The organism is Indolivaga capnocytophagoides DSM 22835 (assembly GCF_000426485.1).
Classification (GTDB): Bacteria; Bacteroidota; Bacteroidia; order Bacteroidales; family Dysgonomonadaceae; genus Dysgonomonas_A; species Dysgonomonas_A capnocytophagoides.
This window is the reverse complement of the sequence record NZ_AUFL01000008.1, coordinates 173,015-230,685: the sequence shown is the minus strand read 5'-3', so window position 1 is coordinate 230,685 and position 57,671 is coordinate 173,015. Positions and strand designations below refer to the sequence as shown.

The 57,671-nt window shown below is 37.6% G+C and carries 36 protein-coding genes (2 of these 36 running past the window's edge); 23 read left to right on the top strand and 13 right to left on the bottom strand.

Going from position 1 to position 57,671, the window contains the following annotated elements; genetic code table 11:
• Window positions 1-1,062: the 5' portion of an ABC transporter ATP-binding protein gene (locus K322_RS0104065; RefSeq protein ID WP_026625738.1), read on the bottom strand. It extends 123 nt beyond the left edge of the window; the window shows 1,062 of its 1,185 coding nt (coding positions 1-1,062); its start codon is at window positions 1,060-1,062; its stop codon lies beyond the left edge, outside the window.
• A gap of 77 nt (window positions 1,063-1,139) precedes the next feature.
• Entirely contained in the window at window positions 1,140-1,982 is an 843-nt protein-coding gene (locus K322_RS0104060) for a DUF4886 domain-containing protein (RefSeq protein WP_035331260.1), read from the bottom strand.
• Window positions 1,983-2,580: 598 nt separating this feature from the next.
• On the opposite strand from K322_RS0104060, the gene K322_RS0104055 reads away from it, so the two are divergent.
• The 14 genes from K322_RS0104055 to K322_RS18490 all read left to right on the top strand — a co-directional run bounded on the left by K322_RS0104055 (window position 2,581) and on the right by K322_RS18490 (window position 25,176).
• A complete protein-coding gene (locus K322_RS0104055; RefSeq protein WP_026625736.1) occupies window positions 2,581-3,153 on the top strand; it encodes an RNA polymerase sigma-70 factor in 573 nt (190 codons plus the stop codon).
• 137 nt (window positions 3,154-3,290) lie between these two features.
• The gene (locus K322_RS0104050; RefSeq protein ID WP_026625735.1) at window positions 3,291-4,274 is read left to right on the top strand and encodes a FecR family protein; all 984 of its coding nucleotides are present in this window, start codon (window positions 3,291-3,293) and stop codon (window positions 4,272-4,274) included.
• A gap of 424 nt (window positions 4,275-4,698) precedes the next feature.
• Window positions 4,699-8,250, top strand: coding sequence for a TonB-dependent receptor (locus K322_RS0104045; protein WP_084158506.1), 3,552 nt, complete (start codon window positions 4,699-4,701; stop codon window positions 8,248-8,250).
• Window positions 8,251-8,262: 12 nt separating this feature from the next.
• Window positions 8,263-10,023 carry a RagB/SusD family nutrient uptake outer membrane protein gene (locus K322_RS0104040; protein ID WP_051290625.1) on the top strand — a complete coding sequence of 587 codons (1,761 nt, stop codon included), beginning with the start codon at window positions 8,263-8,265 and terminating at the stop codon, window positions 10,021-10,023.
• Window positions 10,024-10,110: 87 nt separating this feature from the next.
• On the top strand, window positions 10,111-12,282 hold the full coding sequence (locus K322_RS0104035; RefSeq protein WP_026625732.1) for a right-handed parallel beta-helix repeat-containing protein: 2,172 nt from the start codon (window positions 10,111-10,113) through the stop codon (window positions 12,280-12,282).
• A 22-nt stretch (window positions 12,283-12,304) separates the two neighbouring features.
• Window positions 12,305-14,086, top strand: a complete 1,782-nt coding sequence (locus K322_RS0104030) for a glycoside hydrolase family 3 protein (protein ID WP_026625731.1) — start codon at window positions 12,305-12,307, stop codon at window positions 14,084-14,086.
• A gap of 21 nt (window positions 14,087-14,107) precedes the next feature.
• Window positions 14,108-15,382, top strand: a complete 1,275-nt coding sequence (locus K322_RS18500; protein WP_051290624.1) for an SGNH/GDSL hydrolase family protein — start codon at window positions 14,108-14,110, stop codon at window positions 15,380-15,382.
• A gap of 102 nt (window positions 15,383-15,484) precedes the next feature.
• Window positions 15,485-16,870, top strand: coding sequence for an alpha-L-fucosidase (locus K322_RS0104020; protein ID WP_026625730.1), 1,386 nt, complete (start codon window positions 15,485-15,487; stop codon window positions 16,868-16,870).
• A 128-nt stretch (window positions 16,871-16,998) separates the two neighbouring features.
• Window positions 16,999-18,840, top strand: a complete 1,842-nt coding sequence (locus K322_RS0104015; RefSeq protein ID WP_026625729.1) for a glycoside hydrolase family 97 protein — start codon at window positions 16,999-17,001, stop codon at window positions 18,838-18,840.
• 1 nt (window position 18,841) lies between these two features.
• Entirely contained in the window at window positions 18,842-19,915 is a 1,074-nt protein-coding gene (locus K322_RS18495; RefSeq protein WP_051290623.1) for an alginate lyase family protein, read from the top strand.
• A gap of 7 nt (window positions 19,916-19,922) precedes the next feature.
• Entirely contained in the window at window positions 19,923-20,837 is a 915-nt protein-coding gene (locus tag K322_RS0104005; RefSeq protein WP_026625728.1) for an alpha/beta hydrolase, read from the top strand.
• A 123-nt stretch (window positions 20,838-20,960) separates the two neighbouring features.
• Window positions 20,961-22,199 carry a DUF2264 domain-containing protein gene (locus K322_RS0104000; protein ID WP_026625727.1) on the top strand — a complete coding sequence of 413 codons (1,239 nt, stop codon included), beginning with the start codon at window positions 20,961-20,963 and terminating at the stop codon, window positions 22,197-22,199.
• Between the two features lie 358 nt (window positions 22,200-22,557).
• Window positions 22,558-23,763, top strand: a complete 1,206-nt coding sequence (locus K322_RS0103995) for a glycoside hydrolase family 88 protein (protein WP_026625726.1) — start codon at window positions 22,558-22,560, stop codon at window positions 23,761-23,763.
• A gap of 24 nt (window positions 23,764-23,787) precedes the next feature.
• Window positions 23,788-25,176 carry a hypothetical protein gene (locus K322_RS18490; RefSeq protein ID WP_157279382.1) on the top strand — a complete coding sequence of 463 codons (1,389 nt, stop codon included), beginning with the start codon at window positions 23,788-23,790 and terminating at the stop codon, window positions 25,174-25,176.
• A gap of 49 nt (window positions 25,177-25,225) precedes the next feature.
• Here K322_RS18490 and K322_RS0103985 read toward each other — a convergent pair whose 3' ends face one another.
• From K322_RS0103985 to K322_RS0103965, 5 genes are all read right to left on the bottom strand, one after another.
• Entirely contained in the window at window positions 25,226-26,452 is a 1,227-nt protein-coding gene (locus K322_RS0103985; RefSeq protein ID WP_026625725.1) for a sugar MFS transporter, read from the bottom strand.
• Between the two features lie 136 nt (window positions 26,453-26,588).
• On the bottom strand, window positions 26,589-28,010 hold the full coding sequence (locus K322_RS0103980; RefSeq protein ID WP_026625724.1) for a rhamnulokinase: 1,422 nt from the start codon (window positions 28,008-28,010) through the stop codon (window positions 26,589-26,591).
• A gap of 24 nt (window positions 28,011-28,034) precedes the next feature.
• Entirely contained in the window at window positions 28,035-28,676 is a 642-nt protein-coding gene (locus tag K322_RS0103975) for a class II aldolase/adducin family protein (RefSeq protein ID WP_026625723.1), read from the bottom strand.
• A gap of 57 nt (window positions 28,677-28,733) precedes the next feature.
• Window positions 28,734-29,126, bottom strand: a complete 393-nt coding sequence (locus K322_RS0103970; protein WP_026625722.1) for an L-rhamnose mutarotase — start codon at window positions 29,124-29,126, stop codon at window positions 28,734-28,736.
• 217 nt (window positions 29,127-29,343) lie between these two features.
• Entirely contained in the window at window positions 29,344-31,134 is a 1,791-nt protein-coding gene (locus K322_RS0103965; protein WP_026625721.1) for an L-fucose isomerase, read from the bottom strand.
• A 370-nt stretch (window positions 31,135-31,504) separates the two neighbouring features.
• Here K322_RS0103965 and K322_RS0103960 point away from each other — a divergent pair, with 370 nt between their 5' ends.
• The gene (locus tag K322_RS0103960; RefSeq protein ID WP_026625720.1) at window positions 31,505-32,365 is read left to right on the top strand and encodes an AraC family transcriptional regulator; all 861 of its coding nucleotides are present in this window, start codon (window positions 31,505-31,507) and stop codon (window positions 32,363-32,365) included.
• An 18-nt stretch (window positions 32,366-32,383) separates the two neighbouring features.
• On the opposite strand, the gene K322_RS0103955 is transcribed toward K322_RS0103960, so the two are convergent.
• The 3 genes from K322_RS0103955 to K322_RS0103945 form a co-directional block, all read right to left on the bottom strand.
• A complete protein-coding gene (locus K322_RS0103955) occupies window positions 32,384-33,688 on the bottom strand; it encodes a voltage-gated chloride channel family protein (protein ID WP_026625719.1) in 1,305 nt (434 codons plus the stop codon).
• 184 nt (window positions 33,689-33,872) lie between these two features.
• Window positions 33,873-34,100: a hypothetical protein gene (locus K322_RS21055; RefSeq protein WP_026625718.1), complete on the bottom strand. Its 228-nt coding sequence runs from the start codon at window positions 34,098-34,100 to the stop codon at window positions 33,873-33,875.
• 324 nt (window positions 34,101-34,424) lie between these two features.
• Window positions 34,425-35,540 carry a hypothetical protein gene (locus tag K322_RS0103945; protein WP_026625717.1) on the bottom strand — a complete coding sequence of 372 codons (1,116 nt, stop codon included), beginning with the start codon at window positions 35,538-35,540 and terminating at the stop codon, window positions 34,425-34,427.
• A gap of 86 nt (window positions 35,541-35,626) precedes the next feature.
• Here K322_RS0103945 and K322_RS0103940 point away from each other — a divergent pair, with 86 nt between their 5' ends.
• From K322_RS0103940 to K322_RS0103925, 4 genes are read left to right on the top strand one after another with little or no spacing between them, the layout of a single operon-like run.
• Window positions 35,627-38,833, top strand: coding sequence for a SusC/RagA family TonB-linked outer membrane protein (locus K322_RS0103940; RefSeq protein ID WP_026625716.1), 3,207 nt, complete (start codon window positions 35,627-35,629; stop codon window positions 38,831-38,833).
• Between the two features lie 14 nt (window positions 38,834-38,847).
• On the top strand, window positions 38,848-40,308 hold the full coding sequence (locus K322_RS0103935; protein ID WP_035331253.1) for a SusD/RagB family nutrient-binding outer membrane lipoprotein: 1,461 nt from the start codon (window positions 38,848-38,850) through the stop codon (window positions 40,306-40,308).
• Between the two features lie 42 nt (window positions 40,309-40,350).
• The gene (locus K322_RS0103930) at window positions 40,351-40,848 is read left to right on the top strand and encodes a hypothetical protein (protein WP_026625714.1); all 498 of its coding nucleotides are present in this window, start codon (window positions 40,351-40,353) and stop codon (window positions 40,846-40,848) included.
• Between the two features lie 19 nt (window positions 40,849-40,867).
• Entirely contained in the window at window positions 40,868-42,445 is a 1,578-nt protein-coding gene (locus tag K322_RS0103925; RefSeq protein WP_026625713.1) for a calcineurin-like phosphoesterase C-terminal domain-containing protein, read from the top strand.
• A 68-nt stretch (window positions 42,446-42,513) separates the two neighbouring features.
• Here the strand turns inward: K322_RS0103925 and K322_RS0103920 are convergent, their stop codons facing one another.
• Window positions 42,514-43,689 (bottom strand): cation:dicarboxylate symporter family transporter, encoded by a 1,176-nt coding sequence (locus K322_RS0103920; protein ID WP_026625712.1) that lies wholly within the window; start codon window positions 43,687-43,689, stop codon window positions 42,514-42,516.
• 810 nt (window positions 43,690-44,499) lie between these two features.
• Window positions 44,500-44,970, bottom strand: a complete 471-nt coding sequence (locus tag K322_RS0103915; protein ID WP_026625711.1) for a pyridoxamine 5'-phosphate oxidase family protein — start codon at window positions 44,968-44,970, stop codon at window positions 44,500-44,502.
• Between the two features lie 100 nt (window positions 44,971-45,070).
• On the opposite strand from K322_RS0103915, the gene pdxR reads away from it, so the two are divergent.
• Both pdxR and K322_RS0103905 read left to right on the top strand, forming a co-directional pair.
• Window positions 45,071-46,486 (top strand): MocR-like pyridoxine biosynthesis transcription factor PdxR, encoded by a 1,416-nt coding sequence (pdxR, locus tag K322_RS0103910; RefSeq protein WP_026625710.1) that lies wholly within the window; start codon window positions 45,071-45,073, stop codon window positions 46,484-46,486.
• 59 nt (window positions 46,487-46,545) lie between these two features.
• Window positions 46,546-49,314 carry an AAA domain-containing protein gene (locus K322_RS0103905; protein ID WP_026625709.1) on the top strand — a complete coding sequence of 923 codons (2,769 nt, stop codon included), beginning with the start codon at window positions 46,546-46,548 and terminating at the stop codon, window positions 49,312-49,314.
• Between the two features lie 149 nt (window positions 49,315-49,463).
• On the opposite strand, the gene K322_RS0103900 is transcribed toward K322_RS0103905, so the two are convergent.
• On the bottom strand, window positions 49,464-53,504 hold the full coding sequence (locus K322_RS0103900; RefSeq protein WP_026625708.1) for a two-component regulator propeller domain-containing protein: 4,041 nt from the start codon (window positions 53,502-53,504) through the stop codon (window positions 49,464-49,466).
• Window positions 53,505-53,705: 201 nt separating this feature from the next.
• Here K322_RS0103900 and K322_RS18485 point away from each other — a divergent pair, with 201 nt between their 5' ends.
• Both K322_RS18485 and K322_RS0103890 read left to right on the top strand, forming a co-directional pair.
• Complete coding sequence (locus K322_RS18485) at window positions 53,706-56,831, top strand: SusC/RagA family TonB-linked outer membrane protein (protein WP_051290621.1); 3,126 nt, start codon at window positions 53,706-53,708, stop codon at window positions 56,829-56,831.
• A 12-nt stretch (window positions 56,832-56,843) separates the two neighbouring features.
• Window positions 56,844-57,671, top strand: the start of a protein-coding gene (locus K322_RS0103890) for a RagB/SusD family nutrient uptake outer membrane protein (protein ID WP_169714129.1). 1,185 nt of this gene lie beyond the right edge of the window; only the first 828 of its 2,013 coding nucleotides appear in the window; the start codon lies at window positions 56,844-56,846; the stop codon falls past the right edge of the window.

Here is a 57,671-nt window from a genome sequence, read left to right as displayed (position 1 = left end):
CGTTCCTCCTTTTAGCTGAAGGCTTTCCATTCCGATAACGGCTAAAGACTCACGTATCAGATCCTGTCCCCAATCGCTTTCAAATTCAATAATAAGTTCAGGTATAGCTTCTTCCTTGTCTTTAACGGACAGAATATCAGATCCTTCCGTCGCACTTGTATAATTAATACTTTGGGGTTTTCCTTGTTTCAGAAACACAACCCGATCCGATGTCTTCTCAACTTCGTAAAGTTGTTGAGAACTTAAAACGATACCCAGAGGACGGAAAAGTGACTTAGCAATATCGCTGAAATCGTCAAGAACAACTTGCTGTGCCAGAATATCCAGATTGGCCAAAGGTTCGTCTATTAACAGTAGCTTAGGCTTCCGCAGTAACATACGAGCCAGCTCGAAACGCATCTTATAACCCGAGGACAAACTTTTCCAATTAAGATGACGATATGCTCTTAATCCCATACGAGCAATAACCAGCTGAACCAAGTATTCATTTTCTTCTCCACGAATACCATAAGACGATGCCGTAAATTGCAAATTGGTTAAAAGTGAGCCATGCCAGTCTTTTGTTCTCTGAGGAATATATACCAATTGAGTGCGCAGATCGTAATTATCTTTACTCGGAAAATTATAATTGATAGTTCCTCCGGTAATCTCCAACTCCCGGCACAAAGACCGTAACAGGGTGGTTTTTCCATTTCCATTCTCACCAACCAATCCGATTATCTCACCTTCCGATACTGATAACGAAATAGGACCTAAAGAAAATGACGAATTTAAATATCCCTTCGTCAGATCTTTTATTTCAAGGAGTGTATCACGTTTCTTTATCTCTTTTCTGCTCAAGACATCTTTTAGCTCTTCGAGCATCGATCTGAACTTAACCTGAATTTCAGAAATATTCTTCTGATTGCTCTCCAGCCAGTCAAGCAAATCATGCATTTTCTTATAATATACAAGATCTTCTGTATCCAGAGTTAAATCAATCAATCGCTTCAGAAGTCCTGAGTAATCTTCATAATCAAGCAATTGATATATGTTTTTGTAGTACGTTTCAAATATTTGCATATTGTTGTTTTATCTATGACAGATGCTAAGATATAAACTTTCTATTAATTCAATCGTGTTTCAGGCTAATTTATCCGTTAATCGGCAAATGCCGTTATTCGATCGGGATGTATGACTGCCCTGTGAGCGGCTTCCTGAGCTATTCTAATTTCAGTTTCAGTCAAAGATGCCGGAGCGAATGAATTGCCTATTACATTGCGCCCTGTCAATTTTTCGTACCATGTGCATGCCGCAATATATCGTCCGATAATCAAATTGAGATGATGCCCGTCTCTACAAAAAGTGTCTCCCAGATATGATGTTCTCGCATTTTGAATTGCTGTTCCTGATGGAATCACAATATTAATAGCGACCTTCTCTGCGACCTTATTTACAGTTTCAACAATAGCTGTGTACATCTTTATCTGATCATTATTGTAATTCGCAAATCCGGCGTGCTTTGAATCTTTTGCATACGCCCATGTCATATGCAAAATGTATTTTGTATCAGGATTGGAACTCCTTGTTCTTACATAATCAAAAAGGTTGGAAAGATAGGGAAAGTAAGTCTCATATTTACCTGTATTGGAACTTACTTGCTGAAATGAAATATAATCCCACTTCTCGCTCGGAATGATTTCCGATAATCTGGCACCTCCAAGCACTTTTTTCGCTCCATCGGACTCTGTTTTCCGGTATGAATAAGCAGGCAGATTATTAGCGGCATTATTCCAATGCTTTTCAAGCGAACAGCCTCCAATCATTATATTACCTATAATAAAAGTAATGCCGTCGGCTTTACCCAGATCATAGAGGTTATTTTCGACAGCGTCTTCGGAGAAACTATTACCGATAGTCAAAACCCGTATTGTGTCATTAACACAAAAAACTGAAATACTGATAAATAAAATAATAGATAATAAGGTAATTTTATGAAACATAATATAAGTAATAGTAAGTATTAATGATACATATAAATAGATTCACTTAATTGTCAACTAATCTACTTATTTACAGATTAGTAACAAAAACAACTAAGACCTTAATACAATCAGATAAATATAATCTAATGAAGAAAAATGTGCTGCTATATACAAATATCCGGTTGAACAACCGTAGTTTCGATATTTAGCATATCTTTGTGTTCTTCGCCGTCAAAAATACTAAATAGATTTTAAAGAACCTCTAATACTAAACAAACTCATATTATAAATGAAAAAAACAGAAAACAATATCCTTTGTTCTCTATTTCAGGTTTTTATCGAATAGTTAAGGATAGAATAACCTTTTTATGAAAAACAAAAACTAGAGTCTAAGGCTTAGTACTATGAAAATATTGCCTGATATAAACAAATCCAATCATCATGGATTTATATAAGTTGTAAAAATACACAAGTAACAGAAAGTATCAATGAATACAGTAAACAAGTATAAAAAAGATATTAACTCGTTTACCCGTTTCCTTGTAAAAATCGTTTACTGATAAATAAAAGGTCTGAGACCTTAAGCAGCAAAAAACCGCGTCTATATCGGACTACCATGAGCGAAAAAGAAAAATTATACTTGCTTTCTCGAGGAAGCAATGAGGCGTTCGAACACATGTACTATCTGTACAGCGGCAAGCTATACAATTTTATATTGAAGCTTACACAAGGAAATACTCATGTCGCAGAAGAATTGGTACAGCGCACTTTTATCAAAATATGGGAACAGCAAACTAAAATAGATCCGGAAAGGTCTTTTCTGTCATACCTATGTACTATAGCCAAAAATCTGCTGCTCAATGATTATGAACACGAAGGGGTTCGATATATATACACCGAATACGTAAAAAACAATGTAGATATGCTATATGATAATGTGACAGAAAAAGAGATCGACCGTAAATTACTCGAAGATTTTATAGATAAGCTTACAGAAGAATTGCCTCCCAAACGAAAAGAAATCTTTATATTAAGCCGTAAATATGGATATTCAAATAAAACCATTGCCAGGCAATTACAGATTTCGGAGAGTACCATTGAAACCCAATTAGCTAAATCATTGGCTTATATGAGAGAAAAGCTGAAATATTACATCATCTATATCTTATTTTTATGGATGTTTTTTTAACTTTAGATAGTGGAAAAGTTAGGTATAACTGTATATTAAGTAAAGAGATGAATTAATAATATAGAGCAAACGAGTTGACAGGTAAACAAGTATAAATACCTATACCAGAAAAAAACAGCAAAGAACAGTCTAAATATATGAAACCGGAAGAATGTGTAGAACTTTTTGAACGCTATGTATATGGCAAAGCTTCTGATATGGAAATTGCCAGATTAACTGATTGGATAAAAAACAATCCGGAACTTTCTTGTTGGCTCGAACAACAGATCGAAAACTCACCTTCCGAAATAGATCCTACTATACAGCATAGGATGCTCCGCAATATACAAAAAGAAATAAAGCAGGAGGATGAACCTCTACATTTACCTGCCTCCAAGAAAAGATGGTGGCTTGTGGCGGCTGCCGTACTGCCTATACTAACGGCTATGGGGATGTATTTCTACTTGACGGCGAAAGGATCAACAGATAAAACGGACTTGTCTCCGTATACAATAGCTGTTGAACAAGGACAAAAAGCATCCGTTACTTTACCTGACGGGACTAAAGTATGGCTCAACTCTAAATCTAAACTAATATGTACTCCCGACTTTAATATCAAAGACAGAGAACTGAGTCTCTCCGGAGAAGCCTATTTTGAGGTGGCTCATAATAAGGATAGGCCATTCAGGGTGAAGTGTAATGATATTTTGGTAGAAGCATTAGGAACTGCATTTGTAGTAAGGGCTTATGACGACGACGAAACTGTATCTTCAGTGTTGATAAATGGAAAAATAAGGGTTGGTACTCCGGGAGGAGAACTCCTATTATCCCCTAACGAAAGAATAGAGTATGACAAGCATACACACTCCAATGAAGTCAAACAAGTGACCAATGCAACCGACTTTACAGGATGGAGGGACAATCAGTTCCGCTTCGAGCATGCTTCACTCAAGGAAATAGCCAAAAGTATCGAACGGACATACAATGTACAGTTGATATTCGCATCGAAAGATATCGAGAATCAATATTTTACGGGTACAATAAATAACAGCAGCCTCGAAAGTATGCTGAATATATTAGCACTGACCTCATCGTTAAAGTTCAGGATAGAAGATCAACAGGTTATTTTACAGAAAAAATAAATAAACCCCGTCCGCTTTCAGTATTGAAAGACAGTCAATACAAAACAGCACAAAACACTATATACAAATTGCTTACATCAAAAAAAGAGTAACCGGATATTATTTAGGTTGCTCTTTTTTTGATATTAAAATGTTAAAAATGAAAACCGGGTAGTGGATTTTTCCGCCTCAACTGTATACATATAAGAGAGTTTTATTTAGAGCCTGTTTAAATTTTAGCGAAGATTTTCATTAAGGCTCTCCAAACTAATTCTTAGCTGCTTTTTTCTGCTCTTGTGAGTCTATTTTTCAATTTATCTTCTTGGTTTAGCGGGCTAAACCTTTAAAAACAAATTGAAAAATTCATCTAACAACTGTTATAAAAAAGCTTTGCTATAAAATTTAAACAGACTCTAAACCTTTTTTAACTTTAAATTTAATACGTATGAGAATGCAAGTAAATGACACTGTAGGAATCAGATGGCGACATTCTGCCATGCGGTACCTAGTTGTATTGCTATTGCTTTTTCCGTCTTTTGTGAGGGCGCAAATCAGCATTGAAGTAAAACAACAACCACTGAAAGAAATTCTGAAATTGATAGAATCGAAAAGTGAATACCGCTTTTTCTACAATGAAGGACTAACAGGCTTAGATCAGGTGTGTACACTCAAAGTAAACAACACATCCATTGATAAAGTAATGTCTCAGCTTTTATCACAAACAAGTATTAATTATAAGAAAGACAAAGACAATCTTATCGTTCTTTATCAGAAAACAGCAGGGCAGCCTCAGGATGTACCGAATGAAACAGCAAAAAAAAACGGCAAAGGCATCACAGGTTTCGTCAAAGATGAAGAAGGACAGCCACTTCCGGGAGTAACTGTTACGGTTAAAGGAAACAAGCAAGGTGTAATGACCGATTTAGATGGAGCATATACAATACAGAATATCGAAGATAATTCTGTTTTGGAGTTCTCCTTTATCGGTATGAGAAAACAAGAAGTTGCCGTAAAAGGTCAAAACAGTGTAAATGTTGTACTACAGGATGATGCAATAGGGCTTAATGAGGTTGTAGCTGTAGGTTATGCTACTCAAAAAAGGGTTAATGTTATAGGATCTGTGGCAACTATCAATTCTAAATCACTCGACAGCAGACCTGTCACAAACTTATCATCCGCTCTTGCCGGATTAGCAACCGGAGTATACGTACGCAATACTTCGGGTAAACCGGGAGGTGACGGAGCGGATATTCTGATCAGAGGGACAGGTACTCTAAACAGTACAGGACCATTAGTAATCGTTGACGGAATTGCCGGATCTACAACAGGAGTTAATCCAAATGATGTAGAAAGTATATCGGTATTAAAAGATGCAGCAACAGCAGCTATATACGGATCTTTAGCATCTAATGGAGTTATTCTGATTACAACGAAGAGCGGAAGTCAAGGCAAAGTATCGGTTAATTATTCTGGCAATACATCCATAACCAAACCAAATAATCTACCGGGATTCGTATCCGACTACGCACAGCATATGCAGCTAGTTAATCAAGGTTACTCTAATATCGGACAGGCACCTGTATACACAGACGCAACCATTGCTCTCTGGCAAAATGCGAAGGCAAACCCCAACGGATTGACATCCGAAGGTATACCTAATTATGTAGCTTATCCCAACACAAAATGGGCAGAAGAAGTATTCCGCAATAAACTGCTTCAAAATCATAATATATCGCTGAGAGGGGGTACCCAAACTACGCAATTCTTATTGTCTGCGGGTTATATGAATAACCCCGGAACGATGCCTAATACAGGAGCCGAACGTTATCAGCTTCGTATTAACCTCCAATCTAAAGTTACGAATTTCCTTACCGTAGGAACGCAGACATTCGGGTCGGTACAGAACTCCAGCGTAACCGATATGAATACTGTATTTCAATATCTGACGGCAACCGTACCAGGAGTATATTCAAAATATAATGGCAAATATGGTTATCCTTCAGCTGCTGAAGAGTCCGCAACAGCAAATAACCCATTGGCTTCATTATATTCCTTAGGAGGAGATAATACTACAAGCTTATTAAACACCACCGTTTTCGCAAACTTTGATATTATAAAGGGGCTGAGCATGGAAGCCAAAGCTCACTATGACAATTCGTTCACTGAGAATAATATGCACAATGTACCTCAGGAAAGATGGAACTTTGCAACCAATACAATAGGTAATGCAGCTACAAGTCCCGGTCAATTGTATACTCAATACTCCTTATACAAAAACTACAATGTGATATTGGAAGATGTATTAAAATACAATACAACTATTGCAGAAAAACACGATATAGGGGCATTGGCAGGATATAACCAGCAATATTTTAAGTTGTATAATTTCACAACCCGAAAAACAGGATTGTTAGATGAATCATTAACAACACTGAATACTGCAACCAACATGACTTCAATATCCGGCGATGCGTATGACTTTGCTTTACGGTCGTTTTTCGGAAGGCTGAATTATGCATATAATCAACGCTATTTATTCGAAGCTGTATTTCGGTACGATGGATCGTCAAGATTCTCAAAAGACAGCCGATGGGGATTTTTTCCGGCATTTTCCGGAGGATGGAGAATCTCTGAAGAACCATTTATGAAAAATTTCAGCAAGTATATAGACAACTTAAAACTACGGGCATCGTGGGGCAAGACGGGAAATAATGCATCCGGAAATTACGATTATCAGGCAACTTATAATACCACTCAATACTCATTCAACGGCGTTGCATCTAACGGGCTTATCCAAAAGAAAAGTGCTAATCCGAATTTGAAATGGGAAACAACTACAACGACGAATTTAGGATTGAGTGGTAATCTTCTGAAAGGTGCATTAAATTTCGAATTGGATGTTTACCGAGGGTTTACCGAGGGTATTTTATTCGTGCCGACCATACCTCTTACAGCAGGCACAGCAACTGCTGCAACTCAAAATATTGCACAGGTTACCAAGAAAGGGATTGAATTTACACTCGGATACAATGGACGATTCAACGATTTCAGATATAGTGTATCAGGTAATATCGCCTATAATTACAACAAGGTCAAGAAGTATAAAGGTACTCTTGAAGAAGGTTATTTTATCAATGCCAATGGCGAAAGGGAATATTCTTCAAATCTGGGATCTGTTTCTACTGGAACCACCCAGCGTATTATAGAAGGTCACCGCATAAACGAATATTATCTATATCCTGTATATAAAGGAAACGGAAGTTATACTAACAAAGACGGATCTGTAAATATAAATGGAGGACCTAAAGATGGTATGATCAGAACCGAACAAGATATGGATTGGTTGAAAATGATGATGGCGGAAGGTTATATCTTCCAACCATCGGGAGATGTAAGTAAATCTAAAATATGGTATGGAGACCTGATCTACGCAGATACCAATGGCGATGGTATTTACGGAAACTCCTATGATCAGAAATTTACAGGGAAAAATGCATCTCCGACAATAAACTACGGGGTCAATATGAATTTTGCATACAAAGGATTTGATATGTCTATGATATGGGCAGGAAGTGCCGGCATGTCATATTACTGGAATGAATTATATATGAATCAATCAATTGTTGCGTTGGGCAAAGCAGTGCCGACTCTGGTAGCCAACAATCATTATTATTATAATGAGACCAATCCTTCAGATCCGGCAAATAATACATCGGCACATTACCCCAGACTAAAAACAACTGATCCTCAAAATACCAGAGCCAGTGATTTTTATCTATACAATGCTTCTTATCTGAAACTGAAGAGTCTTCAATTGGGCTATACTCTTCCTGAGCAATTAACCAAGAGAGCATCCATGAGTAATGTAAGAGTATTTATCGGAGGAGAAAACTTATTGACTATAACAGATTATCCGGGTATGGATCCCGAAGTCGGAGCTAGTATAGCTTACCCGACAATGAGACAATACACTCTGGGTTTAAACATTACTTTCTAAAAAATCAAGGATATGAAACGAATATTTATATATATCAGTTCAATTATTTTAATAACAGGCTGCACAAGCGATCTGCTCGATACGTCACCTTATTCGGCTATATCGTCCGAAACCATGTGGACAACCGATAACCTAACCAACCTCGGTATCACGGGAGTTTATGCATCTCTACGGCTTGGTAACGGCAGCAGTAGCAGCAGCTCGCCTTACGAATTATATGTGATGGATAAATACTCATTTACAGGTCAAAGCCGTTTCGATGAATCATTATTACGAGGCACTATAACCTCTAGTGATGGTATGTTTTCGACCATGTGGCAAAATTTTTACGAGGGTATTCAAAGAGCCAATGACGGTATAAAAAATATTCCGTTGAAGTCACCTTCTGTAGAAACAAAGAAAGCCAGATACATTGCTGAATGCAAATTTTTCAGAGCATATTTCTACTACAGATTAAATCAATTGTACAAGGGTGTACCTATCTATCTGGAGCCATTTACAGCAAAAGAAGCAACTAAAGCACGTTCGACCGAAGATGAGGTTTGGAATCAAATTGTAACTGACCTTACGGATTGTATCAACGAAGAAAATCTTCCGAATATATACCCATCAGGAAACGCAAATTACGGACATATAACCAAAGGAGCAGCTTATGCTTTGCGCGGTAAAGTATATATGTATCAAAAGAAATGGGATTTGGCAACGAATGATTTTAATAAAGTAAAAGAATGCGGCTACTCTTTATTCTCTAATTACAAGACTTTATTTACAGTAGCTAATGAGCAATGTCCCGAAATGATATTTACCATTCAGAATATCTCGCAGCAGAATTATGGCGGAACTACTCAATTATATTATGGTAGTCGGTCGGCATTTACATTCGACTGGAATTATTATATGCCGACACCTGATTTAGTTGACTTGTACGAAAATACAGATGGTTCTAAATTCAATTGGGACGATGTAATTCCCGGTTATTCAAACCTTACAGTGGCAGAAAGAGAGGTATTCTTTTTACGTGATAACTTAACACCTGCTGAAATAACTGCTGCGACATTAAGAGGAGCAAAAATGAGTTTATACCTTACTACAGGCAACGAGGCTCGTGTATTAAAAGCTTACGAGAACAGAGATCCCCGCTTAGCGGCAACTTGTATTACCCCTTACTCAACGTTTGTCGGATCTTATAACAACACGACAACAGTCACAATATCGACTATGAGGTGGCCATACCGAGGACAAGCATTAGTCGGTGGAGACTTACAAACCGATACCCAGAACTACTTATATTACCTGTATCGTAAGTTCGTTATCGAAGGTGTTACTGATATTATAGATCGAAATTACAGCCCACTGGATTTACCGGTTATCCGTTATGCTGATGTACTTCTTTCTTGGGCAGAATCTTTGAATGAACAAGGTAAAACCTCAGAAGCCATCGAAAAAGTAAACGAAGTGCGTAAGAGAGCCGGCATTGCCCTCTTAAACTCAAACACTGCAACAACAGTAACAGGTCAGGCTGATTTAAGAATCAGAATACAAAACGAGAGAAGCATTGAGTTTGCGGGAGAAGGAGTCAACTACTTCGATCAACTTCGCTGGAAAATATGGAAAGACCGCAACTTTTATAACGGTAATGGCTCTAAACAACCTTGGGGTGGAATAGTAAGCCCATATTCTTTCAAAGGAGATTATATCTACACATGGCCTATACCGGCATCAGAAGTTCAAATAAATCCGAACCTGACTCAAAACGAAGGTTGGATCGACTAATCCATAATTACCTGAGGGCACAGACCTGCTTATTACTTTAGTTAGTGATATAAAAACAGGTCTGTGACCTTCCTTAAACTAGTCTTTATGAAATATATTTTAATAGCTGTATCTCTCCTTTTATTTACAGCTAAAGCCTCTGCTGTTCAACCTGTAAAAGAATTTTATGTATCTCTTCAAGGCAGGCTCGGAAATGACGGGAGCAAACAGTATCCCTTTAGTTCTCTGAATGAAGCAAAAGAAGCGGTACGAAAATACATCGAAAAGAATAGCGACACAGATATTAATGTATGGGTAAGAGGTGGAACATACGAATTGTTAAGCAGTTTCGAATTGAACAATGACAATTCGGGTTCAGAATCTTGTGCTATCACTTATCAATCTTATCCGGGTGAAAAAGTCATTCTGACAGGAGGACGGATTATTTCACCCAAAAGAGTAAAATCAATATCGAACAGTTCCACTAAGAACAGATTTACAGACCAATCAGTTGCAGATAAGATAAAAGTCATAAACCTGCAAGATTTAGGAATTACAGACTATGGTAACATCCAGATAACAGGATTCAGACGACCATACGTAAATGCAGCCATGGAACTGTTTATAAATGGGCAACCGTTCCATCTGGCAAGATACCCGAACAAAAGTCAAATACGGATACAACCCGATGAGGTTATAGATGCCGGAGTTATAAAAGCCGAAAAAGAGTTTTACCCCGGTACAATACGTTTCGATAAAAAAAGGCTCGCTCTATGGGGCGATGCACAAAATATATTTACCTGTGGAAATTTCAAATATGCGTGGGCAACCGACCAACTCAAAGTAAAAAGTATAGATGCAAATAGCGGAGAAGTAAGATTCGAAGACTCACACATGTTTGGTATTTCAGGAGAGCATAAATGGAATCAGTACTATTATTTCAATATCCTCGAAGAACTGGATGCTCCGGGTGAATATTATATCGATCATAAGAAAGGGCTGTTATATTTCTATCCTTTTTCTAAAATAAAATCGTCTGACACTATTATGGTATCTCTGCTCGAAGAACCGCTAATAGTTATGCAAAATGTAAACTACATCAGTTTCAGAAATATTGATTTCGAAGCAGGACGGGGAATCGGGGTATATATGGAAAATACAGAATCGAATAAAATAGAAAGCTGTACTATACGCAACATGGGAGTAGTAGCAGTTTCTATAGGCAAAGGAAGCAAACCCGCAACAATATACGGACATCCCGATGAAACGAATCCCTTTCTTCCCGGCGAAAAATTATCGGGAGGAATCGGCAGCCTTTATGATTACATATACGAAAATACCACCTTCAACCGCGACGGAGGAAAGAATAACGGTATCATCAACTGCCTGATCGAAAACACAGGATGCGGAGGCATCAGCATAGGAGGAGGCAATCGCCTAACATTGGAAAAAGCCGGAAATTATGTTTACAACTGTGAGTTTAGCAACTGCGGACGATTGGATTACTCTTACAAATCGCCTGTAAATATAGACGGAGTAGGTAACAAAATACAGCATTGCCAGTTCAATACCTGCCAGGCAACAGCCATCTATATACATGGAAACGATCACATCGTCGAATATAATGTCATAGACGGGGCATGTAAGTTTATGGACGACCAGGGAGCTGTGTATCTTGGACGAGATCCGTCGGAATTCGGAAATATAATCCGATATAATTTTCTGAAAAACATAGGTAATATAGGAGTCACCATGGGAGTGTATTTCGACGACGGGGCATGCGGCACGCAGCTATATGGCAATGTCTTTTACAAAGCCGGTACACGCAATGTTCTTGTAGGCGGTGGACAATATAACAAAATAGAGAACAATATTTTTATTGATGCCGAAATGGCGATACATCTCGACAATCGTCTGGAAAATTGGGCTAAGAACTCATTAAGGCCAAACGGTACATTCGAAATAAGAATGAATGCAATGAATTATAAACAATCTCCTTTTGCAAAAAAATATCCTGAAATGATTCGTTATTTCGAAGACAGCCCGGCTATACCCAAACATAACGATGTCAAGAACAATGTTTTTGTACGGATCAAACTAATCAATAACGGAAAAAAAGAATGGGGTCCCGTACTTGATCAAAATATGATCACCGACCAGGATATTGGATTTGCGGATTTTGCCCATCAGGATTTTTCTTTGAAAGACAATTCTATTGTTTTCGAGAAATTACCTGAGTTCAAAGCCATTCCTTTCAGTAAAATAGGTAGAATACAATAACCCTTACTCCTATCAAATTAACATGAAACACATATCATATATTATCTGCATTATACTTGCCTCAACATTCGTATGCGCCTGTAACAGGCAATCCGTAAAAGAAGACTCTCCTTCTCCCAACGAAGTCGGAACAAAGAGTGTACTGTCATTATCCGACACAACATGGAAATCACTCTCTTTACGTGAAAAGATCGGACAGCTCATGTTGATGCTTCCCGACAGAAAAAAAGAACTGCAACTCGGAGACGGTTCATTATCCGGTTTTTTCGAAAAATATCCGGTTACAGGTTTCTTTATGGGATGGAAATTATGGGATAGTGTACAACGTGACCAATATCTGGATCATATTCGAAAGACATGTGCGGAATATCAGCAAGCCAGCAAATTACCTTTAATCTTTCAGGAAGATTACGAAAGCGGCGTTACTTTACCCGGAATGACTTCATTTCCAAACGAAATGGCATTAGGTGCAGCCAATTCTACGAAACTGGCATATCAATACGGAAAAACCGTAGCACAAGAAAGCCGTTCGGTAGGAGTACAGTGGGTATTGCATCCCGTTGCCGACCTGAATATAAACCCGTTCAACCCCGTCACCAATACACGCAGTATTTCTGATGATCCGGATAAAGCAATAAGACTGCTGACCCAGCAAATAAAAGGGCTGCAAGATAACAGCGTAGCTGCTACAATAAAACACTTTCCAGGTGATGGCGTAGATTTTCGGGATCAGCATTTATTGACTACATGTAATTTTTTACCATATGATGTCTGGAAAAGACAACATGGAAAAGTATTCAAAGCCCTGATCGACAACGGTGTCAAATCAATCATGCCGGGACACATCACTCTGCCCGGTTATCAAAAAGAAAAGAAAAACGGGCAATACTTACCTGCAACCTTATCAAAAGAGTTGTTGACAAACCTGCTGAAAGGCGAAATGGGTTTCAAAGGTGTAGTAGTGTCGGATGCAATGGTGATGGGTGGTTTTCGGGGTTGGTATGATAATCAGCTGGAAGGAGAAATACAAAGTTTTCTGGCTGGAGTGGATATCCTGTTGTGGCCATCGTATGAGTTTATGGATACTCTGGAAGCACGAATACTAAGAAAAGAGATACCTGTTGAAAGGCTCAATGATGCTGTCAGCAGAGCATGGAATTTCAAAAAAAGCCTTGGATTGATGGATAGAAATCATCAGTTGATAGTACCCATGACTCCCGAAGAAAAGACAAATGCACTTTCTGTTTCGGAACAGATCTGCGAAAAAGCAATAACACTTATACATGACCGAAACAACGCACTGCCCCTTAAGAAGGATAAAGATAAAAAGATTCTGGTGGTTGGCGTAACTCCCATCAGCAGAAAAGGAGGAGACGCTTCTCTGACCAGAATAAAGTCGTTCAGCGACCTGCTCCGACAAAAAGGTTTTGAAGTAGACTTTCAGCATAATATTCTATACGAAACCCAAGGATGGACAGAAACTGCAACCACCCAATACGACCGCATACTGTTTTTAGTAGACCGGCATATGCATGCACCATTCGGACCTCTCGAATTTTGGGACGATGAAGCTCAAACTGTCTGGGGAATAAATGCAATGCCAAAAGAAAAACTTATTGTTATTTCATTAGGCAGCCCCTACTCTATCAATGAGTATTTCGAGCGGGTAAATACATGTATCAACGCCTATTCTAATACTGCCGTTATGCATAATGCGCTAATCAAAGCTCTGATGGGAGAGATTAAAATGCAAGGAACTTCTCCCGTCAATCTGGATATGCAAGGTAAGTTCAAATTATATTGATTTTAAGTAATATTTGTCGAAATGAAAAATACAATAAGTTGTTTTATTATCTGTTTTGTATTATCCGGTCTGTCCTTTTTAGTAAAAGGACAGACTACTCAGAACAATGATTTTACATCGAAAGAATTACAGATCAGGAACGGATTATCCAATTTTACGGAAAAAGTAAATAAAAAAGATTCTATCAGGGTTGCATACTTAGGAGGGAGCATTACGGAACAAAACGGATGGAGGAGGTACTCACTCGAATGGTTCAGACAATCATTCCCGAAAGTTAAGTTTATTGAAATAAATGCTGCAATAGGAGGCACAGGATCTGACTTTGGAGCATTCAGGCTGCAAGATCATGTGCTGAAATTCAAGCCCGATCTTGTGTTTGTCGAATTCGGGGTAAATGATAATGGTGTTGCTCCAGAACGAATAACCCGCTCTATGGAAGGAATTGTCCGGCAGATATGGTTAGACAATCCCTCAGCAGATATCTGCTTCATTTATACAATTATGGATGGATATATGCTAGAAGAAACGGTAGGAAAACTTCCGCAATCTATACAGATTATGGAAAAGGTTGCCACAAAATACTCTATTCCCTCTATCAATTATGGATACGAAATATGCCGCCGGGTTGAAAATAAACAGCTCATATTTACAGGCAAATCAGAAGAAGATAACGGTATTATGGTCTTTAGTCCCGATGGAGTACATCCTTTCCCTAATACAGGTCAGAAAATTTATCTAGATGTGCTTACCCGTTCATTTAAGAGGATTATGCAGAATTCTACTCAAAAAAATGCAAGACAGATACTACCTCAGCCAATAGATCCAAATTGCTTTGTCAATACACAGATGATAGACATTTCTGAAGTAAACCTATCAAAAGAATGGAAGATGCTGTCAATTAAAGACAATTCTCTCTTTTCTGAATTTACCAAATACGTACAAACAATCGGGCAGGCAGAACCTGATAGTAAATTGAATTTCAGATTTAAAGGAAGGTCGTTCGGTATATTCGATATTATAGGTCCGGGATCGGGAAGTATAGAAGTTACAGTGGACGGTAATGTAACAGATACAATTATGCGCTTCGACCCATACTGTACCTATTGGAGAAAGCACTATTTCGTGATAGATCAACTGAAAGATACAGAACACAAGGTATCCATCCGTGTATTATCCGACCAATTTGATAAAGTATCCATACTCTCTAGATTAAATCGTACAATGAAAGGCCCTCAACAATACAAAGAATACAATTGGTATGCCGGCAAAATTTTAATTGACGGCTCTTATAAATAATATCAATTTTAGTCGCCTAAATCTCAACTTAAGGTCTTAGACCCTTTTTATTAATCAATAAACGAGTTTACTATTTACGTCATTAAATACTTTCTGTCACTTATGAAAAAAACATTATTTATCTCTTTTATTTTATCATTGGGCTTACACTATTCGTATGCTCAGGAATACAAATCGACCTGGGAATCGATTGACAGCCGGCCTATTCCAGAATGGTTCTCGGAAGCTAAATTCGGAATATTTATCCATTGGGGATTGTACTCCGTTCCGGCATGGGCTCCTACAAATGGACCTGTATATGAAAAATATTCTGAATGGTATTGGGCCAGACAAAACCCAAGTGATAAACCTTTTCCTGCATTTACAGACTTCCACAATAAAATGTACGGAGAAAAAATAGGCTATACTGATTTTGTAAGCGGGTTTAAAGCTGAAATGTTCGATCCTGCAAAGTGGGCTGAAATATTTAAACAATCAGGAGCAAAGTATATTGTGCTGACCTCAAAACATCACGATGGCTTTGCCTTATGGCCTTCGGAACAAGCATGGAATTGGAATTCGGAAGAAGTGGGACCTCATCGCGACTTAGCCGGAGACTTATCAGAGGCGATAAAACAATCAGGAATGCACATGGGTTTTTATTATTCGCTGTACGAATGGTATAACCCGTTATATAAAAAAGACCTGCCAAAATATGTATCCGATCATATGATTCCCCAGATGAAAGATTTGGTTAACCGTTATCAGCCTGATATAGTATGGACTGACGGAGAATGGGAATTAACCAGCGATCAATGGAAAAGTACCGACTTTCTGGCATGGTTATATAACGAATCACCTGTAAAAAATACGGTAGTCGTAAATGACAGATGGGGCAAAGAAACACGTGGAAAACACGGAGGGATCTACACTACAGAGTATGATTTGGTGGGGGATCTGGCAGCCGATAGAGTAAAACCAGGACATCCGTGGGAAGAATGCCGGGGCATAGGAGGATCTTTCGGTTACAATCGGAATGAGAATCTCGAAAACTATGAAACATCCGAATCCCTGATACGGATTCTTATCGATAAAGTTTCGATGGGAGGCAACTTGCTGCTAAATGTAGGTCCTACTGCCGATGGACGAATTCCGGTTATTATGCAGCAACGATTAAAAGATATAGGGGACTGGCTTTCGGTAAACGGCGATGCAATCTACGGAACCCATGCTTGGAAATATACAGCTAAAGAAAAAAAGAAAGAACAAACCATATTCTTTACTGCCAAAGGCGATGATTTATATGTCATCATCACCCGCTGGCAAAATCAACCAATAAAAATAGAAGGTGTATCTAAAACTGATGCTGTGAACATGTTAGGATTCAATCGAAAAATTAACTATACTGTCTCTAAAAACAGTATAACAATTCATCTGCCGGAGGTTTCTCCTGCGGATAACTTAAGCAGTTATGCATGGGTATTTAAAGTTACAGGAGGAGCAAAATAAGGTTTCAAAACCTCTTGAGTTTACAATTAACCTAGATCTCATACCTTTTTATAGCTTTGGCTAACATAACAAACTGAACTTATTATAAGTTGAAAATGTATTATTAAATATTTTCTATTATTTACTATATGAAGACAAACTATATTTTCTTTATCTTTATCATAACATTCTTATCTACAATGGCATCCTGCGGTGAAGATAAGATTTCAGTCAAAAGCCCGAACGATAAGGTATCAGTTACGATAGATCTTACAGATAATCAATTGAGAATGAATATTTCTAAAAACGGAGATATTTCGTTATCCGATTGCTTATTAGGTCTGACAGTCGATAATACAGACATTGGTAAAGGTGCAGCAATCAACGGAAAGGTACTAGAGAAAACAATCAATGAAAGCTATCCTGTCTATGGCAACCACAATAAAGCCCTAAATCATTGTAAAGAAATTACTATACCGTTAAACAATAGCAAAATAAGCTATCAGATTCTTGTAAGAGTTTATGACGATGGTGTTGCAATCAGATACATTATACCTGGTGCAAAAGACAAAATGATCAACAATGATAATACGACTTTTAATATACAGGATTCCACGTTATGTTTTTGGGCTGATTACGCAGACAGCAATGAAGAATTGCACAAGGTATCTAAATTCAGTGAATTACCCGAAGGACAAGCGATTGTTGCTCCGATAACTGTCAAAACAGACAATGGCTATCAGGCATTCAGTGAAGCCGAATGCCTGAACTTTCCCGATATGAGCTGGATAAAACAAGGTAAAGGTATAAAAGCAAATTTTACCACTAACCCTCAAGGATGGAAAAACTCGGGAGATACAATTATCTCCCCATGGAGATGTGTTATTCTGGCAGATAATCTAACTCAGTTAGTCAATAGCGACCTGATAATCAATCTGTGTAAAGCTCCTCTCGACGGTACCAACTTCGATTGGGTCAAACCCGGACGTGTATTGTGGCAATGGTGGAGTGGAGGTGCACCTCAATTTGCCGATCAGAAAAAATGGTACGATGCAGCGGCAAGGCTTACCTGGGAATATTATCTGGTGGATGATGGATGGAGAGATTGGAAACAAGCCGGTAAAGATCAGTGGCAATGCCTGAAAGAAGTAATTGATTACGGTAATTCAGTTGGTGTAAAGAGTATAGTCTGGGTAAATTCCGAAGAAATGCGTGATAGAGAGGGCATTCGCTCTTATCTGACGAAAGTAAAGGAAGTTGGTGCAAAAGGCATTAAAATAGACTTCATTCCACCTGCTACTCCCGAGATTATGCAATGGTACGAAATAGCCCGTGAAGAAACATATAAACTCCAACTGATGTGTGTATTTCATGGTTGTGCAAAACCGACCGGATTACAAAGAACATGGCCTCACGAAATGACTAGGGAAGGTGTACGGGGCAATGAGTATCAGATAACACGTTATGACCGATTGATGCCCCAGGATCAGGATGTAATAGTTCCGTTTACTCGTTTTCTAGCGGGACCTGCTGATTTCACACCTGTTATATTCGAAAAGAAAGAGCTCAGAGGATATACTTGGGCACATGAGTTGGCACAGGCTGTAGTTTATTATTCGCCATTGACCCACTTTGCCGATAACTATATCAATTATCTCGACAACCCTGCAGAAGATTTACTGAGAGATATTCCTGTGGTATGGGACGAAACAATTGTACTAACCTGTTCGAAAATAGGAAAAGTCGTCGCCTTTGCCAAACGAAAAGGCAGTGAGTGGTGGGTTGGAGTGATGAACGGCAAAGAACCGGCAGATATATCATTTCCATTGGATTTTATTACAGACAAAGCTTCAGCAATTATTCTTTCGGATAAAGATAATGTCCCCGATACCTTTGCTCGTCAAGAAAAAACTATTCAAAAAGGAGACTCTGTATCTATACAGCTACAACCCGGCGGAGGATATGTAATGAAACTAAAAAACATCAAATAAAATGACTAAATTATTTTTATCCATACTAATTATCTGTTCATCCGTATGTATGGCTCACCAAAGCTCCATGCATCCTGATGCCCAAATACGTTATGTGAAATCACAGATAAAAGAGAAAAACGAGCCATATTACGGAACTTATCAACAACTGATATACACGGCTGATTCTCTTCTAAATGTTTCGCATCATGCAGTTGAGGATTTTTCCGTACCGGGCTTTTATTTCAATGCACAGGCACACAGAGCTAGTTCGGCGACTCTTTCCGGTGATGCCTTCGCTGCGTATGCATGTGCCTTATCCTACCGGCTATCGGGTAATCGAAAGTACGGAGAAAAAGCCTGTTACTTCTTAAACTCATGGTCTTCAATCAATAAAAAATATTCTGAATATGATGGCGAATTGGTTATGGCTTACAATGGTTCGGCACTACTGATGGCTGCGGAATTGATGTACGACTCAAATATATGGAAGGCTAAAGAAAAAGAACAATTCAGTTTATGGATAATCTCTGTTTACCGTAAAGCGGCGAATGCCATCCGAACCAAAGTGAACAACTGGGCAGATTGGGGACGTTTCGGATCTCTACTTTCCGCATCTTTTCTGAATGATAAAAAAGAGGTACAAACCAACATACAGCTGATAAAATCGGATATCACCCATAAAATAGCTCCGGATGGCAGTATGACAGAGGAAGTTAAACGGGAACGGAACGGAATATGGTATACTTATTTTTCCTTGGCTCCTATTACGGCTTCCTATTGGGTTATCTATAACCTCACAGGAGAAGATCTATTTACAACGGAAAAGAAGGGCAAATTAGTCAAAAATGCACTCGATTATCTGCTCTATTATACGGAACATCCCTCTGAATGGCCGTGGTTTAAGAACCCTGGAAATGGGGTTCGAGAACATTGGCCTGAAAATCTATTTCTGGCAATGGGAGGTATCTACAACGATAACAAGTATATAGAGTTTGCTCTGTCAAGAAATCCAGTGATACACCCTTATCACCATCACGCATGGACTTTTACAGCATTAATGCCGGTAAAGAAAAATTTCACCTTGTCCAAATAACGAAATTATGAAACACTATACAATTTTTATACTTTTCTTATGCTTTTGCATCACTGATACTATCCAAGGACAAGATTTTATCCGGATATGGAATACATCTAAGGTGCCGAACAGCAAGGGTATAGAAGTAACAGAAAAGATGAACGCAGAACTGATAGAACAGGTATCTGTTCCCGGAGTTTATGTATTCAAGCCTTCAAAGGCCGAAAATAAAGGTGTAGCTGTACTCATACTGCCTTCGGGTGGATATTCGGTTCTGTCATATGCTACCGGCTTTCAACTTGCAAAATGGTTTAATACCATTGGTATCACAGCTTTCGTTCTGAAATACAGATTGCCACACTCACCTGATGTTATAGAATCTTACAAAGCCCCCTTACAGGATGCCCAAAGAGCTATGAGATTAATCAGAGCCAATGCTGCAGAATGGGGATATGACAAAACTAAAGTCGGAGTGATGGGAGCTTCGGCCGGAGGACATATCGCTGCATGCCTTTCAACCATCACCGACAGTTGGTACGATCCTTCAGACTCTATCGACACGAACAGTTTTGCTCCTTCTTTTGCCATTTTGATATCTCCGGTTATATCCATGTCAGAAGGTACACATATTCCGAGTCGGAACACACTTTTGGGTAAAAATGCATCTCCCGAAATGATAGACAAACTTTCGTGCCAGCTACATATCAATGACCATACCCCATCCTCGTTTGTGATACATGCAGAAAATGATGAAACTGTATCTCCAATAAATAGTATATTGTATTTCTCCGGTTTATTGAAACACGGAATCAAAGGGTGTTCTCTGCATATATTTCCTCAGGGAGGACATAGTATTCGGGTAAGGAAAAATCCCGGAATTACCGGATTTTGGCCTGTATTGGCTGAAAAATGGCTGATCGAAACGGGAATAATTAATTAAGGTCTCAGACCTTTTTGTAACTAATGAGTAGACTAGTAAACAAGTCTAAAATGTGCATCAGTTCGTTTACTAGTTTACTTATATGTATAAGTAAATACTTTCTATTACTTAATAAACTGAACTATGAAACAAATTGTATTAGGATGTATTCTAATTACGGGACTTTATATGCCTCCGGGACTTCACGCACAAAAAGGGGATACAAGCATACGGCGAATGGAATGGATTAAATATCTTGATAAAATAAGTAACCCCGTAATGGCAAATCTGGCAAATAATCAGTTGCATGAAAAGATGCCTGTATCTGTACCGATTATCAGCGATGATCCGGTAAACCGAAAAAAAGTAGCTTATCTCGAAATTTTCGGAAGGACTCTCAGCGGCATCGCTCCGTGGTTAAATTCGGAAGGAGGTTCTGCTGAAGAAATTTCATTACGAAACCAATACCGTCAATGGAGCCTGCAAGCAATAGATAATGCGACAAATCCCTCTGCTAAAGATTATGTAGCATGGACTGCCCACATACCTCAACCGCTGGTCGATGCATCGTATGTGGCTCTGGCCCTGATCAGGTCGCCTTGGCTTTGGAATAACCTCAGTGCTAAAGTGAAAAAACAGGTAGTTGCTGCCCTCAAAGAAACCCGGGCTACTGTTCCTGTATATAACAACTGGATACTATTTACCTCAATGATCGAAGCATTCTTCTGTAAGTATGATATTCCGTATGATGCCGTACGTATTGATTATGGTATACGCGAGTTTATGGAGCACTGGTATGTCGGAGACGGGATGTTCTCGGATGGCATTCCGTTTAACATCAATTATTACAACAGCTATGTCATACAACCTTATATGAGTACAATTATGGATGTAATGATAGAAAAAACAGGGAGGTATAGGCAATATAAATCGAAATTGGATACGATTACTAAGCGATATGCCGAATTACAGGAAAGATGGATAAATACAGACGGTTCTTACCCTCCAACGGGACGGTCTATCGTATATCGGGGTGCAGCATTTCAGCATCTGGCAAACATGGCTTTGATAAAAAGATTACCGGCATCGATAACCGAAGGTCAGGTAAGAGCGGGACTTACTGCAGTAATCAGAAAAACATTGGATGCTCCGAACACCTTTTCATCCGAAGGGTGGCTCAATTTGGGAATATATGGCGATCAACCGGGCTTAGCTGATGAGTATAATAATACAGGAAGCCTGTACATATGCACCAACATTTTTCTGCCATTGGGATTATCGCCTGATGATTCGTTCTGGACTTGCGAAGATCAACCTTGGACTTCTGTAAAAATATGGTCGGGACAAGATGTCCAAAACGACCATGCTCTGGAATTAAGATAACAGTTCTTCCTCTATACAATTTTATCTAGGGTCTCAGACCCTTCTGTTGTAAAATTTTATCTATAGAGAAAGAAGGGGAAAACAGTTAACAGTCATCAGTTAGCCGTGATCAGTTAAAAAGAAAAAGTAACACCTGAAAGCGGACATAAAGGATGTAACTTTTGTAACCTTTTAACTATGATCAACAAGCAATAAACAATGAAAAGAAATTACGTCCTTCGGGCAGTTACAAGAGGAAAAAGTGACATCAGAAAAACGCACATAGATTTTGTAACCTTTGTAACCTTTTTGGAATTGGTTATTGTTCATTGATAACTGACACGGTCTCTTTTTTAACTTTAAAATACTGAAATAAAAAATGAAAATACAAATTGTAATATTCTTATGGATAAGCGGCATAGTGTTATGTGCCCAAAACAAAACAGTAGACAAATCTCTGCTTCCAGCTATCAATAAAAGGCTTCATTTTGCCGTAGAACAGGAAATAAAGATGGCTCAAAGCGTACAGGACAAGTCCGGCAAGTTTCCGGTTACTGTCGACAAAAAAGGAGATCTGGTATTATGCGATACAACTTCATGGACATGCGGATTTTTCCCCGGTACATTGTGGTATTTGTACGAATACTCGAAAAATGAGCAGGTGAAAAAATATGCACAAATGTTCTCCGACCGTCTCGAAGGAATGCAATATGCGACTAATACTCATGATATCGGATTTATCATTTATTGCAGTTATGGTAACGGATATCGGTTGACTGGCAACACCGATTACAGAACCAAAATAGAGAAAGCCGCCGAAGCCCTTTGTGTCAGGTTCAATCCGGTAACAGGCTGTATAAAATCATGGGACAGAGGTGAGAATATCTATCCTGTGATCATAGATAATATGATGAATTTGGAACTGTTATTCGAGGCATCCAAGCTAACAGGCAACAACAAGTATCGGGATGTGGCGATTACCCATGCGAATACAACTCTGAAGAACCATTTTCGTAACGATGCCAGCTGCTATCATGTAGTATTCTATGATCCGAAGACAGGGCAAGTTACTGCCCGTAAAACACGTCAGGGATTTGCCGATGAATCGGCATGGTCACGAGGTCAGGCTTGGGCATTATATGGCTATACGCTCTGCTATCGCGAGACTAAAGATCCTGCATATCTGAGTCAGGCACAAAAAATAGCATCCTTTATACTGAATCATCCACGTCTACCCGAAGACAAAATTCCTTATTGGGATTTTGACGATACAAAAATACCCAATGCCGAGAGAGACGCTTCGGCAGGAGCGATTATCAGTTCGGCCTTGATGGAGCTGAGCCTGTATGTACCTCAGGATGAAGCAAAAAGATATTTGGATATAGCTAAAAAACAGCTGGTATCGCTGTCTTCTCCTGCATATCTGGCAAAAGATGCTTCTAACAGAAACTTCCTGCTCATGCACAGTGTTGGTTCTATGCCCGATGATATAGAAGTAGATGTTCCGCTCTCATATGCAGATTATTATTATCTGGAAGCTTTGATCCGCTATCGTAAACTGATACAAGGTGTATCTCTGTTTTGAGTGAATTGTAAAAAATAGACGAACATGCAAACGAAATTAATATTGTTCTTAATGCTATTGTCAGCATGTACAGCTTCTTCGCAAAACAAATCCAATTTCGAACCGGATGATAAAATCTCATCCGGTACATTTATCAACGATATTTGTTTGCCACATAAACTGTACATGCTGAGCGATATCCGTAATAATCTGTTTGTAGAACCTTTGATCAAACGCTGGCGTCCTTACAACGATGTCGTACGATTTGGCGGCAGTACTCATTATACCCGAAAACTTCAACGTGTGGCAAGTATCGATTCTCCTGTAGATGGAGATACCATGCTGCTGCAACTGGTTAATACGGACAAATTCGAAACGATAAAAAACATAACTTCTGTTATTGAAACAGGCAGACCCGGAGTCGGAAAAGATACGGTAACAATCTCTATTATAGGAGATAGCTTTACGTACGGTGCTTTCTTTAAGGATGCGTTGATTACTAAAGGTTATGTTCCAAAAATCAGATTAGTGGGCTTACAGGAAGTAGACGGCTGCCTCGGACAATTCGACGAGGGCCGCCCCGGATGGACATTGCAGGGCTATTTCAAAATAAGCAAAGAGAAATCGCAAGCATACAATGGCTTTTGGCAACCCGAAGGTAATTTCAGATATTGGGGATCTACGGCATATTGGCAATTGGTGCATAATGTCAATCGCTTTCCCGATAAACCATGGAAATCGACAGATATCTTTTTCACTAAACGGTTTTATAAACAAGCAGCCTTGTTCGATCAGCATTCAGGCTATAAACTGCATCCAGAGAAGAATGATATTATGTTTGATAACACATTAGAACAATTCGTCGAATTCGATGGTAAAGAGTGGATAAAGACTGAATATGAAAGCTATCATTGGAGCTTCGATTACGGAAAATATTTGTCGATGTGGAAGCTGAAATCCCCGTCTATCCTAGTCGAGTTTCTGGGTTTAAACGATTTTCGGGATTTTTCGAATCCTGCAACGATCAATTTCGACACATGGAACAATCAAATTGAGTTGATGGCTAAATCGTATTTGAAAGCTGTACCCAAAGGCCGGTTTGTGATAATGATTCCCCAATCGACCTGCGGAATACTGGACAATATGGCCGGCGACTTCACCCTAAAACAGAATGCCTGTATGTGGCAGTTACGCAAGAATATTATTGATATATTTGACAGAAGAGAAGCCGATCGTATGTATGTAGTTGATGCTGCCATTGGCATTGATAATCAGGACGGATACAAATTCATTACTGACGAAAAATATACTCTTCCTTATTCGGAATATCCAGACATTCATAAGATTGATGTTCAATGGGGCAATCCACATCCGTACCCTAATTATCCGGTAATGGGAATACCTCTTGCCGCTTTTATCCAAAAGTACAGATGAGTAAGAAAATGGTCGAGTTAAATAGACTCGACCATTTTCTTAGATTACATCAATTTTTCAGCTTACTCATTCCAAATACCATAATTATGATAAAGCACACTAATGGAATAAGAAAGCCGATAGCCATAGTCCATGTATCAGCAATGTATCCCATTAACATGGGAACGATAGCACCTCCGGCAACAGCCATCACTATAAGAGATGATCCTTTCTCGGTATTCTCGTTTAGTCCGCTTATGCCTACAGCAAAGATAGTCGGATACATAATAGACATAAAAAAGTATGAACCAAACAAGCAGACTACAGAGGTCATCCCCAGTCCCATGATCACAACTACCATCAGCAATATATTGATGAAGGCATAGATAGCCAGCAGCTTCTTCGGTTTAAAGAATTTCATGATATAGCTACCCGATATGCGCCCGATCATAAACATGCCCATGCCCCCAAAAGCCAGTATCTGAGAAGCTTGCAGGTGTGAAATATCCGGTCGTACTTCTATCACATAGTTGATAAAGAAACTACCGATTCCGGTTTGTCCCGCAACATAGAAGAACTGGGCTATCACAGCAAATATAAACAAGGGATGCTTAAGCAAGTCCCGATAGCTGCCTTTGCCATCCGAAGAGTGAACAATATCATCATCTGTAATCTGAGGCAGTGGTGTACGAACAAACAAGACAGTTATGAGCAAAACAACAATGCCAATGCCCATATAAGGTGTAGCCAGAGCGGCGAATGGATCTCCTTCGTCTGAAAAAATCAATAAACCGCCAACCAAAGGACCGAGTATCCACCCAAGACCATTAAACGACTGAGCAAGATTGATACGCCGGGCTCCGGATTCGGGTGGACCTAATATCGTTGTATAAGGATTTGCCGCCGTTTCCAGACAAGTGAGTCCGCATGCAATCACAAAAAGAGCGATCAGAAAAGGAAGAAAAGTCTTGATCTGTGTTGCCGGATAAAACAGAAATGCTCCGACAGCAAATACCAGCAAGCCAAATACAATACCCTTTTTATATCCGTATTTCTTGATGATCAATCCGGCAGGAATACCCATTACGAAATAGCCTCCATAAAGAGCAAACTGAACCAAAGCCGAACGAGCTTTCGATATTTGAAGTACTTCCTGAAAATGCGCATTCAGTACATCAAGTAGGGCATGAGCAAATCCCCAGAGAAAAAACAGACTTGTAACCAGAATAAAAGGTAATAAGTAGTTCTCGCCTTTTTTCCCTCTGAAGATAGATGTGTTTCCAGTATTATTTTCCATAGGTTATATTTTTCATTATTGAGGTCACAGACCTATTTATTGCTTTGGCAAGTATGACAACCTCAGATTGTTATAACTTGAAGATATACCATTAAATATTTTCATTTACTTAAAAATTTTAGTATCAAAATCTTGACTACTCCTTCCGGGGAAGGTAACTAGTCAGAGAAAAAGTATTATATATTACCTGTCGGGCTTCCTCCCACCCTGATAACTCATTATTAGCGATGGCCTGCTGTACGATGTTACCAATAGCAGTACTCTCGGTCAGCCCTGTTATAACCTCTATACCTAAAATATCGGCAATACATTGGTTTAGGAACTGATTCTGACTGCCACCTCCCACAACAAACAACCGATTATATTTCTTTCCTGTTATCTGCTGCAGGCAATCCATTACATCCCGATACTTAATAGCCAACGACTCAAATATACATCTTACAAACTGTCCTTTGGTTTCGGGTTCGGGCTGATTGGTATTCCTGCAATAATCCTGTATAGCTTTGATCATCGACAAAGGATTAACAAAGCTCGGATAATCGCAATCGATCGTACTTCTGAATACAGGACTATTCTTACACTCTTCGAGCAAATAATCATAAGAATAGATAATTCCTTCATTAGTCCGCCATTCATCCAATAAGCGCTGTAATAACCACAGTCCGGTAATATTCCGCAGGAATAATATCTTTCCGTTTGCACCTCCTTCATTCGTAAAATCCGCAAGTCTCGCCTGATCGGTAAGTATAGGCTTATCTGTTACAACGCCTAACAAAGACCAGGTTCCGGAACTTAGAAACGCCCAGTCTTCACCTTCTTCGGGTATCGCTGCAATAGCACTGGCCGTATCGTGTGAAGCCACAGAGAATACTTTCAGGTTTTCAGCTCCTGTTTCAGTAGATAAACTGGGACTTAGATTACCCCAAAAAGAAGATGGCTGTATGATATCCTGCATGAGCAAAGGTGATATCTCGAGATGATTGAATATCGATTGTTCCCATCCTCCCGAAGTTACATTCAACAGCTGCGAAGTAGATGCTATAGTATACTCTGTATGTGATATACCTGTCAGATAATGATTGATAAGATCCGGCATAAACAATATTTTTCGAGCTATTGATAATAATGGGCTCTTGCTTTTGATCATACTCAGCAGTTGGAATATTGTATTTATTTCCATTGCCTGAATACCTGTCATGGAATACATATCTTCCTTCGATATAAGTTCTTCCATTTCTTCGCACATACCTCTTGTACGTATATCCCTATAACAAACAGGATTTGATAATAACATACCCGATTCATCCAGCAGCCCAAAGTCTACCCCCCATGTATCCACAGCAATACCTTTCAGTTGGTATCCTTGTATTATTGCCTGACGAATACTCTCTTTTACATTCGTCATCAAAGTCAGAAAGTTCCAATATAAAGTATCATTCAATTTTACAGGAACATTCGGAAAACGAAAAACCTCGGTCAGTTCTATTTTTCCGTTGCTGAACGTACCGGCAATAGCCCGACCGCTTCCTGCTCCCAAGTCTATAGCCAGATATGACATGCTTTATAGTATTAGATTTAAGGTTTACGATTTCTTTCCAAGTATATAAATCTCGAGATCTCGAATCTCATCATCAGAAAGGGTCAGATAATTCCCTTCGCCTGCATGTACAATTATGCTGCAAGCCAGTTCAAAAAACACGGCTTTTTGAAAAGCATCATCAAAGTCTTTGCCGCAAACTGCTTGTCCGTGTTTGCTCATCAGTACACAATCATGCTCTTTCAGAGCATTGGTCACAGCCTCTGCCAATTCTTTCGAACCAGGTCGAAAATAAGGAATAACAGGAATTTCGCTGCCGCAATAACACGGAACTTCGGCTATTATATTAAAGCTTTTTGGCTTATTCTTCATGCAGGAGATTGCTGTTGCGTATTTTGATTGAAAATGCAAAACAACATTCATGTCCTTGCGTTCACGTAAAACTCCCAGATGAAAAACGCTCTCCATAGAAGGCTTCGGCCCGTCAATACGTATCCCTGCAGATATATCGCATACTGAGATATTATCTTCGGAAATACGGGGCAGCCACGATCCTGTTCCCGATACCATAGCTACATTATCTTCAATACGCCACGATAAGTTTCCGCTGCTGCAAAGCTGCAATCTCTCCTTTCCAACCCGATGGGCTTGTTCTATAAATTTATCTATCTGTGCTTTTGTTGCCATAGTATATTTATGGTTTCAGACCATTTTATTATTATTTCAGTTTATTATATATATTACTTACTTCAGACTTTCATCCAAGGAAAAAATCCGCTCGACCAGCTCCCATTTTTCATCGGAACGCCTGCCATCAGCCGTTATTTGAAACTGAGAAACAAAATCCTCCCATTCAGACTGCCTTTCATAGCCGGCCAATTTTCCGAAAGATTCATCCCAATTAAAATCAACCGGTGTTTCGAGTATCATAAAGGCGGTATCATTTATCACATATATTTCCATATCGATAATTCCGGCTCTGCGGATACCTTCGGGGATCTCTTGCCATATATTACGTCTATCATGCCAGTATTTATACTGATCCACCGTTTCTTGATTCAGTTTCAGAAACTGGCAGAAGCGTTTCGTTACTCCTGCCGGATTTCTCGGATATCCTTTTTTTAGATCTTCAGCCATTCTTTACTGTTTTGAGGTCACAGACCTTTTTGTTTTAAAAACTCCAGCTTCAACTCTGAACTTTCAATTCAGCCTAAAAGGTTACAAAGGTTACAACATCAACACACAATTTTCGATGTTACTTTTTTCCTTTTTGGTTTTGTTAACTGATCACTGTTAACTGATTTCAAAGACCGCTTTGCCTATAGATAAAAAAGAAGCAATAAGCTCTGAAAACCTATTTTTTGTAAAGAGGTCCGTATGCCTGACATGCTCTGAAATCAGAACCTTCCTTATCCATACCAAACGCCGACCACGCCGCCGGACGATAAATATCGTCTTCGCAAACATTGTGCATACAAACCGGAATACGAAGCATCGAAGCCAATGTGATAATATCGGCGCCTATATGTCCGTAACTGATGGAACCGTGATTTGCACCCCAGTTGTTCATCACCGAATAAACATCCTTGAAGTTCGGATCTTCAGTCAACCGAGGAACAAACCATGTTGTAGGCCATCCCTTGTCTGTGCGGTCATCCAAAATTTGATGTACTTTCGGATCAAGGTCAACTGTCCATCCTTCGGCTATCTGCAATACAGGTCCTAAGCCTTTAATCAGATTCAGACGAACCATTGTACAAGGCATCTCACCTTTAGTCAGGAATTTAGAAGAAAAACCGCCGCCTCTGAAATACTCCCTGTTGGCAGGAACCCATTTGGTAGCATCCAGACAAGCCTTTGCTTCCTTCTCCGATATATTCCAAAATGGTTTCATGGCAGGTTTTCCGTTTGCATCCTGTTGTTGAGCGGAACCATCCAGAGTTGCAGCACCCGAATTGATCAAGTGTATAATTCCTTCGGATGCAGCACCCGTTAACTTTTGTCCGGTAACACGTTCTACAGCTTCGGGACTCCAGTAAGTACGTACATCGGCAAATATCTGAGCTGTATTTGTTAACAGATATCCGAATAACATAGCAGTACCATTCAGAGCATCATTTTCCGTAGCAAGTACATAAGGCGCACGGATTCCTGTCCAATCGAATGACGAGTTCAGAATAGCTTCCGCAAAATCCCCGTTTGGATAAAAATCCGTCCATTGCCGCTGTCCCTGAAAACCGGCTGCAATAGCATTATGACCTAAGGCTTCTTCTCCGAATCCCATTTCTTTCAATTTAGGATTACCATTCATCAGGTCACGGACAATCAGAGCCATTTTTACTACAAATTCCCAATCTTTGTCTTTCGCTGCTCTGTCTTTTTTCAAGTCTTCGCGGTTGCATATATCTTCGTTTTCGGCGCAATTAGCCTTCGTCCAAGCTAATGCTTTTTCAAACTCTTCTTTATCATATATACCTTCGGTCATACGGCGGATTATTTCCACTTCGTCAACACCCTCACAGCGCATCCCCAGATAATCTTCGAAGAAATCGGTATTCACTATCGAACCGGCAATACCCATACATACAGCTCCTATCGACAGATAAGATTTTCCTTTCATGATAGAAACAGCCAGACCTCCCTTTACAAAACGGATGAGTTTGTCTTTTACATCCGATGGAATTTCTTTTGTTCCGGCATCCTGAACATCGTGCCCGTAAATACCGAATGCAGGCAAGCCTTTTTGTGCATGGCCTGCCAGTACTGCTGCCAGATATACTGCTCCGGGACGTTCTGTTCCGTTAAAACCCCAAACCGCTTTTACGGTATGCTGTTCCATATCCATCGTTTCGCTGCCGTAACACCAGCAAGGAGTAACAGTTAAGGTAACGCCGACTCCTTCTTTGCGGAACTTTTCGGCACAAGCAGCACTTTCCGCTACACGACCTATGGTAGAATCTGCAATAACACATTCAACAGGAGTTCCATCCGGATATTTTAATGTAGATGTTAATAAATCGACTACGCTCTGAGCCATTCCCATTGTTTGAGATTCGAGCGACTCTCTTACTCCGCCCATACGTCCGTCGATTGTCGGGCGGATACCTATTTTAGGCCATTGCCCCTGAAATCTTTTTGTTTTCATCATATTTATAATTTAGGTTACAAGGTCTTATACCCTTTTTCAATCTGCTTATTCTCCTTTGTTTCAAAAATAGAAGAATAAGTCATATCTCACTTTCATTTTTTCGACAGATAAATAACAGATTATCGATATTATGTTTTTTAACACATAATATCGATAATCTTACATAAATGTGATAAATTATCCGTTTTTTAAGGTCTCAGACCTTTTTATTGACTTTGTAAGTATAAATACAACAAATAATTATCGCTTCCAGGCGACCATATAATACTTTCTTTTACTTATTATTAATGCGAAGACCTATTATTTTATCTGATTATAAACACTATATTTATCAACCCTTAATAATCATCTAAAAACGATATATACTATGACAAGCAGTACTTCAAATCCTGATCTTGTACTTCTGAATATCGGTTATTCGGAGTTAAATGCTAACTGGAACTGGAAAGATATCTACAGCCCCTTTGCTCGTATATATTATGTAGACAAAGGCATTGCCCGAACCAAGATAAACGGATATACTTTCGATCTGAAACCCGATCATCTATATCTGACTCCACCTTTTACACTCCATGACGATGAATGCGATAGCTACTTTTCGCTTTATTACATTCATTTCTATGAAAGCACAATCAATACAGCTACCATATTCGATAAATATAATTTTCCGGTAGCGATCAGAACTTCTCCGCTAGACAGTGAACTTATCAAACGGCTGCTAGCTATAAATCCCGAGAGGAATCTGAAGTTTTTCGATCCTCAGTTTTATGATAATCCGCCTACATTTTCGCAATACAATGCAGAGAATGACAAACTGCCGCTACATTCGATGATCGAAACTCAGGGGATTCTGTCTCAACTGATATCTCGTTTTTTAGCGAGAAGAACCGAAAAACTCGAGAGTAAAGATTTACGAATAAATATAGCTTTGCAGTATATCCATGAAAACATACACAATAATATTCAATTAGATAATCTTTCTGATTTATTACATATCAGCAACGATCATTTTATCCGCATATTCAAATCCGAAATGAAGTATACTCCGTTGAAATACATTACAATGAAGAAAATAGAAAAAGCTCAGTTGTTATTGCTAACCACTAATCTTTCAGTAAAAAACATAGCTTACGAACTCAGTTATGACAACATCTCCTATTTCACGAGATTATTTAAGTCCTACACAAATAAAACCCCTGTAGAGTACAGGAGTAATTTTAGTCAGTAAAGAGAATTGATCAACCGATCAAAACCTTTTATCTTTATCTAGAATATTAGATAAGGATACTCCTTTCAATCGTCCAAAAAGTAAATGCTTGGGACTTCCTATAATTTGAGAAGTATATATACCGGTATGTCCCGAAAATAAATAAGCTACAACACAAGCGACAGCTACATAAATGCCACATCCGGCACCAAATAGTTCAATCCCCATTAACGAACAGGCAATCGGCGTGTTTGTTGCTCCGGCAAAAACAGCCACAAACCCCATGCCAGCAAGTAAAGCCATCGGCAATGGTATAAAACCAAATAAAGCACTACCCAATGTTGCTCCTACAAAGAATAAAGGGGTTACCTCTCCTCCTTTAAAACCAACACCAATGGTAAATGTTGTCAATAGTATCTTCAATAGAAAGTCATACCAGTCCTGCTGCACGGTAAAAGATTCCACAATAGTAGGCACTCCCAAACCAATGTATTTGGTTGTACCCATAAGCAACACCGACAATGCAATAATAATTCCTCCGAAAAAAGGTCTTAGCGGGGGAAATTTTATTTTTTTAGATAATTTACTCCAGAAATGTACGGACTTAGAAAAAGTCAATGCCGCTAGTCCAAAAACAATTCCCGTGAAAATCACATATAACAAATTCAAAGGAGTCATTTCCGGAACAAAAGGAACCGAATAGTGTGTATGTGCTACCTTCCATAAATCATGGCATGTATAATTTGCAATAACAGCCACCAAAAAGCTAGGTAAAATAGCTTCGTATCTTACACGACCGACAATCAGAACTTCTAATGCAAAGACAGCTCCTGCTAAAGGCGTCCCGAAAACGGACGCAAAACCTGCGCTTACCCCTGCTATTATTATAATTTTACGGTCACGGCTTCTCAGTTTAAATAGTTTCGAGAACTGGTCGGCAATAGCTCCCCCCATCTGTACGGCAGTACCTTCCCGACCCGCCGAACCTCCGAATAAGTGAGTGAGAAAGGTGCCGATAAATACTAGCGGAGCCATACGCAAAGGAATAATCTTTCGGGGAGAATGCACCTCTTCTATCAACAAGTTATTACCTTTAACTGTGGTACTGCCCCAATAGTGATACATCGCACCGATAAGAAGTCCGGACAAAGGCAGTAACGATATAATCCAAAGATGCGACTCTCTATAATCGGTCGCCCAATTTAGAGAGACTAATAATAGAGCAGAGGCAGATCCCGCCAATAAACCGATAACTGTTGATAGGCATAACCAGCGTATCAGGTATAAAAAGACAGGGAATTGTTCGATAGATACAGATAGCTTTTTTAATCGGGAGTAAAGCATCACTTTCTTTAATTTAAGATAAATGTCCGTGGCAAAGTCATACAAAGATATATTAGTTTTGGAAAATATAAAGATAAAAAGCGCCCCAAGACCAAAAAATCACTTCTTAGTCAAGGGGCATTCAACTCACATCTATGATTCCCGTTTTTTATTAAGCGTAAACAAAAAAAGAACTGAATAATATTTAGTAATAGATTTCACTTATTGGACTGTCAAATACCAAATGTATACTTCCAAACTGGTCTTTATATGCTTTAATTCTCTCATCGTGTAAAAGCCAGCCTATAGTGACCGCAACAGTAATATCATCATGCTTTGTAATTTCGACTATCTGTCTCAAAGACATTTCTTTATTTGTCAGTAATAGCCCTCTGATGAATTTTGCCCTAATATTAATATCTCTCTTTACCATTCCGTATGTTTATTAATTTAATAATAACAGCAGGTATTTCTTATTCTTTGTTAATACAAATATATTGGAATAACGCCCTTTATCTAATCTATTTTACGAGCTTATTATGTAGTTTAATCTGGTTTTCTATGTCAAAAAAGGCTTCAATTCAGAAGATGATTCAAATTTGAGTCAGAACCTGACACAATATAATAAAGGAATAATATAAATGTAAGATGTTTTGTTATTAAATGTCATTTTATCATATATAAACACAATAGCAGACTCAAATATACACTTAGTATAATTGAGTCTTTTTTTGATATATTTATCATGAAAAATTATTCAAGATAATAAATCTTCGATTTGCTTCTTTTGCAAGCTAAAGAAAGAACGTCTATCTATTTCGCCACTGACACTAATCAGAGTCGAAAACCGCTTTAATGATTCTATCCATTCTTCATGCATTTTGCATATTATTGCATCTGTAGACAAAATTGTATTTAACGAATAAATACCATCCATATAAGAACAGACAAAGTCATTACCCCGAACTAGTGTATAGCTGTAATATACATTAACATTTGATAAATAGATCAGGCTTTCCATATCACTAGCCTCACGTACTCCATACGAAGTTATATATTCGAAATAATGAATCAGTTGAAGCATTTCTTCTCTTAAATATTTTTTTTCCTCTTCTGTTAAGATACCTAGAGAATGGAAAAAGTTTATTTCTTCAACCATATATATAAATATCTTTCGGTCTATAATGGTCATATCCTTAGGCATAAAGGGGTTCTTTTCGGACAAATCCTGCCTACACAGATTTAATTCTTCCGGTAAATCAAAAGCAGAATATCGATCTGGGACATTCTTTGTATCTAACTGATATAGATACTGAAACATCTTGAATTTAAACAATCCATCAAAAGGAAACAATAATGAGTAGGGAACAAAGCTAAAGACTGATTTTATAGTAAGTCCGGGATCTTCTAGAAATTGAGTATAAGAGTCTTCATGCTGTTGCAGTTTTAATTTTACAGTATCAACAGGATTTTTAGATGTAGACAGACCTAAACTGAATAAAGGCGTATTCTGATTTTCGACCTGAACTAAAGTATCCAGTGATATTTTTAATTTGTTTGCAATAATGCAAGCTTCCGAAAAAGTAAAGAAAATTTCACCCCTAAGCCGCCTATAAATAGTTTCTTTACCCAAAGGTAGTATGTTCTGAAGAAAAGCCTGCTGATCCTTTTTTCGAGGTATAAGTTCTTCTATAGCTTTTATAAGCTTATCGTTAAATCCTAACATATATTCCGGTGATGAGTGTTCTTTACTATTATAATATAAAGCAAAAATAAACAGATTTATTACAGTTGTATGATTTTTAGAATATAAATAAAAATAATACGAATTTATTTCCACGGCTTCTATTTTCGGAGAAGCCAGTCTTAACACAAACTCAACATTAGGTTTACAATACAGTAATCATTCCAGAATACTTTTGTTTACAAAAATTAAGCATTTATAATAATTAGAGCCTAATGAGAAAACAAAAACCCAATCTACTAAAATTACTATCTTTTTGCATTCTGTTATTTATGGGCATCCAGCCCGGCTTTAGCCAAAACAACACAATAGAAATCAAAGGAACTATAAAAGACGATTCGGGAGAGCCGTTAATCGGAGCAACCGTTAATTTTAAAGGAACGCAAATCTCATCACTAACCGACATTGATGGAGCTTTCGAGCTTAAAATACCATCTGATAATGGTATAATAACAGTAACGTATATAGGATACGATCCGTTAAGCGTTAAAATAGAACCGAATAAATCGATTTATTCAATAATATTAAAGTCGAATCAGAATAGCCTCGATGAAGTTGTTGTAACAGCCTTAGGTATTAAGAGAGAAGAAAGAGGTCTTGGTTTTTCGACTGAAACAATAAACGGTGAAGCCTTGACTGACTCAAGATCAAACAATTGGGCTACAGCCCTTTCCGGAAAAGTGGCAGGATTAAATATCACCGGTGCAGGAGGAGGTCCACTCGGAACTTCACGAATATCGCTAAGGGGAGATAACTCTATGAATATAGATGGCAACAATGCCCTTGTCGTATTGGATGGTGTACCTATCGGAGGATCGGCAACAGGTACGGGTGCCGATTCTTACGGAGCAGGAGCAGGTAGTGATATTCCTATTGACTTCGGGGATGCTATTAGTGATATTAACCCTGATGATATAGAATCTGTCACTGTACTAAAAGGACCTTCTGCCGCAGCTCTTTACGGAAGCCGTGGAGCAAATGGAGCTTTAATTATTACTACTAAATCAGGAACTAAACAAAAAAAAGGAATCGGAGTATCTTTCAGTTCCAGTTTCAGTATAGACAATGTACTTCGCTGGCCCGATTACCAATATGAATACGGACAAGGAACTCAACAAAAAGACAAAAACGGGAATTGGTATTACTCTTACGGAGCATCTGAGGACGGTGTAAACACAGGATCAACCAGTAGTGCATTCGGACCTAAATTTGATGGACAAATGTATTTTCAATATGATCCTGAACAGGAAGGACAAAGTCTCGAAAGGCAGCTTTGGCGTCCCTACAAAAACAACATAAAAGATTTCTGGCAGACAGGAACTGATTTTCGGAATAATATATCAGTAGAAGGAGCTTCTGAAAAGAGTGCATTTCGTATGTCATTATCCCATCAGGCAAATAAATGGATGATGCCTAATACAGGCTTTAACCGCATATCGTTTGCCACTTCTTTTGATTATAAAGTAACGAATAAACTGAAATTCAATACAAAAATCAATTTCACCAATCGCAGCAGTGATAACTTACCGGGTACAGGTTACAACAACCAGTCAATCGCTTATTTTATGATCTTCCAGAATCCTAATGTTGATCTGGCATGGTATCGCCCTATGTGGAAAAAGGATAAAAATCAAATAGAACAGATCCACCCCTTCAGCAGCTATATAGATAACCCCTATATCATAGCATACGAAATGCAAAATCCATCGGATAAAAATACGTTGATCGGTTCAGCAAATGCCATATACGAGTTCTCTCGGAAATTTGAGCTCTTGTTAAGAACCTCTCTTGAAATGTCCCACGAAAACAGATCTCAGGAAAGACCTTACAATACTGCTAATTACACAAAGGGATATTACAGGGAAGATGACATTAATTATTTAGAATCAAATACTGACTTCTTATTTACTTATAGAGATCAGTTATCGAAACAACTTGGCTTCCGGGCTTCGACAGGAGGAAATATAAGAAAAACCGAATACAGAAATAAGTCCGGCTATGTTATTGGGCTGGTTACTCCCGGTGTATATAAATTATCTAATGGGATAACTTCACCATTTTTGAACTCAACCAATAGAGAAAAACAGGTAAATAGCTTGTATGGTACTATAAACATGAATTATGGAAAAATACTCTTCCTTGACATTACAGGCCGTAATGATTGGTCGAGTACTCTTCCAGTTCAAAATAATTCATTCTTTTACCCATCTGCAAGCCTTAGCGGTGTTGTATCCGACATGGTAGAACTACCTGAACAAATCTCGTTTCTAAAATTGAGAGCTTCGTGGGCTCAGGTTGGAAATGACACCGATCCTTACAAAACATCCAAATACTATAGCATGAGTGAATTCTCGGGCGCGGCTCTTATGCCCAGAACCCTTTACAACGCGACATTCAAACCTGAAATTTCGACAAACTATGAAGCAGGTATAGATTTTAGGATGTTTAACAATCGATTGAATTTAGATCTAACAGGATACCAGAATTATACAAAGAACCAAATAATAGATGTACCTCTTGATCCTACAACCGGATACAGTAAAGCTACCGTAAATGCAGGTAAGGTACGTAACAAAGGGTTGGAAATATTATTAAGTGGAACACCCATACAAAACAAAGATTTCAAATGGAGGGTCACAACCAACTGGTCTAAAAATTGGAATAAAGTATTAGAGTTATCTCCCGACCTAGCTGATGACGAGAGCCAACTTATAGCACAATCCGGTACAGTATACTTCTATGCTAAAAAAGGAGGATCAATGGGAGATATGTACGGGTATAAGCTGGTAAGAAATCCTGAAGGACAGGTTGTATTTGATTCTAAAACAGGACTAACAGCACGAAATGCTGACGTAGAATATGTCGGTAACGCATATGCAAAATGGAAAGCCGGAATACAAAACGAATTTACTATAAAAAATGTAAGGGTATCTTTCTCTTTTGATGGTCAATACGGAGGTCTTGTATATTCTCAATCACACCACAAGATGACTGAACAAGGCAAACTGAAACATACTTTATATGGTAGAGACTCCGAAGACGGCAAAATTGTAGGAAACGGGGTTGTAGACAATGGTGACGGTACTTATTCACCCAATACGACCAGAATAACAGTATCTCAGTATTATTCGGACTATTACCGTCGCGCCAATGTCGAAACTAATTCATTCGATGCTACGTTCATCAAGTTAAGAGATGCACGTATCGAATACAATTTCCCAAAGAAAATTACAAATAAGCTGAATGTAAATTCATTATCTCTTGCTCTTTTTGGTCGTAATTTATGGATGTGGGTAAAAGAATATCCGCTCTTCGATCCGGAAGCCGCTGCACTTAACAGTTCAAGCATTGTTCCGGGCGTGGAGATGGGACAATTGCCATCATCAAGAACAGTGGGCGTAAATCTTAATGTAAAATTCTAATAAGCAATACTTGTATGAAAATCAATAAAAATATATTTCTCGCTTTTATATCATCTATTATTCTAACCAGTTTTAGTGCTTGCGACAACGGTTTTGAAGATATGAACAAAGATCCAAACAGGATAGACGAAATATCTCAAGGCTCTTTATTAAGTCCTATTCTGTTCGAAATGGCCTCTTTTAATTATATGAGAGCCGATGATTTCACATTCGATATTATGCAGAATTCTTTGAGTTTTCCAAGCAACGGAACAGATATAGGTCACTATTATCTAACAGAAAATTCAGGAAACAGCACATGGTCGACCTCTTATCAATGGCTGACAGCTATCAGGGAAATGTACAACATTGCGGTTAAGAATAACGATGCAAACTATCAGGCAATAGCCCTGACTCTCAATAGTTGGATATACGCCAATCTAACCGACTGCTTCGGAGATGTCCCGATGGAAGAAGCTGGACGTGCGGAAGAAGGCCTATTACACCCTAAATTCAATACACAAAAAGAGATTTACGCCAAAATTATCTCCGATCTTGATGCTGCTAACAAGTTATTTAATACTTCTTCGAAACTGACCTTTACCGGAGACTTCATGTATAATGCTGACACCGATGCAGAAGGAATATTGAAATGGAAGAAATTCTGTAATTCGCTACAATTGAGAGTCCTCTTAAGAATTTCGAAAAGGGATTCGGAAATGCAGGTATTAGACAAAATGAAACAAATTATAAATAATCCTACAGAATATCCGATTTTCACGAGTGATACAGATGGTGCTTTACTCCCGATTTCGGGTACAGCTCCATATTTACCGCCAATAGCCAGACCTCAGGATTTTACAACGGGACGTGCTGCATCAGAATTTTTCATAGATAACCTATTGGCCATGAATGATCCCAGATTACCCCTGTGGGCAGGAAAGGCGAAGGATCTGAACAATAAGGATATGGGATATAAAGGTATTCCTTCGGGATATGTTGTAGGTACTAACTTTGATTACACTCCTTCTAATCTGAATCAGGCTCTGGCAAAAGCTCCTTTGAAGATAATATTGATGAGCACAGCCGAAGTTAAGTTCATTCTGGCTGAATTAGCTTTCAAAAAAATAATTTCAGGTAATGCAGAAGAATATTATAAGGCTGGAGTCACATCAGCTATTTCTCACTGGGGAGGAACCGTTCCTACAAATTATTTCGAAAACACTAATGCAAAATATGATGGAACATTAGAACGTATTATGCTACAAAAATACTACGCGCTATTCTTTACAGACTTCCAACAATGGTTTGAATTCAGGAGAACAGGTTTGCCTGTATTACCTAAAAACGGAGGTTTATTAAACGATGGGAAAATGCCTGTGAGATACCAATATCCGACAGTTGTAGTAAGAATGAATAACGAAAATTACAAAATTGCAGTACAAAATATTGGAGGAGATAATATTAATACCCAGTTATGGTGGGAAAAGAATTAAGTCAAATAAGAGGTTCCAACCCTTAACTCAATAAAAACGATTATGAAACGATTATTTATTGTAATTACATCCGGATTGTTTATTATGATAAGCAACATACACGGACAAAGTGCAAATAACAAATTTGTATTCGACACATATGCTCAACCGATAAATATCGAAAATGTAACAGATTACAGCACCCATGATCTGGGAGATGTTATCGCAAAAAAATTACAAGTTATTGAAAAAACATTTTTGGTAAGATTCGAAACGAAAATAGGCTTAACAGGTTCTGATATTGAAATTCAAAAACCAGATCTTTTGGAGTCAGTCGAGAAGTTAGATAAATATTACAGGAAAGCCGTAAAGAAAGATAATATGAATCGGGAAATAGCTGCATCAAAACTATCCGGCTACCTCGATCTGGCATACTGTCTGTTCTATGAAAACAGTGACGAATTCGAAAAGGCTCTTAGCAAAGCTAAAAAGGCTGAAGATATTATCGCATTGTATGATCAGATTGAACTATCAGCAAGTAAAATGACAGTTAATAAGTAAAAAATTTAATTATAAAATAATGAAACAATTTCCTATTATAATTGCCTTATTATGTACAATGCAGTTGTCTGCACAACAGATAGCTAAGGGCTATATCTATGGAGACGACAACAACAATGGAAAAAAAGACCGCAAAGAAAAAGGAATAGCAAATGTAGCGGTGTCAAATGGAACCGATGTGGTATTAACGGATTCGGAAGGAAAATACAATTTACCTGTAACGGACAATAGTATTATATTTGTTATAAAACCATCGGGGTATCAATTTTCATTAAATGAATACAATTTTCCAAAATCATACTACATACACAAACCTCAGGGTTCTCCTGTTTTGACTTACTCAGGATCAGCTCCGACGGGAGAATTGCCTAAATCCGTGGACTTTGGATTGATAAAAACAGAAGAACCAGAGAATTTCACCTCCTACATATTCGGCGATTCACAAGCTTATTCAGAACAAGAAATTGAATACTTCACCAAAGGGATTGTCAATGAAGCCAACAAGAGAAAGGGTATCAGTTTCGGTATTACTTTGGGAGACTTGGTCGGAGATAATCTGACTTTACATTCCTCGTATCAGAAGGCAATACAAGGAATGGGACTACCTTGGTACAATGTACTGGGAAACCATGATATGAACTACGATGCTAAAGAAGATATCTTTTCAGATGAAACTTTTGAGGCAAATTTTGGGCCGGCCAATTATTCTTTCAATTACGGAAAAGCCCACTTTATAGTATTGGATGATGTTCTATATCCCAATCCGGTAACAGGTAAAGGTTACCTGGGTGGTTTACGTGCGGATCAGCTGAAATTTGTTGAAAATGACCTGAAGTATATAACTCCCGATCAGCTAATTGTTATCAGTATGCATATTCCGTTGTATGATAAACAGGATAAAGATGCTTTCAGAGAAACCGATCGCCAACAACTTTATTCGTTGCTTGAAAAGTATCCTAATGTATTGGTATTAACCGCACATACACATATACAATATAATAATTTTATAGGTAAAGAAGAGGGGTTGAACAGAACAAATCCAATTCATGAATATAATGTCGGAACGACTTGCGGTGATTGGTACTCAGGAGTACTTAACGAAAGCGGAGTTCCGGTCTCAACAATGAGAGATGGTACACCTAAAGGATATGCTCTTCTAAACATATCAGGCAATCAATACACATTAGACTATAAAACCGCCGGACAGCCGGACGATTATCAATTATCGATATACAATCCTAAGGTCGTTCCATACAAAGGCAGATGGGTGACATCCGGAATATACGCCAACTTTTTTATGGGAAGCAACAATGATATTGTTGAGTATCGTGTCGACACAGGAAAATGGACTAAAATGCAAAGAATAGACGATTACGATCCGACCTACTATCGATACATGCAAGACTGGGATTATGATACAGAAGTAAAACCTGTTCGACGTCCTTCTAATGCACAGATATCCAATCACCTTTGGAGAGCTAATATACCCACTACCCTCCCTATTGGAGTACACCAGATAGAAGTACGTGCGACAGACATGTTTGGACGAACTTTTACACAAACCAGTTCTTATGAAATTAAGGAGTTATCTAAATAAATAGACATCTATAAAAATAAAAAAGCTGCCTATAAATGGCAGCTTTTTTATGTATAACCAATTTTAAACTAAGAATCTGCATGCAGATTATTCTTATCCGAATAAGCTGATAATGTAAGAGTCAGAGCTCCATCGCTGGTTATATTATGAGTAGTTCCGAAACTATCCAAAAGAGCGAATATCGTAATCATAAGAGCAATGCCTGCCTCATCGATTCCCAAAACGGCATGAATTAAACCTAAAGAAGTTATCAAGGTACCACCCGGGAGTCCAGGGGCTGCTATCGCAAAAATTCCCAATAGAGGTATAAATACTAACAATTTACTAACATCGGGCATAGTTCCATATAACAACTGAGACACAGCCAAAGACAGAAAAACAACATCTAATATAGAGCCGGGAAAGTGTATATTACCTAACAAGGGTATAGAAAAATCTCTGATATCGCTTTTCAACACAGGACTCTTCTTGGTTTGCTCTATAGCTACACCAAGACTGGCTGCAGATGATTGGGTTCCCAATGCTGTAAGAACAACCGGGCCATAATATTTCAGCACTTTCCATGGGTTTATCCCTGCGTATATTCCCGAAGAAATATAGAGAAAACTCAGCCAGATAATATGACATAAGATCGTAATTAGCAGAATAGCCAGAAAAACAGGCAATCTGGAAGCGAGCGTTCCTTCATACGCCAATATACTGAAATTAGCTGCAATAAAAAATGGAAGTATCGGGATTAAAACCTTCTTAACCAAAGCAAAAATGAGACTTTGAAATTCATATAATGCCGCCTCTATTTTCGAAGCATTAGTCCAGATTACAGACAGCCCTATAAGAAAAGCAAAAATCAAAGCACTCAGCACAGACATTAACGGAGGGATATCTAACTTAAACAACATTTCGGGAACAACATTAGTAACTCCTGCATCGGGTGTAATATTTAGCAAAGGTATTGCCATATACCCTACAAAAGCACCGAGTGAGGCACTACCTATACATGAAACATAAGCCAGCAGTAGCGATATCCCCAACAACTTCGACGCATTTCTTTTGAGACGAGTTATGGATGGTGTGATAAATCCGAAAATAATAAGAGGAATTAAGAAAAAAATAATCTGTCCCAGAATATGTTTTATCGGAAGTATAAATCCAATAACATCCTCAGAGGCTAGCAATCCAATAATAACACCACCTACGACTCCCAGAAAAAGCCTGATGGTTGTACTTGATAATAATCTTTTCATTGATAATGGGGAATTAAGGTCACAGACCTATTTATTGCTTTGAAAAATATAACAAACTGATTTTATTACACTTGAAAGCATATCATTAAATACTTCTATTTATTTAAAATATATTTTAGGATGAAGCCTGTAAGCCAAAATCGGTTTATGATCTCTTAACCTAGGCACATACATACTCAATTTCAGCAGATAAAAGTATAACTTGTATCCATCACCCGAAATACCACTTTCATGGTATTTCAGGTCAGAAAGCAGATCTTATTAAACGTTAAAATATATTTTTTTTGATCACACGTAAAACATTTTTGAGTCTCAGTTGTCTGCATTAATAGAGAGTGCACTCTGATAATTATTTACCCATCTACATACATTAATCCATTTAGGTGAACATCAATAACCTAAGCTGGTATTATAAACTAATATGAGACTGTAACACTAGTTTGATTCATGTTAACTGAATTATCATTTATTACTAATCCCCCCAAACAGTTCAATAGTACTTATGCTCTATTTGTCTCTTCCCATGTCTAAAACGGGAATGAGGCTTTACTCGAATTTTCGTCATAAGAGTTTATTAAAATCAAATCGCATCATACATAATATAGAGAATCCTTTTCTATTGATTTTATGTTTTTAACGGGATTCTGACTAAAGAAACTGGCGGCCTAATATTATATTCCTCATTTGAAATATGAACACAGTTTTATTTATTAGATAAACCGACATTATAAGATCGAGACCCATTCTTGATAATATCATTTCCCATTTTGCCAGAAATATTATTCTGTTCTTATTCTTTTAAAACTAGGTTTATTTATAGTATTTGCCAGTAATGGCAGATGGAGTGATCTCTATTATTCCGGTAGCTTTGAACATATTGGCTGGAAATTCCATGTGGCTAAGTTCGGGTGTGTATTTTTTCACGATATGTTTAAGTATCTCTTTTTTTAGTTCAGGCTCATCTATCATTTGTGCATTTCCCAATATGATAACGCTTCTGAATTCTGTATTTGTATCACATACAATCGTGGTATCAGGCAAAATAGCACCCATCTCGTCTACCTCGAACCCCACTTTGGAGTCTTGTTTCAGATATGCTATTTTCTGCCCTTTGATAAGCCCATGAATATATATCTTATCATTCCAATAGACATAATGAACCGGTACGATATAAGGAAATCCATTCGGATCATTAGTCGCAATTCTGCCTACTTCTGCCTTGTTTAATACATCTGTTATTTCAGTGGGATTAAGCTGATGTTGTTTCATTCTTCCTTGCATAACTCTTATTTTTTGATAATTAATTTTTCTTTAGTCCGCAAAGCTATTAAACAATTGGACTATATTTGTGGTACAGATAGAACAAAAACAAGCAGTCCAGATGTTCGATTTTAAATTGTTACAAACCAGAATTGATAAGACTCAAAAAAAAGCGGTTTATATCCAGATTGCTGATAGCATAATAGAGTTTATCAAAAACGGAAAGATTAAAACCGGGGAACTGATGCCCGGCACAAGGCTAGTAGCGGCGGAACTCGGTATAAACAGGAATACTGTAGTTCAGGCATTCGATGTATTGTCGGCAGAAGGATGGATTATCTCCGAAGAGCGAAAGCGAACCTATGTCTCGGATAAGATACGGATATCTCCTGTAAATGAAACACCAAAGCGAGTGAAGCAGCCGATAGACGCTGCCATAAAAAAGCATATCTTGTTTGATGATGGCCTACCGGATACTTCATGTGCACCCATGGAAGAGCTGGCTCGGGCATACCGTCGGATATTCAATCGCAAAGCCAGATGGCAGATAATGAATCTTGCAAGTGAGTTTGGTGATGATAAATTTCGTGATATGATTTCAAATATGCTGAACCAGAATAGAGGCATGAATACTTCATTGCCGGAAATTTGTATAACACGAGGGAGCCAGATGGCTTTATTTTTAACAGCTCATTGCTTATTGAAAAAAGATGATATCATTTTAGTTGAAAACCCTGGATTCAAGCCCGCATGGAAAACCTTTGAACATGCAGGTGCTACAATTTTGCCCATTCCTGTTGATGATGAAGGAATAAATGTAGAAGAAGTAGAAGCTATATTAAAAAAGAAAGATATTAAAGCCATCTATGTAACACCGCATCACCAATACCCAACAACGGTAACTTTAAGTCTTGCCCGTCGGTTAAAATTGATTGAATTATCTAACCGATATGGGTTTACTATCATTGAGGACGATTACGACAATGTGTTTCATTTCTCCCAACGTCCGATCATGCCCATATCTTCATACGACAATATTGACAAAAACCACTATGTCTATATAGGAACTTTAAGCAAATTGATTGCTCCGGCAATAAGGGTAGGTTATATTGCAGCTAATCCCGATTTTATAGAAAAGGTAGGCCAACTCCGTAAAATTATAGATATACAGGGAGATGCAATAATGGAACAGTCTATCATGGAATTGATCGCAGATGGAGCTATTCGCAGGCATCAGAAAAGAATGTTAAGCTATTATGAACAGAAAAGAGATTTTTTCGCATCTCTCTTAGATAATTATTTAGAAAATAAAGTAACTTACAAGAAACCCGATGGAGGGTTGGCTTTTTGGATTAAACCGATTGAAAACATTGATTTATTTCAAGTACAGAAAAGGGCTAATCTTAAAGCTATCAATTTCTATACACCTGACAGATTCAGTTTTGACAAGTCGATATCTGGAATTAGATTGGGTTATGCATCTTTGTCCGAAGCAGATTTAGAGAAAGGAATTAAAATTTGGAGTAAAATTCTATAGATTATTCATAAATCTAACTTAATACTACTATTACAACAACTTATAATAAAAAGTGATCGATGAAGTACCCGTTCCTAATATACTTGAAAAATAAAACATCTCTAAAGTTCGAATACAGGAGAGATGTTTCAGCAGTTACCCGTACCGACAACGGATATCACATCACATTTAGTAATGCAAGAAGCTATAATTACGGAGCCGATAAGGTTAAGTACTATCCGTTTATATCAACTTGCGAAAATGTTCGCATATACGAGAATGGCAAATTGAATGAGAAATATGATACAGTTGATAGTTACGGTCATTATTTGATTTTCCGCAATGGAGATAACAATTCTTATCCTATTGAAAAAAGTTCTGATATTGAAATTTGTAATATAAAAAAAGACACAGATCAAGCTAAATCGATTATCGATTATTTTAAAGAAATACTGAAAAAATCAGGAGGTGTATCATTTGACATCCCAGCAGAGGATACTGAAAACAAAAATCCAAATCAAATAAGTTCTGAAATATTGCTCAAGGCTCTTGACGGTATAGATTTATTCGAATCAAGGTCTGCGTTATCCAAATATATTGACGGAACTAATCCTGCTGTTGCCACATCTAAAGAACCCCTCATCTACCCTTTCGGATGCAACGAAAGTCAGAAACTGGCAGTTGAGACGACTCTAAGAAATAGCATAAGTATCGTGGAAGGACCTCCGGGAACTGGAAAAACACAAACAATTTTAAATATAATAGCCAATCTTATTGTACAAAACAAAACTGTTGCAATCGTTTCTAACAACAATTCTGCAGTCTTCAATGTACGGGAGAAGTTAGAAAAATATGGCTATGGGATGGTTGTAGCATCACTTGGGAACAAAGAGAATAAAACTTCATTCTTTGACAGTATTGAAGAACAAACAGTTGATCCTAATTTTAAAATTTCGGAAGAGCGATTAAAAAGAGCAAAGAATGAGATTGAGGAATTAGACTCCATACTAACTAAATGTTTTCAGTACCGAAATAAATTAGCCACTTTAAAAACGGAGTTATCAGATGCTGAAATAGAATTTGAACATATAAAAGCAGAGCAGCCAATCAATCTGGAGGTAAAAGCTATGCTTGACAAGAAATTCCGTCGTAAATGGAATTATAGCAGAATTTTGAGTTTAAAAGATTTGTTATCATATATAGAGCTTAAAAGAAGACTGTCTATCAGAAATACGTTGCGGTTATTTTTTCATTATGGCTTATTTGACCTTAAAAGTATCAGTGTTTATGGTGAAGAATTGCCCATCTATGCAAATCATAAATTCTATGAACTATATATAACAAAAATAGAAAACGAAATACTGGATGTTGAGAACTGGTTAGCATCTAATAATGAAGAATCTAACCTTAAACATTTTATTGAAACATCAAAAGAAGTATTCAATGGTGAGTTATTTAAAAAGTATAATCGTTTAGATAAAGCCGAATTTAATGCAAAAGATTATCGCAAGCAGTTTAATGATTTTGCAAAGCGTTATCCAGTAATACTAAGTTCTACACTCTCATTGCACACAAGTATCCCTAACGGATATCTTTTCGACTATTTGATTATAGATGAATCTTCACAGGTAGATATAATAAAGTCTGCTGTATGCTTTTCGTGTTGTCGAAATGTGATTGTTGTCGGAGATAGTCTCCAACTAACTCATATTGTAGATAAACAGAGCCAAGAGGCTGCAGAGCAATTTCAAGTGGAGTACAATATTTCTCCTGTATATGACTATGTTAAACAGAATATTCTGAATTCGTTGAAAAGTTTGTATGGGAATAGTGTAAAATCAGTTTTACTAAAAGAACACTATAGATGCCATCCTACTATTATTGGATTTTGCAATAAGAAATACTACAATAATAATTTGGTTGTTATGACTGATGGAAGTAATCATCCGTTCAGAATCATAGAAACAAATATATCCGGAGAAAGAGATAATTATAATCAAAGACAGATAGATGAAACGGATTCTTATATACGAGAAAACTTTTCAATGAATTATACGGAAGTAGGAGTTATTGCTCCCTATAGAAAGCATGCCGATATGCTGCAGAAGCGACTACCCGATGGTGCGGAAGCCGACACGATACATAAATTCCAGGGGCGTGAGAAAAATGTGATTATATTCAATACGGTCAGAAGCAAAATCGGGGAATTTATAGATAATCCGAACCTTATTAACGTAGCTGTATCAAGAGCCGTTAAAGAATTTATTGTCGTAAAACCTGAATCAATGGAGCTTCCTCACGGAACAAATATCGGTGATATGATACGCTATATATGTTATACCACCGACCCCAATGAAACGATTATTAAAGGTCGTATCTGTTCCGTTTTTGACCTTCTATATAAAGAATACAATAAAGTCTTCACTTCGTTTCTTTCATCCAACAAGAATATAAAAGGCTCTGCCGCAGAGATTATTATTGATAAGCTATTGAATGAAGATATACTTAAAAACAATGTTCAATTCTCGTCAATTGATATGGTTCGAGAATATCGGCTTAGAGACCTTGTTCGGGATTTTCAATCATTTTCTGAAGATGAAATCCAATTTATAAAGAACAATTCAAGAATCGATTTTCTACTGTATAACAAAATGGATAAAACCCCTGTTTTAGCTATTGAGGTAGACGGTGTTTCATTCCATGATAATAAGTTACAACAGGAAAGGGACAATAAGAAAGATCACATTTTGGAAATTATCGGACTGCCATTGCTTAGGCTATCAACTGATGGACATAATGAAGAGAAAAGAATTATTGAATGTTTAAACACTTCAATGGGTTTGAGTTAACGTTGTTTTATGATATCATTAACAGAGCAATATTTCAGGTCTCTGTTAATGACTGGATATTTCAATTGATACTGTTCGAAATAAAAATCAGTATGGAAATCGATAAATATAATTGCTTTTCCAGACAAGGAATCTCACAACGGATAAATTCACTGCTGCTGATACTGGCTGGGAGTCATATTAAATTCATTTTTAAAGCATTTGGCAAAGTAGCGTTGATCGGAAAAACCTGTAGCATAAGCAACTTCCGATATTGTTATCGATTTATCCTTTAACATTTGACAAGCATGCTTTAATCTTATATTGCGTATGAAATCATTAGAAGAGAAGCCTGTCATCGATTTAATCTTTCGATATAATGATGATTTAGACATATTCATTGCCTGAGAGAATAATTCAAGATCGAAACTTGTATCACTCAGATGTTCTTCAATAATACTCATGGCCTTATTCAGAAAACGTTCATCTAAGGAGGGGTATTCCAGTACAGATATATTTATCCCAATATTGTTTTTGAATTCAGTTTGTCTTTTTTTCTTATTCGCTAAAAAGTTGTTGATGCGTGCCACTAGTAGTTTGAGATCAAAAGGTTTAGAGATATATCCGTCAGCTCCTGCGTCATAACAGTCTATTCTATCTTCTATACTACTCTTTGCTGTAAGCAACAATATTGGGATATCACTTGTATTAATATCACTTTTTATAATTCGGCATAATTCTAAACCATCTAATTGAGGCATCATTACATCACTTACAATTATATCTATATTGTTGTTCCTTACTTCTTTTATTGCGGCAACTCCGTTCGATGCTATAAAAACATTATAACGTTTTTGGAGTATATTTTTCATCGTCTGCAGAATCTGGTCATTATCCTCTACCAGTAGCAGATTAATATCTTCTCTTATTCTAATTCTATTTTCAGAAGTTGATAATTCTATGGGGGTGTTATTGTGTTTTTCTTTTACTATTTTATTGCTTAATAGATGATTATCTAACTCTGATTCATCAAAACCCGATTTGTCGATTGGAATAATTACGGTAAAAGTCGATCCTATATTTTGTTTACTTTCTACTGAAATCTGACCATGGTGAAGTTCTGCTAAATCTCTGGCTAAAGAGAGACCTATGCCATTTGTTTGTCCTGTATCAATACTTCTATTATTATAAAAGCGAGTAAAGATATTTTTTATATTTTCGGAAGAGATCCCAATCCCGTTGTCTGCAACGATAATAGATATACAGTTATGATTACTTTGTTTACACAGCTGTAATCTCAATTCTATTTTTCCTCCTTCTTCGGTAAATTTTAAAGCATTAGAAAGTAGATTATAAACTATTTTATCGATTTTGTCTGCATCGAAGTACCCTAAAATCGATTCGGGTTCGGAAAAAAAGAAAAAGTCAATTTTCTTTTTTTCAAATAAAGGAATAAAGTTATTTAAATAAATATCTTTTATAAAAGTTGAGATTTCTCCATTTGTAACACGAAGTTTCATATTTCCACTTTCCATTTTTCTAAAATCTAAAACCTGTCTTAATAATCTCTTGAGGCGGTTTACGTTTGCCCGCATTATGGAAAACTGATGTATTTCAGGAGCCAGTAACGTCTCAATATCATCAATAAGGCACGAAATGACAGTTAATGGAGTCAGTAAATCATGAGAAATATTTGTAAAGTATTTTAGTTTGACCTGAGTCAGCTCTTCTGATTTTTCTTTTTCGATCTGCGCTATTTTTAATTCCTGCTGCAATTGTATTCTCTGCCTTATTATTCTATAAATATAATATGCCAATATCAAAAATATCAAAATATATAATGTGTATGCCCACCATGTTTCATAGAAGGCCGGAGCTTTATATATAGAGAGTGTGGCAATTGGGGTATTCCATATTCCGTTCTCATCAGTTGCCTTCACTCGAAAAATATGATTGCCTTTTTTTAGTTGATTATAATGTGCAAATTGTCGGTTTGTATAGATCCAATCATCATCCACCCCTTCCATCTTATAGGCATATAATACTTTTCCCGGATATGTATAGTCAAATGTCGTAAAACTGAGCTCAATATTCCTGTCATCCGGAGACAATGCCAGCTTTTGAGAAATTACCTCGAACTTATTGTTATTCAAACCAACTAAAAGCGATTGTCCGTTGATGCTTACATCGGATATGATAATCTTACTGTTTATATTCTTTTTTTCAAAATCAGGAGACTTAAATATGCACAAACCTCTGTTGCCTCCAAAGTATAACATATTACTATCCTTATCAATAAAATAAGATCCTGAACGAAATGAATTGACAATAAGATCATCGTATATTGAATATACACGGGAAGATTTTATTGATTTATTATAGCTTATAACTTTTTTATTTGTTGTAACCCAGATATTATTATTGTTATCTGCAAATATATCAAGAACAGCTTCTCCTGTCATTCTCAATTCATTCGAATAATCCTCGAATTTTGCTTCTTGTTTGTTGTAAAGTATTATATTCCCTTCTTTAGATCCTAGCCATACATTATTTTCTTTGTCACAACAGATAGAATGAATATTATTACTCACCAATTTACTCGTTCTTTTATTATAGTTTGTAATCTTTACGTCCGGTATTGTTTTCGAAGAATTGATATTTACTCGATAAAAACCATTTTGACTACTGCTCATCCATATATTACCATCCTGATCTTCTGTTATATTTGCAATATTGCTTAATTCAGAAGGCAGAAGATTAAATTTCTTTGTCTGATGAGTTTTTATATACACATGCCTTTGACCTATTACAAATAAATTATGATTATTATCTCTGAATATCTTTTTTATTCCAACTTCATGGGCATTATTATGATTATTTAAATCGATTATATTTTTTAAATGAAAATCTTTATTATTCTTTTCTATGACAGCTATTTTAGCTTCATTTCCGGCTCCCGCCCATACCTCTGTATTTGAGAAACTTTTAAGACAGGATACATTTTCTAAAAAACTGAGATTCTTGAGATCAATGAAATCTTTATATGTTTTAGCCTTATTTGTTTTCTGATTATAGAAGATTAATCCGACTCTATCTTGATTTATCCATAAAATATTGTCATAATCTTTATATATCGCCGTGATATTAGGAACAACGCCAATTGAATTTAGGATGTCACTAAAAGGTAAGTTATAAATAATAGGCTTATTAAAATTTAGAGAAAACACTCCTTCATCATACGCTGCAATCCATAGATTTCCATCGATATCTTTTATAATTTCATTAAATAGGTTATTTGTTTTTTTAAATAAGTACGAAACATCCACCTGTTGTATTTGGTTATCTTTGTTGCAGTGCAGCGCATATATACCCGAAAGTGACATTAACCACAAGTATCCATAGGTGTTATCTTGTACGATACTAAAAAATATTTTCTCTTCTTCGTTATTCTTATTGTTGACAATCACACATTTTTTGTATATCGACTTTCGATTATTGGGATCGAACTGATATACCCCATCTCCATATGTACATATCCAATATCGTTGGTTATTGTCCTGATACATTTTAAATGGAATATTCTTTTCTCCAATTGGCGGATAGCTTGTAAATTTTCCATCTTTTTCATACTTAAAGATTCCTTTATCCCAGATCAGTACCCATATATTACCCGAATGATCTTCATAGATTGAACTAACACCCTGACCTTGATTGATTAAGCTATTTTTGAATTCTGTTGTCTTTCGTGTCTCAGGGTTGTAACGAAAAAGATGACTGTTAACCCCTATCCAGATATAACCTTTAGAATCGCAAAAAACAGCTTGTATATTGAACTCCTGGATTTTTTTATCTGGGAATTCTATAATTTGTAACGTTTCTCTATTCAAAATATTCAGACCTCTTTTTGTCCCAATCCAAATGTTGTTTTTATGATCTTCATGCAAGCATGTTATTTCATTATTTGTCAGAAGATTTGGGTTGTTTAAATCCGAACGGAACACAAGAATATTATATCCATCGTATCTACATAATCCATCGTCAGTTCCAAACCAAAGAAAACCATCCTTGTCTTGTATTATTCTATGGACTGATTTCGAGGGAAATTGATCGATAACAGAAATTGAATTAAGAGTTATGCGATTAGAAGACATATCCGATATATGTGAGAAGATCAATATGATGAATAAGATCAAATAACGTATAGTTCTCATAGTGCTAGTATTTACTAAGGTAAATGTGTACAAAAATAGCACTTACTTATTGTCTTTGATCATTGATAACCACCGAAAGAATACTATTGATGTGAAAATACACATAAATGAACGGATAATACACATGATGCAAAAACAAGAAAAATACTTTTGCTTCATCAACGTTGACATTACATTTCTAATAACTAATTTATTTTTTACATGAAAAACATTTTTCAGAAGAAAGGTCATCCTCTCTCTGTTATGAAAGCTGAGGATATGACCGACAAATCCGGAGGAAAGGAACGATGTCTGCGATCATTGTTTGTAATTGTTCTGATGTCATTATCTATATCCTCTTTTTCTCAGAATATTCAGGTGAGAGGTATTGTTGTAGATAAATCAGGAGATACTCTCATTGGTGTAAGTGTAAGTGAAGATGGGGTACAAAATGGAACAATCACTGACCTTGATGGCAAATTCAGCCTTACGGTTTCATCAAATGCCTTACTGAATGTGAGTTATGTAGGATATTTATCTCAGAAGATTTCTGTAAATGGACAGACAGAGATGAAAGTCACTATGCAGGAAGATGATAAAGTGCTGGATGAAGTAGTGATCGTAGCCTATGGGTCAGTTATAAAACGAAAAATTACAAATGCCATAACAAGTGTCGATGTCGATAAGATCGGAGATATGGGAGGATATTCCAATGTATCTTCTGCACTACAAGGAAGAACGCCCGGAGCCATTATTACTAATTCTTCGGGTATGCCGGGAGCTACTCCTGCGATAAGTATACGTGGTGCAGATGCTCCATTATATGTAATCGATGGTATTGTACAGGATGCTACAATGTTTAACAGGCTCAACTCTCAGGACATAGAATCTATCTCTATAATGAAAGATGCTGCATCTGCTGCTGTATATGGAGCTTTGGCCGGAAATGGTATTGTGGTAGTGAAAACAAAATCGGGGCACGTTGGCAAGGCCCGAATAAATTATACATTGGATCATCAGTTCACAAAACCAACAAGGGCAAAGAGCAATATTAGTTCGTATGATTTGGCTTCGACCCGTAACTATCTCGATAATGTATACGGCTATACACCAACGTATTCAGTCGAAGCATTAGAGGCCTACCGGACAGGTTCTGACCCTAAAAATTATCCCAATGTTAATTGGCGGGATGAGATTATGAGAAGCCTCGCACAATCTGACAGGCATTCGTTGACAATAGATGGCGGAAGCGAAGATACGCAATACCGTATTTCGTTAGGATATTTTAATCAGGGATCATTAATCAAGCCTATCGAAGGTGAAGAAGTGATCAAATATAGTACCGCGAATATCGGGCTGAGCCTTACTCATAATTTCCGAGCTATAGGGTTAACAGTAGGATTGGATATGAAAAATAACTTTATGTGGCAGGACGGTAAGAGTGAAGGGGAAATAATGCGTCGCATTAAATCTTATCCTACAGAAAAAATTTACAATGCTGATGGAACTTATTTTGCTAACACCTCTTTCTTGTACTTGCATCCTAAAAGCGGATATACGAAAAATACCGATCCTGTAATGAATAACCGCTTAAATATGGAATGGAATGTATATGGGATAGACGGTCTGAAAGCTCTTTTTAATGGAAACTATAAAACTTCGGCTTATACTTCTAAAAGTTGGAATAATGCCTATGTTGCATCATATTATCCCGACGGTACAGCTTTGCCTGTCTCGACCAAACCTTCGTTAAGTATGACAAAGAAGAGTTTTTGGGGATATGAATTTAATGTGGGACTGCAATATGAAAAAACATTTGCTGAAAAACATAACTTAAGTTTATCAACCTTCTACAATCAAACAGAATCTTATTCTGAGGAATTGAGAGGAGGTAGAACCGATTATCTAACATCGTCTGTTGATCAACTATTTGCAGGGCCCGAAGATACAATGACCAATGGTAGTGAAGCCGCAGAGAGTGGACGCTTGGGGTATGTCGGTATACTTAACTATGATTATATGGGGCGTTATATATTGGGCGCCAGTTTGCGTATTGATGGTAGTGACAATTATTCTGATGGAAATCGTTATGGATATTTTCCTTCGGTATCGGCAGGGTATGTTTTCTCGGATGAGCCGTTTATTAAACCTTTAGCCGAAAAGTTTAAAATAGATTTATTGAAACTGAGGGGTTCGTGGGGTAAGACCGGTATTGAAGGCTCGCGTTTTGCTTATTTTTCGAATTGGAGCATGGGTTCTGCGGCTTTTGATATTGCAGGTAATCGGGCACCATCTGTCAATACTCCCGGATTGATCTCTCCGGATCTGACATGGTATTCGACCCGGTCGACGAATGTCGGTGTTGATTTCTCTATGTTAAAAAATAGGTTGAGTGCCACTTTCGACTATTTCGTACAAGAAACAAAGGGATATCTGATTAGTCCCAGTGATATTTATAAAACACCACTAGGCACAAATCTCCCTCAAATAATGTCAGATGATAAATTCAGAAGGGCTGGTAGCGAGATCACTGTCCGATGGAAAGATTCATATAATGAATTACGATATGAAATTGGAGCAAATATATCATTTTATGATGAATTATGGGTTAAAAAGAATGAGGATATCAATACCAGCCAAAACCCGCTATTGACATCTGTTGGAAAAACTTTATCTGATGGTACCAGGATGTTTATCTCGAACGGACTATATTCCGATCTGGCAGAACTCTTAAACAATCCGCATGCTCTTTGGACTACCAATGTCAAAACCGGAGATATCCGCTATTTGGATGTAAATGGTGATGGACGGATAGATACAGATGGTTCGTGGTCTGACGACAAAGTCTATAATGGTTTAACAAAAAAACCGATCATGCAATATGGTCTCGATTTTAGCTTGGCATATAAGGGGTTTTCATTGACCGGCTTGATACAAGGGGCTGGTAAGAATTATAAGATAATAGGGACAGAAGGTATGGCAGTCGGGTTTAGTCGTATTAGATTCTCTCAGGATCTTGATTATTGGACACCTCAGAATACCGGAGCTGGATATCCAATTCCGGATACAGGATCAGGCTTAGCCAATAATTATCAGGAATCTTCATTTTGGGCAGTAGATTGCAAATATGTGAGATTAAAAAATCTTCAGATTGGATATGACTTTAAATATAAATTATTAAAAAATACACCTTGGCTCTCTAACTTAACTCTGTCGCTTGTCGGACAAAACCTGTTTACAATATCTAAAGCCAATGATTATTACATAGATCCGGAACAAAATGATACAAACAATTTTGGATATCCGATTACTAAAACATATTCATTAGTCCTTAATATCGGATTTTAATACATGAAAACTATGAAAGTAAATAAAATACTAGCAACTATTGGAGTTGTAACCGTAAGCTTATTCTTGAACTCCTGTGAGGATGTTCTCGACAAAAAGCCTTTGGATTTAATACCTGAAAATGCTGTTTGGCAAGATGGTGCTATGGCTCAAGCTAACATAAATGGATTGTATGAAAACCTGCATTTTTTCTCGCATTGGAATGGTGACCCTATAACATATAACGGTAGTGAGAATTCGTATAACTCCGAATGCCAGAGTGATATGTTTTGGGGGCATTGGCTGTCTGCTAGAGGAAAAGACGATACAGGATGGACAACATCTACTAATTTCGGATGGGATGCCTTTGGGTTGGTACGAAAAACCAATATTGCGATTGCTAATCTGTCTAATGAAGAAAACCGAAAAGCTATGGGAACAACCACGGCTGACGATTTACTCGGACAAGCCTATCTCCTTAAAGCCTCGTTTTATTTTATGCAGGCACGTAAATATGGAGGTTGGATTATTGTAGACGAGGTTTTGGACAATGATGGAGCCAATGCCGGAAAAGACGAGAATGCTGCTCAAAAGCTGAAGCTGCCTCGTGCAACGATGAAAGAAACGTATGATTATATTATCGATCTGTGTGAAAAAGCAGCAGGTTTGTTAAATGAAAATCCTAAAACAGGCTTACTTCCTAAAGGAGCCGCATATGCCCTGTTATCGGAGGTTTGCCTGCATGGAGCATCGTATATTGATTATTTTGAGAATACAGTATCAGATGCCGATATACAGGCTTATTATAAAAAATCAATTAAGGCTGTTGAGGATTTAGATGCTTTAGGTAAATATTCGTTG

Coding starts and splice junctions, on each gene's coding strand:
- K322_RS0104060 (WP_035331260.1), bottom strand. CDS start 1,982: ATGTTTCATAAAATTACCTTATTATCTATTATTTTATTTATCAGTATT.
- K322_RS0104055 (WP_026625736.1), top strand. CDS start 2,581: ATGAGCGAAAAAGAAAAATTATACTTGCTTTCTCGAGGAAGCAATGAG.
- K322_RS0104050 (WP_026625735.1), top strand. CDS start 3,291: ATGAAACCGGAAGAATGTGTAGAACTTTTTGAACGCTATGTATATGGC.
- K322_RS0104045 (WP_084158506.1), top strand. CDS start 4,699: ATGAGAATGCAAGTAAATGACACTGTAGGAATCAGATGGCGACATTCT.
- K322_RS0104040 (WP_051290625.1), top strand. CDS start 8,263: ATGAAACGAATATTTATATATATCAGTTCAATTATTTTAATAACAGGC.
- K322_RS0104035 (WP_026625732.1), top strand. CDS start 10,111: ATGAAATATATTTTAATAGCTGTATCTCTCCTTTTATTTACAGCTAAA.
- K322_RS0104030 (WP_026625731.1), top strand. CDS start 12,305: ATGAAACACATATCATATATTATCTGCATTATACTTGCCTCAACATTC.
- K322_RS18500 (WP_051290624.1), top strand. CDS start 14,108: ATGAAAAATACAATAAGTTGTTTTATTATCTGTTTTGTATTATCCGGT.
- K322_RS0104020 (WP_026625730.1), top strand. CDS start 15,485: ATGAAAAAAACATTATTTATCTCTTTTATTTTATCATTGGGCTTACAC.
- K322_RS0104015 (WP_026625729.1), top strand. CDS start 16,999: ATGAAGACAAACTATATTTTCTTTATCTTTATCATAACATTCTTATCT.
- K322_RS18495 (WP_051290623.1), top strand. CDS start 18,842: ATGACTAAATTATTTTTATCCATACTAATTATCTGTTCATCCGTATGT.
- K322_RS0104005 (WP_026625728.1), top strand. CDS start 19,923: ATGAAACACTATACAATTTTTATACTTTTCTTATGCTTTTGCATCACT.
- K322_RS0104000 (WP_026625727.1), top strand. CDS start 20,961: ATGAAACAAATTGTATTAGGATGTATTCTAATTACGGGACTTTATATG.
- K322_RS0103995 (WP_026625726.1), top strand. CDS start 22,558: ATGAAAATACAAATTGTAATATTCTTATGGATAAGCGGCATAGTGTTA.
- K322_RS18490 (WP_157279382.1), top strand. CDS start 23,788: ATGCAAACGAAATTAATATTGTTCTTAATGCTATTGTCAGCATGTACA.
- K322_RS0103985 (WP_026625725.1), bottom strand. CDS start 26,452: ATGGAAAATAATACTGGAAACACATCTATCTTCAGAGGGAAAAAAGGC.
- K322_RS0103980 (WP_026625724.1), bottom strand. CDS start 28,010: ATGTCATATCTGGCTATAGACTTGGGAGCAGGAAGCGGTCGGGCTATT.
- K322_RS0103975 (WP_026625723.1), bottom strand. CDS start 28,676: ATGGCAACAAAAGCACAGATAGATAAATTTATAGAACAAGCCCATCGG.
- K322_RS0103970 (WP_026625722.1), bottom strand. CDS start 29,126: ATGGCTGAAGATCTAAAAAAAGGATATCCGAGAAATCCGGCAGGAGTA.
- K322_RS0103965 (WP_026625721.1), bottom strand. CDS start 31,134: ATGAAAACAAAAAGATTTCAGGGGCAATGGCCTAAAATAGGTATCCGC.
- K322_RS0103960 (WP_026625720.1), top strand. CDS start 31,505: ATGACAAGCAGTACTTCAAATCCTGATCTTGTACTTCTGAATATCGGT.
- K322_RS0103955 (WP_026625719.1), bottom strand. CDS start 33,688: ATGCTTTACTCCCGATTAAAAAAGCTATCTGTATCTATCGAACAATTC.
- K322_RS21055 (WP_026625718.1), bottom strand. CDS start 34,100: ATGGTAAAGAGAGATATTAATATTAGGGCAAAATTCATCAGAGGGCTA.
- K322_RS0103940 (WP_026625716.1), top strand. CDS start 35,627: ATGAGAAAACAAAAACCCAATCTACTAAAATTACTATCTTTTTGCATT.
- K322_RS0103935 (WP_035331253.1), top strand. CDS start 38,848: ATGAAAATCAATAAAAATATATTTCTCGCTTTTATATCATCTATTATT.
- K322_RS0103930 (WP_026625714.1), top strand. CDS start 40,351: ATGAAACGATTATTTATTGTAATTACATCCGGATTGTTTATTATGATA.
- K322_RS0103925 (WP_026625713.1), top strand. CDS start 40,868: ATGAAACAATTTCCTATTATAATTGCCTTATTATGTACAATGCAGTTG.
- K322_RS0103920 (WP_026625712.1), bottom strand. CDS start 43,689: ATGAAAAGATTATTATCAAGTACAACCATCAGGCTTTTTCTGGGAGTC.
- K322_RS0103915 (WP_026625711.1), bottom strand. CDS start 44,970: ATGCAAGGAAGAATGAAACAACATCAGCTTAATCCCACTGAAATAACA.
- pdxR (WP_026625710.1), top strand. CDS start 45,071: ATGTTCGATTTTAAATTGTTACAAACCAGAATTGATAAGACTCAAAAA.
- K322_RS0103905 (WP_026625709.1), top strand. CDS start 46,546: ATGAAGTACCCGTTCCTAATATACTTGAAAAATAAAACATCTCTAAAG.
- K322_RS0103900 (WP_026625708.1), bottom strand. CDS start 53,504: ATGAGAACTATACGTTATTTGATCTTATTCATCATATTGATCTTCTCA.
- K322_RS18485 (WP_051290621.1), top strand. CDS start 53,706: ATGAAAAACATTTTTCAGAAGAAAGGTCATCCTCTCTCTGTTATGAAA.